This window comes from Bradyrhizobium sp. 31Argb (genome assembly GCF_043638955.1).
Classification (GTDB): Bacteria; Pseudomonadota; Alphaproteobacteria; order Rhizobiales; family Xanthobacteraceae; genus Bradyrhizobium.
In genome coordinates this window covers 1-43227 of the sequence record NZ_JBEGDB010000044.1, presented here as the reverse complement: position 1 = coordinate 43227, position 43227 = coordinate 1, and the positions used below count along the sequence as shown (strand labels likewise).

The following is a 43227-nucleotide window of genomic DNA, read 5'->3' as shown; positions in this document are numbered from 1 at the left end:
TCATCATGCGCTCCGTCTATCAAACGGAGCAGCCCCTTCCAACTAAGCACGTGGTCCCACAATCGGGGTCCATTTCAGACGGACGTTCCGATAGATCCATGAGCACCAAACGCAGTCTGACTGCTAGCGTGTTTGTAGTGAGCTTCTTCCTTGTGCTGTTCCAGAACCACGCCCAGGCGGGCGGATGGGCCACGGCCCGAACTTTGGCGGATATCATCCGTTTTACCGTCCTATTCCCGACAAGCCTCTCGATGGCCTGAAGCAGGGTGTTGACGACGCCGGCAAGGCTATCGAAAAAGCCGGGCCCGTGATTGCGCGTCCCTTCGAGCAGACCGCGCAGTCCATCAAGGACCCGTGGGGCTGGCAGAAGCGAACCGAGCGCTGGAAGAACGAAGGGTTGGCCGCGGCCGAGCAAGCCAAAAAGGACGCGCTTGATTTTGCCAACCGCGCGCTGGACGCAACGACCAAAGAGGTGCGCCTGGCCATCGGCTCGTTCACGCTGGTTTCCATGCTAGCGATTGCTACGTCATTCTTCCGGCGTTGCATGGCGGCCCGCGTTACCAAGCGCGCGCGTCTTGTCCATCCGTTGCACGCCTAAGTGCCTGTTCGCTCGTCCGGCAAACAAAGTGCCGGCCGAGCGACAGCGTGCTCGGGAGGCTACCGGCTGCGCCTATGCCGACATGGAGCTCTGCCCGCTTTGCGGGCGAGCGGCAGGTTCTCGATCAGGAATAACAGGCCGGGCAATTACGACCCCGGCTCCGGTATTTGGTCTGCTGAGCGGTTCGCCGCCTGACGCTCGGTCTCGATGAGCTCGCGGGAGGCCACCTTTGCAATGTCCCGGTCCCGGTAGTGTTTCGCAAAGTCCTCATCGCTGAGTTCGCCGTCACCATAATCGGCATAGTCGAGGTGCTGCCATCCGGCCGGCGTCAGCGTCATGCCATAGAGCGGGCCCACAAAGCCGGCGCGAGGAAGGATATAGGCGCGAACAAACGGGTTGGTCTCGAATCCCCGTTTGATGAACTGCGCGCCGGGCGTGTTTTCGATGAACCAGGGCTGAGAGCCAAAATAGCCGAACTGCTTTGCAATGATGGCGTTCAGGCGTTTCAGCGCCGCGAGCGCGTCCTCGCGCAACGATGTGTAGGTCTTGGGATCGAAGTGGATGGACCGGTTGCGAAGCTCGCCAAGGGCAAGGAATTCCGTATCGACATCCGGCACCAAGACATTCCAGTCCGCCAGGACGGAGACCGCGAAGGGCCAGTTGTCGAAAGAGTCCTTTCGGTAGACCTTGCGGTAATGCGCGGAGGATTTGAAGTCGTCGCGCAGGTCGAGAATAAGGTGGTTGAGAATCCGCTCGCCCAGCGCGCAAGCGGCGACGAGGGCGGGGTAGTAGGCACCCATAACAAACGCGCGCCGCGCCTGTTCATGAAACTGATTGTGATAGGCAAGGAGCGACATCGACTTCGCGCCGAGATCCCTCACGTTCTGGACGACGACCTCGATCTTTTCCGGCCCATATCGTTGTTTGAGCCGCTCGATCTGCTGCGCGCGGTTTTGCCGATGCGTCTCTTTGACATGTTCTTCCCAATGATCCTCGGGTTCGTCAAGGTTCAGGGGCGAGGAGTCAAAATCGAATGAAAACGGATGATAACGGCGGAAGCCGCGGTCCGCGAGTTCGGCGTGCGCAGGTTGATCGTAGAGGCCCTGCCCGGAATTGGCGATTGTTTTCCGCATGCGGCATCGTATTTCGGCAATGTATCGGGTTGCCAGCAAAATCGAGCTGGGCTGGTCAGCTGTAAATTAGGACGCCGCTGGTGGCCCCGGTAGGCCATCATCGAGATCCAGAAACGCGGTGTTGCCGCGCGAGGACAGGAACGAGATGATTTCTCTCACGCCCGCCACGGTGATAGGAGAAGCGCTCGCATTCCCCTGGATGAGGATGTTGCGGAGTGCCTGCTCCTGCGCCCCGAAAATCCAGGGCTGCAGGTCGGGATGGCGCACGAGCACCCGGACCGCTTCGACGATTTCATCGGTTTTACCTGGCAACCGTTCCGCGAGCTTGTCGAGCAGGCCAACGCCGTCATTGGGTGCGAAGCCGGCATGAAGGAGCAGCATCAACTGATCGAGCAACCAATCCGGGTCGATGCCCCAGGAAAACCAGATGCCGATGAGGCCGACCTCTTTCTTGAACGGCGCCTTGTCCGTGGCACTGGTAGCCAGCGCGAGGCGCCGGGCCCAGTACTGTTTTGCCCGTTCGCGAAGGGAATTGTCATCGCCGAGATGGCGCCCCACGAACCACATGGCCTCGCGCAATAGCGCGGTCGGCACGCGTTGCCAAAACTCTTGCAGTAGGTTTTCTGGCAAGCGGTTCCAAAGAAAAAGCGCGATGAGATAATCGACCAGCCGCTTTCGGCTGCCTTCGCCTCCATAGGCCTCGTCATCGCGTCCGGCCACGGCGACATGCTCGGAATAGAGGTTATGAAGGGCATCGGTTAGATCGGCGATCGGTTGCCGGTCATCTTCCAGATGGGCGATCCAGGCCGCCCGCCGGCCGGCCTGATCCGCTTTTGGAAACAGGAGCGGAATCCGCTCGCGTAACCAGGCTTCCCCGAAGTAATGCAGGGAGTTGAGGTGACGGCCGAGGATCGCACGGGCGGCGCGCCCAGCCTGTCCTTCACGGGCAAGCGCCGCTTCTAGCACGGCGCGCAGCTCGGCATCGTGTGCGAGCGCCTCGCGCGGCACCTTGCCGATGGGGCTTTCTTTGTCCTTACTGCTCCAGAAGAGAAAGCAAAGCGCAAGCTCAAGATGCGCGCCGATCTGCGTGCGGCGGGCTGCAAAATAGGGACGCTCGGCAAGGTGAGGAAACTCTTCTTCGCTGGGATCCGGCGCGGTTGGCACGACGCTGGTCAGTGCAAGAACAAGAGTCCGGACGCGCTCATAATAAGTGAACGCGATCCCTTGCGCGCCTTGCGCGAGCGATGCCGCGAGCCACTCGACCATGGCTATTCGGGCCCATGACCAATCCGGGTCATCGCCGGCGATCGTCGTCGCCTCGGACGTGCCCTTCGCCGATTGCTCCAATACCGTCTCGGCCAAGGCAAGGCATGGCCCCCAGGCAATGGAGGCGCCCTGGCCGGTCGCGCGGATCAGCCCGTCGAAGAAGTGGCGGATGAACAAGGGCCGCAACGTCGCGAAGGCTTCGGCCGCGCCCGAGAACAGTCCGGGCTTGAGGACGACGGCTTCGCGAAGTTCACCGGCCAACGCGCTGGCCGTGCTATTTTGCTCGGTGACGCTGGGCTGCCAGGATTCGAGAAACGATGCAGTGGCCGCGGGGGCTTGCTCAAGCATCGCCTTCTGGCTGAGCGGGCTTTCGGGCCACCTTGAGAACCGCTGCCGCCAAGCGTCCGGATCGCCAAATTCAGCGGCGGTTTTCTCGACCGCCGCGAGCCTGTCGGCAGGGAGTGCCTCGCGCCACTGCCAGACGGCATCGCGAACCGTTTCTTCCCGATAGCGTCGCTCGTCGTCCACACCGGCTTTGCGGCCCTCCTGCCGCTCGAACCAGCTGTGAAAGGAGCCAATATGGGTTTCCGCGATGGAATCGATATGCGCGAGAATCTTTTTCTGTTCCAGATCGGAGGAAACCAGGCGCGCGCCAAGGCGGCATATTCCTCGCGGCACCATTCTTGGTCGACGAGCGAAAGATCCGTTAATTCCGCCGCTGCTAGATCGGGTGCCGAGGATGGTGAGATGGCCAGCAAGTGAAGCCGCATGCGCCTGAAGATGCGGGCCTGATAGGGCGCCAAGTGATCGAGGACGGCTTTCAGATCCTCTGGATGTGCGCGAACGGCTTCGGCGGCCACCCGCACGACGGCCATGACCTGGGTGCCGAGGAAATCATGGCCGTGAGCGTCATCGCCTTCGAACGAGCCTGCCAGTAGTAGCTGTAATCGGCTTCATCCCGCTGGCTCAGCCGATTGTCGGCGCGAGAGGACTCCATGAGCAAATCACATAGGCCGGGAAGCGCCTCAAGCGGCTTGGCTGCGGACAAGGCTTTGACGGTCTCGTTGAGGTAGTGCTCGTACATAGTGGCATCGAAATGCCCGCCGAGCTGCCCGTTGCGATCAAAGAACTGAAAGACGAGGCGGGCCACGCGGACAGCGGGAGCGACGAAACCGGCGGCTGCCCATTTGGCGATGATGCTATGTGGGGCGGCCGTGAAGAGATCCGTTGCGGGCGTGATCCAGCCCCCGAGGACATCAACCAGCGAAGCTCCCTCGGCCACAGGCAGAGCTTCGATCACTTCCATGCCGAGGCGTTGAACATCGGCATGCTGGGATGAGGAGAGCGCCCGGATGGCTTGCGCGACCTGCATGCGGGCCGCGTCGTCCTCCGAGCAGGCCATTCGCCTCAAATACCGGCCGACCGGCCAGCTCCAAAGCCGCAGGGTGCTGCCGCCTTCAAGATTAGGGAGAGGTTCGGCAAGGAGGCCCTCGGACGCAAGGTGCGGAAGCCAAGCTGGCGAGGATAGATTGTCGTAGAAATACGTCTGAAGCTGGAGCGCGCCCGGGATCTCGTTGACGAAGAGGCGAACGCCCTGCGACGGCGGCTCGGCGGCGATCTCCTTCACGCGGCGCATCAACGCGGCGTAGCGCCCCTGCAGTTGAACCATGAGCGCGCGGATCACCGTCTCGAAAGGCCGGACGAACTCCGCCTTGAAGGTTTCGTCGACGGGCAGGTTGGCGTGGAAGGACCGTTCGTGCACGCGCCCGTAGGTTTGATTGAGCTTGATCCAGAGCCTTGCGATATCGCCGTCGGGCGCGAGACCCAGCCGCGTGACGATATGCTGGATTTGCTTTGCGTGACTGAAGCTCGGCTTCAGCGCTTTTTCGGCGCGTTGCAAGGCCGATTCATCAAAACCCAATTCCTTGAGCTTCGTTCGTGCCTCACCGCGCCGCTTCACTTCATCGGCATTGTCGGACGCCCGCGCTTCCATGGGTGTCACGAGAACGGAGCGAACTAGGGAATCGAGCTCGCGCAAGGCATGCCCCGCCAGAGGGCGCGAGACGATCAGCGGCAGCGAGCCGCTGGCGAGGCGGCAAAAGTCGATATACCGGTACGCGACGGCCGTCCCGAGCAATTGGTCTATGAGACGGTTCGTGTCCGCCTGTTCGGGGGACAAAAACGATGTATCGGGAGGGGTATCGACGGTCATTGCGGGTCGGTTTTCACGTCCAAGGGTAACACATATTGAGGCGAGACGCGGAACCGAAGCACAAGCCTTTCCCGGCGACTCTGCTTGAAGCCGAGATGGTCCATTCGACGACGCGTATGTGCGGCCTTATATTTGGTCGCTCGGCAAGCTTAAGCAATGCAGGGAGTGAACATGGCAAAGGTCTTTATCACCGGGAGCAGCGACGGGCTCGGCCAGGCCGCGGCGCGGTCACTTCTCGGCATGGGCCACGAGGTTGTCCTGCATGCGCGGTCGACGGCACGGGCGGCCACGATGGGTGACTTTGGCGCACGCTCCGCCGGCGTCGTCACCGGCGACCTAAGCAGCGCCGACGAGGTCAAGCAGATCGCGGGCCAAGTGAACGCGATCGGGCGCATGGATGCGATCATTCACAACGCGGGGGTCTATACGCAGCGGAGCCGCGGAACGACCCCGGAGGGTCACGCGAACACTTTTGCGATCAACACGCTCGCGCCTTTCATGCTGACGGCGCTGATCGAGCGCCCGGCTCGCCTTGTGTATCTGAGTAGCGGCCTCCACCGCGGCGGAGAAGGTTCCCTGGACGATCTGGATTGGACGAAGCGAGCCTGGGATTCCTCCAAGGCCTATGCCGAGAGCAAGCTGCACGTGGTCGCCTTGGCGTTTGCGCTGGCGCGGCGCTGCCCCAAGGTCCTGAGCAACGCGGTCGACCCTGGATGGGTGCGGACGAAAATGGGCGGCCCGGCGGCCCCTCTGGACCTTGAAACTGGGCAGCGGACCCAAAGCTGGCTTGCGATCAGCGATGAGCCGGCCGCGCTGACAGGCGGAGGCTATTGGCACCATCTTCGGCAGCAACAGCCGGCGAGCGAGGCCTCCAATCCACGGTTTCAGGATAAACTGCTGGATCAATTGACGGGTTTTACGGGCATCGGTCTCCCTTGATCGATGCTCACCGCCGAACGTTCCTTCGCGATCTTTTATCGCTTATTGTCACACCGGACCGCAAACAACTCCCACGCCATGGCCCTCGACCTAATCACGCCTGTCACGTCTGACGACCGGCTGCATCCCAACTTCCTTCGGACGCTTGATGCCGGTGCGTCCGGCGTACGCGCCGTGCTGCAAGGTTGGGCGGACGGGTTCGTCGACCGCGACGGAAAGTTCGTTCATGAATTCCAGACGACGTACAATTCCGGGTTCTGGGAGCTTTATCTCTTTGCCGTACTCAAAGAGCTCGGAATTGACGTGGATTTCTCCCATGCCGCTCCGGATTTCGTAGCGCGGGATCTGCCCCTTGTCATTGAGGCGACGATTGCGAGCCATGCGCATGACGACGTGCCGGAGTGGGAAAAGACCCTGGCAGGCATCACCCATGACCAGTTGGGCCCCGCATATGTTCAATCCATCATCCGTTTGTCGAACGCGCTCCTCGGCAAATCGAAGCGCTATGACAGTTATTCGGCCAAGCCTTTCATGGCAGGACGCTCTTACATCATCGCCATTTCGAACTACGGCACACAGGATTTTTATATGCTGGGTGACGTGGCCATGCAGCGGCTGCTCTACGACCAGTATGAGGAGAAACAGGTCCTGAAAAGCAATGGCGCGCCGGTCGCGGTGGGACTATTCCGGTCGGATGCCTTCAAGCATATCAGCGGCATCCTGTATTCGACGACGGCGACGTTTGGCAAAGCGCGGGCTCTCGGCAACGATGAAGGGGACTTCGTCTTTCAAGCCGTGCGCATTCGCAACAATCTCGAGCCGGTCCGGATCATTGCTCAAAAGAAGGACTACAAGGAGAGTTTGATCGACGGGCTTCGCCTATTTACGAACCCATTTGCCGAGCATCCCGTTGACCTCAACTGGTTCGATGATCCAGGCGTTCGCATTTTTGCCGCCGAGAAGGATGGCGGGCTGAGCATCTCATGCCACCCCGACGGTGACCTTTATGCAAGGCAGGTGCATAATCTCATCCGCCGAAGCCGCTAGGGCTGAGATGCACGACGGCGATAGTGCCCGAATGCTTATAAGACTTTTGTTTAGGGAATGCCTGACGGGGCTCGATAGATTGAGCGTGCCCTCCGAGGGAGAGCACTCGCGTGTCTCTGTCGCAAGCGCGCCCTGGCTGGCTATCACGGGTTCGGCAACGGCCGGGGTCGATACGTGCCCTGGCCTACCGGAGGCTCGACGACAACACCCTGTTGCGTGGCACGACCTTAAGGGATTGCCGACACTCATACCGTTCTCGGCATATCCAAAGGCAAGCCGTGCGAGCTGCAAGTTGGCGCCGGTCGTGACATTGTCAAAGTGACTCACATTCTGCAGGAGCCGGAATGTATGAAGGATGGCAAAAACTAGAAAAACAGGTAATGCGCGCGTGAGAAAAATAGGCAGGCCCGGCTAATTGGGCGGATTGGCTGCGTCGGTCAGCCGCGCAGCATTCCAGACTTCTTCCGCAAGGCGCGTGACCACAGCCTGCCGTTGTTCGAGGTCGATCTTTTTCAGTTCATCGTAAGGCCTGAAGGGAATACCCCATTCCTCAATCAGCCGGCGAAGTCCGGGATTTCGTTCATAGGCCTTCTCATGGAAGGTCTGGGCCAGGACATTTTGCTGCAGGTAATGCTCGCGCTTTTCCGGATAGGGAAGATCGCCATAGCTGCGGTTGAAGCTCCGCGGCAGCAACAACAGATCCCCGAGCCGGTTGCGATATTCCTGGAAATCCTCTTCCGCCGGGAACATGTCCACGTATGGCGCGTGCTGGTCTGGAATCACGTGCTCGATATCGTACCCTTGCGCTCCGGTGCTCGTCAGGTACGCAACAAGGCTGCTGCTCACGCCGACCTTCTGATCGATCCAGAACGTCAATCGCGCAAGGAAGCGGCGAACCGTTTTCTTGTTGGCGCTCCACAGCCCGAATCGCGTGTTGTAGGAGAATGGCGGCGCGTCGGCGTCCAATCGCTTCTTGAGAAGGTCGGCCATTTCGGGAGCCGAACAATCGCGTATTTCTTTCATCGCAAGAAACATCGCGTACTGCATGGTGTTGTAGTCGATCGATTTCCCGTTCCACTGGCGGCGGGCGATGAGAATGTCGACAAAGGAGGCCACGACCATCGCCTTTCGCCACGCGACGTCATCGCTATCTCCCGTTTGAATCGGAGCCAGCATGAGCGGGTACTGCATGGTGAAGTTGGCAAGGGCGTTGCAATAGATCGCCTCGCGCCCGACCGTCAGCGTAAGGGCTGCCTCGCGCAGCTTGAGGTACCAGCCCGTGTAGAAATCAAAGTTGCGCTCGACAAACCGCGCGAATTTGCTCTGGTCGGTCAAGCCGAGGCGCGCGCCGTTGTCGCGAACCCAGCGATGAAACTCCGTGCCGATGCGATCGAAATCCTCCGGCTGGGCTCCCGCTTGCCGTTCGCGGATCTTGTCCGCGAACTTGGCGCGGAGCCAGCTCTTGATGGCGTCGGCATCCTCCTCCTTGTCGATCTTCAACAGCTGGTCAATCCTGCCCTTCCACAAGGCATTGAGCTTGACCTTGACGCTCTCACTCCCGGCGTTGGCCAGAAGATGGCTCTTGAGCATGTCGGTTGGCGATAGCGGCAGTCCGCGATCGTTCATCGTCTCGAAGATCGCGTAACCGTCGTCATCCGAGGGCGATTTGATCTCGACGAGGTAAACCTGCTCGATCAGCCAGTCGGCGAACATCGCGCGCGCGGGCCCTTTGATCTCTTCAGGCATCGCCTCATCGATATCGTCATAGCGGTCAAGAATGTTTCTCACGCTTTCCGGCGCGCCATCCCGGTTATAGGGCTCTTGCCGGTAAAGCGCGTCGATCGCGGCGGTACGTTCCGGAACATCGAGATTGTAAGAATTGGCGCCGTACTGCCGGGTGAAGATCAAATCCGCGATCTGCTTGCGATCCTCTTCCAGCGTCAACCCATGATGCAGCCAGATCAGAAGGATCGAAAGCGAGGTCAGGCGTTGCTGGCCATCGATGACGCTCGTGCCCCCGCCTTCGCCGCTGACTATAATGGGTCCAAGAAAATAGGAGGGATACTTCGCGACCTCGGCGCGTCCGTGCGAGGGCTGCCACTTAGCCAGGAAGCGCACCGTCAGGTCGCTGATCAGCTCGCCGATTTCTTTCGTTCGCCAGCGGTATTCACGTTGGAAATAATCGATGGTGTACTTCTTTCCTCCGAGCAGCTCCCGAACATTCCTGGCCTTGGCGTCAATTGCAGTCATCGTATCCCTCCGTCCCGATCTGACGGTATCGTCAGGTTGCGGGAAGGGACACCCTATGCAGTGGGTTGTGCACGTGTAAGGGGGCAATTTGCTCACTCACCGCGCCGCCCACGCCCGTCGCCGTGCCGCGTTGCGGTGAATAGTCATTAAATGTCAGTGACTTGGTAGTTATTTCTCGCAGCCTCCGCTTCGGCGGGGAGAATTGGGGAAGAGTGAATTTCGTACTTGTTCTGTTCCATGGATTCCGCGATCCTCCGAGCTATGCCCCACTCCGCCAGCGTCAACCGCATTTGCTCGCTCTTGAAGCCTGACAACGACGCACGCCCGACTTTCCTCTTCGGCGCCGGTGCGTCTTTCTCATCGGGCGTTCCCTTGGCCGCCGAAAGCGTGCGGCGCCTCGCCAAGCAGGCCTATGCCGACTTCGTCCTCGCCGGCAAAACGTATCCCGATCAGATCAAACCGTCGGAATGGACGGCGTGGCTCCAGCGTCAAAGCTGGTTCATTCACGGCGAGGACAAGCTTGCCGAGAATTTTCCGCTCGTCGTTGAGCACCTCCTCAAACCCGAAGCCTACCGGCAACGCTCGCTTCTCGACCTGATGGCGCTGCGTCGGGAGGTCGGCGAAGGTTATCGGGCCGTTGCCGAGCTCGTTTTGCGCGGGCTCGCGGGAACGATCCTGACGACAAACTTCGATGTGTGCCTTCCGAAGGCGCTGAATGACAAGCAGCCCCACATCCGTCATGTCGCCGAGGTCAATCGCGGCCCGCAAGATTTCAATGAGTTTGGCCTCTTTGCTCGCGCGCAGATCGTGTGGCTGCACGGCAAGGCGGAACAATACACCGACCGAAACCTCATCAGCGAAACGCAAAAGCTCGATCCCGAACTGATCCAGCGCCTCGCACCCCTTCTCGAGGCCCCGCCGCTTGTCGTGGTCGGCTATCGTGGCGCCGAGCCTTCGATCATGAGTTCGCTCCTTGGGGAGGAGACGGGCATCAAATTCCGGCACGGGGTCTATTGGTGCAACAAGCAGGGCGATACACCCCATCCGCAGGTCGATGCGCTGGCACGGCGTCTGGGCAGTAATTTCCAGTACCTCGAGATTGACAGCTTCGATGCATTGTTTCGCGATCTCAACCATGAGCTCGCGGGTGTTCAGCGCTTTGCCCCGCCTCCTTCACCCGAAGAGCTCAAGCAGTTCGACGACCAGATCGTGTCCGGGGCAACGTTGGCCGATGTCGATGTCGATCTCGCCTTAACGACGCTCAAACGTTACAGCGCGAAGCTGGAGCGCGGCGCTATTGACTCGCAGCAGCTCAAGCCGCTGATGCGGGAGCTCGGCCTCCTGGTGAACGACGGGGGCACCGAGCGCCCGACCGTCGGCTGCATGCTTCTGTTTGGCCGCGATCCCGGCCGCTTTTTCCCGCACAGCATCATCGCGGGCACGGTCAATGAAAAGAAGCGCAAGCTTTTCGGCGGAAATTTGATCAGCCAGCACATGGCCGTACTGGACTGGTTCGAGGAAGAAAAGATCAACCCGCAGATCAAGGTCAAGGGCCGCCGCCAGCACGAGAGCCGTTCCGCCTATCCCGACCGCGCCCTTGTCGAACTCTTGGTCAACATGATCGTACATCGCGACTATTCGGTGCTGCAACCATCGCTCATCAATGTCGTGCCGCAGCAGTTCGTGCGGTTTTCGAATCCCGGCGCCCCTTCCGCCGCAGCCTCGCGGCGTTTGACGCTCGGGCCCGACGGAGCCTTCGAGCCGGTTCCGCAATTCAGCGATCTTAGAAACCGCGCGCTGTGCGACGTATTCTTCGGCATCAGTGCGATGGAACGGGCCGGCACGGGCCTCACGGATACGCGCGAGCTTGCCGAAGGCTTCGGCGGCGCGGCGACTTTCGCGTACCCGCCTGGCATGGATAGCTTCACGGCTGAATTGTTTCGTCTGCGACCATCCGCCGGATCCGAGATTGTCGCGCGCGACAACCGCCCCGTGGGCACCTATGTGCTCAACCTCTTGTCGTTCGCGTCCATACCCGCCGGTCTCACCCACATCAAACTGACAGCTCGCCGCTGGGACGAACTCGGAGAAAAAGAACCTTTGAGTGAAGCGGGCGAGTTCGTGTTCGAGTGGCGAACGGGCGATCTCTGGACCTTCGCGCCCGAAGTGCTCGTGAACACGCTGTTCGCCCCCGTCGCTGATGGGCGGGCAAGGACGATTTCTCTCGAAGAAGTCGACAAGGATCCGGTGCTGCAAGCCAAGTTCTCGTGGCTATGCCGGATTCATTTCGAAGCCTACCTGAAGCGCTTCGAGCCGAGGGGGCTGATCATCGAGAAGAACAAGAAAGGATACCCAGCCAAGCGCGCCTACTTCACGGCGCTCAAGGGAAACAATCGCCCAATTATTTACGACACCCCTCTTCGCAAGAACGTTCGCCGCGATGTCGTCAAGCGGCGCGGCGAGGGCCAGAAAACCTGGTTCGAATGCGAAGGCTTCGGGTACGAGGTGGTTCGTCAGGCCGATATCTGGGGAATCCGGATCAAGCCCTTCTACATGTTCGCCAAGCGCGACGGTGTTTCCCCGTTGCCGGGTTATATGCGCACCAGCAAGGCAACACGGCGGATCAAGTTCGACCGCAATGCTAATGTCGAAAGCGATCTCGCGTTCTGGGCGCGGTTTCTTGCCGAGGGAGGGTCCACCATCAACATTGGCAATGCACTGGTCGGTGATCTCCTGCTCGAGGGCAGTTTCGTAAGCGTTGATGTTCAGGAAGGAGGTTTGATCGATGGCTCTTCCGCTGAAGATCGACGCACTGCCTGAGCCCGAGCTTGAGTTCGCCAACGCATCGCGTGACATCGATCCGCGCCGGGCGCTGGCGAAACACGGGCCGATTGACGACCGCGGCTTGAGGACGATCAGGCTGGGCCTTATCGGCCTGCCGGAGGACATTGAAGCGGCGAAGGGCTGGCTGCAACGCCTGTCCCAATTCGCGCCAGCCTCCGAAGGCAACTCGAACCGTTTCCGGGATTGGCCGGGCCTTGAGAAGGCGCTGCACTCCCGCTTTGTCACCGACAACGCATGGATTAGGCCAATCGAGCCTGGGCATTACTCCTCGCTCTTCAAAGACGCGGTGTCAGGCCGGACATTCGAGGAATTGGTCGAACTGTTCGATGGCCGCATCAGCAGTCTTTACGGTGACGATGCTCCCGACTGCATCCTCGTCTGCATCAAGCCCGAACTCGGCGATCTGCGCGTTGCCAATCCGGGGTTGACCCCCGAGGAGCGCAAGGCGTTGGAAGTCCTTCGCGCGGAAGAGGAAAGCGACCAGCTGGCGCTATTTCAACCATCGCCGGAGGAGCTGAAACAAGCGGAAGCGCTTTACACGATGGCGGATGACTTGCTTTTCCGTACATTCTACCGCGCGCTGAAAGCGCGGGCGATGACGCATGACGAAGCGGTCCCTATCCAGATTTTGCGGCGCGACACCATCGATCGCCCCGATGACAAGGGCCAGAGCTTCGCGACCCGCTTTTGGAATATGGCAACCTCGACCTATTACAAGGCCAAGGGCGTGCCGTGGCGTCCCACGGATCTTCCAAAGAATGTGTGCTTTGTCGGCATCTCGTTTCATCACATGAAGAAACGCAGCGGTCATCTGGTCTATGCCAGTGTCGCCCAGGCCTATTCCACCGATGTGCAACCGTTTGCGCTCAAGGGCGCAAGTATCGACTACGACCAGCGCCGCGATCGCCTTCCTTATCTCAACGAAGGTCAGGCCAAGAGCTTGCTCGATGACGTCCTTCAGCAATATTCCGATCGTGCCGGTGTCACGCCGGACAGGATCGTCATTCATAAGACGTCGAGCTACCAGCCCGAAGAGCTCAAGGGCTTTGCGGCGGCAGCCAAGGACCGCGTTGCTTCGGTCGATTACATCTGGATGCGGGCGACCGCATTCCGGATGGTTCGAAAGGGACTGGAAGAGCCGTGCGTGGAACACTGTGCCGGCTGAAGGACCAATCCTATTTCTTCACGGGAAGGTACATTCCCTGGTGGAATGAATATCCCGGCATGCACATTCCAGCGCCCCTCGAAGTCGGAAGCGCGCTCCCGACGGACATGAAGCTGAGGTCCAAGGAGATTCTGACACTGACCAAAATGAACTGGAACTCAAGCGACGGCATTTCGAGGTTGCCGATCACGTTGCTCTTTGCGCGGCGGGTCGGGGAACTCATGACCGAGCTTTCGGACAACGCGACGCCGAAGGCATCCTATCGTTTCTATATCTAGACGGTTCGCCAGTTTAGAGCGGTTGTACTGAAGAGCTCATTCGCCATTTGAGCTGCTGCGGTTTCGTGCCCTTATCTTCAGCGTGTCAATGTGAAGGTCGGGCTCATCCATATCGCGGGGCTTGATGATCGGAGGCTTGGGATCGCGGCTGTCCGGTCCGCTGCCGCCGGCTTTCGCCTCATCTCCTCGTCCGGCCCTTAGCGAAAAAACCCCGTAGAGCCCGGATACGCGCCCAAGCTCCGCTTGAGGTCGTAAACATCCTCGACAATTAAGGTGAATAACGCCGCTCGCGATGGCCGCAGAGACCATATCTAGCTCGAGAATATCTGGCCCAACCTATCGGGTCTGCTCCTGGCCTCGTGTTTTCTCTCGCCCCTGTTCATCGACGCCCTGCTCCGGGCCGCGGCGCCGAGTATCAGCAAACTCCGAAAGTTCGTTCTTCAGCGCATGCCGGAGAGTTTCGACAGCCGGCATGTCGTTGACGAATTGCCGGATCTGTCGCGCTAGCGCGTGATCTGCTGCCACTCTGGAACGCTGTAGCTCGGCGGCATAGTCGAGATAACGCCGCCGGATCGATTCCTGACGTGTCTTAATCTGTTCGTCCCAAAGGGGTTTGGCGGTCTTGCCGCCTCTCACCTCCGAAAGCACCTCCTTACGAGCGAGCCGATCGACATCGGGCGTGATGTTTCGCTTGCGCAAAGCGAGGACCGCCCCACGATCGGCCTTTCGAACTCGTCCGCGGGTTCGCCGCGGCGTTGCCTCTGCCGCGATCCCGCGTAGCCGAAGTTCGCCAGCAAACCGTTCTCGCCAAACCTGAAGATCCGCCTTGCGAGGATTGAGGCGCTTGCCGTCATGCCCCAGGGACCGAACGGTCAAGTGCACGTGGGGATGTTTGTCGTCGAGGTGCTGAACGAAGACGTAGTCGTGGTTGTGGCCGAACGTTTCGATGGCAAATGCCCGGGCTGAATCCTTGACCGCAATGGCATCGGTGCCAGCCGGCATCGACAGAATGACGTTGATCGAAAGCGATCCATCACGGCGGCGCTTGTCGTCGAGACCGGCATCATCCTCCCAGCGTTGCTGCAGATCTTTCAATCCAGAACGACCGACCAGCGTCGCGCCCTGCTCTGTTTCCGCATCGAGCTCGCCGTTTCGCGTGATGTAGGCAAGGTGCGACTTGAGATGCGCCACGCTCTTGGTGCGACCGGTGATCTTGACCATCACCTCCGGTGCTCGGGGCACGATGCGTTCGAGCTTTGCGCGCATCGCCGGCGTAAGGCGGCCCGGAGCGGCAGGATCTGGGATATCCCACTCGGCCCGCCGGGGACGCCGATTGGGCGTCTCCCAGACATACGAGATCGGCGGGAGTTCGGAGGCGAGGTCGGTCGGCCGCGGCGGGCGCCGGCTCATCGCCGCCCATCCCAATAATCCGCGTTGCCGTGCAGCGCACTACGTAGACGCGTGAGCTCTGTTTCAATGACCACTTTGGCTTCTTGAATTGCGGATAGATCGGGCTCAACCGCCCTGCCCTGCAGCACGCTGGTGTTTGCGGCACGCGCGATCTGGTTGATGTTGCCCCCGATCCGGTTGAGCTCGCGAATGATCGCGCGGAGCGCTTCATGCTCGGACGAGGAATGCTGCACCGGCGCCCCCAATCGCGAGCGCACCAGCGCAACGATCCAGCCGGTTCGGGTCATGCCACGCTGATGCGAGACTTCCGCGAGCTGCCTCATCTCGCTCTCGCGAAACCGCACCGTCACCTTTTCCGGCCGCCCGACCGGCATCGCCAAGATGCGCGGCGATGGCGCAGCCAGTGCATCAGCAATGAGACGCCGCAGCAGCGCGGACTTACCGCCCTGGGTAGCTGCAAAAGCTGAGAACTCCGCCGCGACTTCGTCGGAGACGCGAAGCGAGATCAGAGCCATGCACTCCAATCCCGATCGCCATGTAATACATCGCTGGCGCGAAGCCTATCCTGCACTAGAAAGCAGAAAAACCTACCCCTCCGTGTTGGTTCAAACCAATACTCTTTGTGTTTAGGGCTCGCCACAAAGCGATCGACAGGCCCTGGCTTCTCTACCGACGTCTGCTCGCGGCGCGCCTTTGGCGCAGCAACCATCGCGAACACCGATCCGCCGGCAACCGAGGAAGCGAAGACACTAACTAACATCGGCGATGTGGGCCGCGACGTTCCAGCAGCCTGCGGCCTCACTACAGCGCTATGGGGAGCGCGTTCGGCCTTCGGCTGCTGCGCTAACGCGCCATCCTTCGGATGGGAAAGTCGCTCCGACGGCATACGCCGATAGTCTGTTTCCGCCGCTGCGAAAGTGTCGAACGAGTTCATCTCGAGAGGATCTCCTCGATCGTGAGTGCCGACGCTGGAACTTCTTCTGCGTGGTCCGCACCATCGACCAACACCAAAGCGTGACGGGAGCCCTGCGTCGCGAGCCGATCGACAACAAGCTGCCCGACCCGGTTCTGGTACCGAACCCTGATTGCCAGCGACGCTGCCAACCTCGATTGTGAAACGACGCGAGTTTTTGGCGCTTGATCCTCGGTTGCTGTTTCTTGGTCTTTCGCAGCGGCGCGCGGAAGCACGGCTTCCGGGAGGGGAGCAGATTTTCCGGAGCTGGGAGGTCCAGCAGACATTTCGCTCTGAGCATTGGGGTGGCCGGCCTTGGCACGCACGTCCCGGGCCAGCTGCCGAGCCTGCGCGTCGGTGAAACTGTCCTGCGTCGCGCAAAGCTGTTCGATCTCGTCTGGATGCGTGCGCCAGGCTAGGTAGAGCTCATAAAGAGCACGGATCGAACTGCCTTCAAGACGCGCCCGAAGGAATTCCGGCATGCCTTGAACCGACGCGTAACGCGACACCCAGTCTCTTGGTTTCCCTAGCTTGCGCGAGATATCCGCTTGGGTATCGCCGGCGTCCAATCGGTCTGCGATGAAGCTCGCGATCTCAGGCGCGCGCAAATCATCGCGCTGGATATTCTCGATCATCTGCGCATATCGGTCTGGCAAACCGACGTCCTGAACGAATGCGGGCATTTCACGCAGCCCCGCGCGATGTGCAGCGCGGTATCGGCGCGCGCCCATGGCGATGACGTAGCGCCCATCCTCATTAGAACGGCGAAGCACGATGGGTTGCAGCACGCCATGTTCGCCAATCGACTGCGAGAGCTCCTCCAACTCCTGTTCGCTGAAGTTGCGGCGTGGTTGATCGGGGTCTTCATCAATGCAGTCGATCGCGACCAAGAGCGGCCGTCCGGTTGCTGGATTAGGGTTTGCGGCGGCGTCGACGAGTTCCTTAAAACTGAGATCGAGCGTCATTTGCCGTCTCCTGATCGAGCCGTTCTGCGATCTTGGCGAGAACCGCGCGGATTTCCCGACCCGCTTCTTGCGCCGAGCGGCGCTTCAAGCTCCACACCGGCACCCGCTCAGCCACGGCTTCGGCATAGCCGTCCCGTGCAACGATTTGGCCTGGGAACACGTACTTGCCCGCTTCGCGCAACAACTGCTCCAAGTGCGTTCGTTGACGAGGCGACTTTGTGTTAAAGTTCGAAGGCAGTAGGCCAAGAAATCTCGTGTCCTGGCGACCGTACCGTCGTTGAACTCCAATCACGGTCTGCATCAGGCCTTTGACGCCTTTCACGGAATAATCTTCGAGGTAAATCGGCGCCAGCACATGCGAGGCGGCGACCAGGCAAGCGACGCTGCGAAGGCCAAGCGATGGCGGCGTGTCGATCACGCAAACATCGAACCGTTCGGCGGCATCGGCGAGATTCTGCTGCAGGGTCGTGACGGCCGCAGCATTGCCGCGATCGATGTCCGTCAAGGAGCTGTCGGCCGGCGCCAGCGTGATGCCGTTGTTTTCGCCAGCGACAAACCGGGTCGCCGGCTTGAAGAGATCGGCCGCCGAAGTCGACCCGATATGCTGCTTGAGCGTGTCGGTCGCGTTGCCCTGCGCATCGACGTCGATCATCAGAACCCGGCGGCCAGCTTCCGCCATGAACCAGGCCAGATGCACAGCGAGCGTCGTCTTACCGACGCCCCCTTTTTGATTGTTGATAACAATCGTGTTCATCGGTGACCATGTTCTTCCGAACCGTGCTGCGCCTGCTGGCACGATCTCGACGAAACCGGCCTTCATCCCCGGTGTTGGTTTGAACCAACACCCTCTACGGACCGGCGCCTTCCGGATAATCTTCAAAGACCGGCGCGAAATCCCCTGCCAAAAGAGTCAGGTCGGCCAACCAAAGAAAGAAGGCGTTCCGGATGGGTGCCCAGTCCTCATCGGTCGACAGGCAGCTGACGCTGTCACCGAATGCGCGACCGCCCTCTCCCCGTGTTGGTTTGAACCAACACATTCTGGGCCTGCGCCATATTGCGGCATTCAATTGCTGCCCCGCGGGTCGCTTCAAATTCCTCCGGGTGCGGTCAGTCAAATTCCTCCACCCGCGAGGCAGGACAAGTTGATTGTTAGTTTGCCTTTGTTTCACGGGCAAGAGCTTCAGCGGCCTCTTTGAGCCGATAGCTGCGTCCGTCGAACTCAAGCAGATGGCAATGATGCATCAGGCGATCGAGGATCGTCGTGCTCATGGTGTTGTCCCCCAGGTATGTCCCCCAATCCTGCACGACGCGATTGGAGGTGACGATGACGCTGCGGTGCAGTTTGTATCGCTGATGGATCAGGGTCTGCAGCAATGCACCAGCGTCGTCAGGGATGGCGCGTGCGAGGAACAGATCGTCCAGCACGAGGAGATCGCAGTCTATGATGGTTCTCAGCCGGACCTCGCGTTGCGCCGGGGAGTTCAGGGCATAGCGGTGGAAGAAGTCGTCGGTCTCAAGATACTGGACCTTGTGGTTTTGCAGGATCGCCTGATAGGCAATCGCCTTGGCGATGTGGGATTTCCCGGTGCCAGTTTTGCCGACGAGCAGCGCGTTCTCGCCGGCGGCAATGAACGCCAGGGTGTGGAGCTGGAAGCAAGTTTGGCGCGGCAATTTGGGATTGAAGGACCAGTCGAACTCGGCGAGCGTCAGTTTTTCATCGAGCCCGGATTGCTGGTATCGCCGCTCGATAAGACGGGATTGGCGGCGATCCAGTTCGTCCTGCAAGATCAAGGAGAAGGTCTCGAGGAAGGGTTGGTTGGCGCCCTGCGCCTGCAGCACGCGCGTCTGCAGCGTGTCGCGGACGCCTGACAGGCGCAGCTGTCGCAGGCAACGCTCAATTTCCGGCATGGTCATCATGTGGTTGGGTCTCCAGTTTGAGCTGAGAAGGCGCAGCGGGAGCGCTCGTGGCGCCGGAGCTGGTCGGGGTTGCGCAGGCGACACGAGCGCGGGTTACAGGGGCGCGGTCGTCGTGAGCCTCGGCCTGCCGGCCATTGTCGTCGGCGTCGCGCCGCACAGCGCGGCTGAAGAGATCGCCGTATTCGGCGGGGGCGCGGATCAGTGGATGATCCTGAATGAGCTGCGATGTCGGTGGTGGCGTCGTTTCAATCTGCGCGAATGCCTGTTCAAACAGCCGCTCGACGGTCGCACGCACGTGCTTGTAACGGTAGATGCGGTTCTCGATGGCGTGCGCACAAGCCTGTTCGACCAGCCGTGCCGGATACTTCCGGCTCAGCCCGACAATGCCCCACATCGCGCGTTGTCCGACGCGCCCTTCGGTGTCAAACATCTGCTGGCACAGCGCCTTGGTCTGCGGGCCGATGCGGCCGGCGTTCGACAGCAGCAAGGCTGTTTGCCGCGACGGATTGAACGGCCGCTCGTTGGTCGGCAGGACGACAGAACCGGGATGCGCCATCCGGGGATGAACGCGCAGCAGCGCATGGGTGTGGCGATCGCGGATCTCGATCGTCGAGGCGTAGATCCGCACCACGACCTGGCTGCCGATGGGCGCAGGCCGCGCGGCGTAATAGCTGCTATCAACACGCACGGTGGTATCGTCGCAGACGGTCCGAACGACCTCGGTGAAGATGCGGAAGGCAGCCACTGGCAACGGCCGCAGGTGCGGCTTCTCCTCCTGGAACATCGCCTCGACCTGACGGCGCGTGCTGCCGTGGATGCGTTTGGAAGCCCAGTTCTCCTCCCAGTGCCTCAAGAACTCGTTCTGGGCTTCCAGCGTCTCGAAGCGCCGTCCGGCCAGCGCGGTGCCCTGGGTATGTTGAATCGCGTTCTCGACGCTCCCCTTCCGGTTGGGATCGGCCACGCGCGCGGGATCGGCGACCACGGCGTAATGAGCCAGCATCGCGCTGTAAATCGGGTTGAGCTGGGGCTCGTACAAATCCGGCTTGAGGACGCCTTCTTTCAGGTTGTCGAGCACGACATAGCTGGGGACCCCGCCAAAAATACCGGAACGCTTCTTCGTGAAGCTGCGCCCAGACCTGCTGGCTGGATTGCCAGACCACCCGCCGGAAGCTCCGCCGCGAGTAGCGCAGCGTCATCACGAACAGGCGGGGACGACGGTACCGCCCACTCTTCGGATCAACCGTCGGCGCGCCCTCGCCATAGTCGACCTGAGCTTCCTCGCCGGGGAGGAACTCAAGGCGATCAAACTGCTCGGGATCGGCGTGCCGCAACGTGCGCACAAACCGCTTGACGCTCTGGTAGCTGGACGGAAAGCCAAATCGATCGACCAGGTCCTGGTGAATCGCCTGCGCATTTCGCTTCAGGCGGGCCTGTTCTTCGATCCATGCCCGATGCGGTTCGCAGGCCGAGCGGGCCTGGCTGCCGGTGACCGTCGCACCCGACCCCCCAAAAGCCGGTGGTCGGGGTGGAGGAATTTGGCCGTCCACGCTCACCCGGCCGGTGGTCACTTCCCCGGGGGAATTTGCCTCCGCACCAGCCCACAGCGCCCGGTAACGCCGGATCGTCTTGCGATCGACCCCCGTCAGCCTGTGGATCTCGCGCTGGCTGGCGTTGCGATCGAGTAGCGTAAATACCGTGCTTTGCAGGTGTGGCTTCAAGACGTTCAACTCCTCGGTCTCCTTGCTGGCTAAAGGGACCGAAAATAAACGTCCTGCCTGACCGGCTACCGCTGTTCAGCGCCGCTGACGACGATCATCAGGTGGGGGAGTTTCAAGTGACCATACCCGGGGGATTTTGACCGACCCACGGGGGAGACTAGCGGCCCATCTGCCCGCTCGCTTAAGAATTGGCAACGCCTGCTTGCGGCGAACGAACACCGCCAGACCCGCACAAGCCGGAATCCGATCCGGCCTACCCACCGTCAGGCTCGTCGCTTTTCGTGGAGCCGGGAGTTGATCTGCGACATCAGGATCGGCCCAAGCGAAAATTCCCCGACCTCCGCTTTCCGCGTCAGCCCGCGCAAGTACCCGCCGGCCGATCTGATCGCGGTGCCACGCTGCAGGATGCAGGCGACGACGACCGCCGCTTGCATGTCACCCAGGACGGATTGGGCCTCCTCCCAGGCGCTCGGACTGATCCCCAGCATCGATCGCACAACCGCCGCGGTGGCGAGGAAATCGCGCCAGTTCGCAATCCCGCCCTTCGCATAATCGACGATGTCCGGGCATGCACTCAGCACCATTCCCAACGGATACGAACCCTCCGCGACTCGCGATGGTTGAGGTTTTGGCTCAGCTCGCGCCGCCCTGCCTTCTTGGAGGCTAGGTTCAAGATCAATAGGGGCATCTGTATTTGAATTCTGTATGTGGCGCTCAGACTGGGACTCATTGGCGCTCGGATTCTTGGATTTGATGTGAGCTCCCAGAAGATTAAGTACATCGTCGGCCAATTGCGACAGCTCGTCGGCGATCGGCGCGAGCTGCTCCCGCGAGGCGGTCCTCGGAATCTGGCCCAGCATCGCCCCGAAAGCGGCGTGGACCTCTTGCCAATCGGCCGGTCCCCGCCCTCCCCTACGCGTCGGCACACCTTCCTCGATGCCGGTGGCAATCATCTTGGCGATGTCGCGCCGGCAAAGCGTGATGCGCTCGCGCACGAGCCTGAGCGCGCGCGCCTCTGCTTCTATGTCGGCCGCCAGGTGCTCGAACTCCTCTGACCTCACGACAAGCGGTGAGAGATCGAAGCCGAAGGCAAGCTCAATCTCGCCGGCGCTGTCCTTTCGCGCGTAGCGTTTGCCGTTTGGGCTATCACGCCGAATAATCAACCCAGCGTCGACCAGAACGGCGAGGTGACGGCGTAATGTCGAAGCGGGCATGCCGTGCGCGCGCAGCGTGAGCTTTTCGTTGGAAGGAAAGACGATCAGGTCGTCCTCCCCTGTCAGTGCCGTCTCCGGATGGAAGGTCAAAAGTGCGTTCAGCACCGAAAGCGAGCGCTCGGACACCCCGAGGCGCGGCCGTGCCGTACAGATGGCGTGGAAGATATTCCATTTGTGCACGACCTTTTCAGGGGGCCGCGTGGTCGCCACAAGTTGGCTTGCCACATGGGCAAGCGTCAGCGATCGCCGCCCAAAGGGCGTCGTTGGGGTATGCGTGGTCATGGTTTCTGCCCTCAGTTAGGGCAAAAGAAATCCGCTCGCCGAAAACGACGCCAAAGGCTCTTGACAGTGATTCGCGGAAGTGTGATTCTCAGAGTGCCAACTTAGAGAAGGGGCTTCCGGAACGGCGACGTGACGGGGGCCTTTTTCTTTTGCTTGTCTAATCTCCTGTTTTCTTCGCCTGCCTGAAATCGCGATAAATCGACTCCAGGTTGTTCAAAATCCAAGCGCCAAGCTGCGGCCCGTCTTTGGCCGAGAGCGCAAGGGTGTAGGACTTTCCGGCGCCCCTGCCCGTAACCTTGACGGACTGATCGGGAGGCGACCAGATCGTTGGCTTCGCGGCCTTCGGCGCGCTTCGCGGCTTGCGCTGAGACTGCAGGTGGCTCAGCAACATGTTGAAGCGATCATCCGATTGCGCTTCGCTGAATTTCGCGCCCTCGACAAAGGCGACGGCCTTTGCGGCGCTCGCCGGCGTCTGGACAATTTTCTTGAGCTCTTCCCAGCGATCGCGGCCGACGGCCTTTGCGGCGCCGATAGCCTCAAGCACGGTATCTGGGATCAACTCCGCAACGGAGAGCATGCGCGACAGCAACGTGTCGTCGATCGCCAGCGCGTCCTTGATCGTTTCCTTGCCATAGCCGAGATCTGCTAGCCGCTTCGCGAAGCGCGACTTCTCGATGAAGGAAAGATTGGACCGGGCAGCATTCTCTTGGCCCTGGGCGACGATGGCGGTCGTGTCGTCCAACGCCTTGATGACGGACTTGACTTGCAGGCCGAGCTCAAGCGTAGCTTTCAGCCGCCGGCGACCAAAGACAACGACATAACGGCCGGCCGCTTTCGGATGCGGTCGCACGAGGATCGGGGTGTCCTGGCCCCGGGCTTTAATGGCATCCCTTAACTCCCGATACTCGTCATCATCCGTTTGGATGCGATCGAGGACCGGAGACTGGTCGACCAGTGCGGGGTCGAGGCTGACGATCGTTTCGCCTTCCATCATCCGTTGGGATGCTTCTGCGAGTTCGTCCAAAGAGCGGCGCATTGCGCCGGATGCACCGCGCATCGCGTAATCGGCGCGAGCGGTCGTAGCCCCAGCGGGAATCTCGGGACCCCGTTGAGCCGCATCGGCGCCCGAGAGAGTGCCGAGCAAATTCTTCCTCATGACCGGCCTCTCAATCTATGGCCTAGACAACTGACTCGCTTGGAAAAAATCGCGTTCTGCACGGCTGTCAATTTCGAGCTCATCGCCGGCCCCACGCGTTGTGAATCAGGCCAGCGATTTCGCTGTTGACCGCGTTCATGCTTTCGACGGCCCGCTCGTAAGTTGAGCGGATGAACTGCGACTTCTCGACCTCGTAGAGCGATTGTTTGGTGATGCCGGCATCCGAGATAGCAGTGGATTTCAACATGTGATTGGACAGCATGTTGCCGGCAAACATGGCCTGCATGAACCCGACCATCTGCGCCTGCGGCCCATCGGTCGGCTCGTAGCGCGTGACGAGATAGCGGAACCATTTGAGTTTGACGGCGGCGCCGACGGCCTTGATCGATTGCAGGATGCCACCAAGCATCAGCAGAAACTGCGACATCGACAAAATGTCGAGCATCTGCGGATGGACCGTGATCAGGACCGAGGTCGAGGCCATCAGCGCCGTGAGGGTAAGATAGCCAAGCTGCGGCGGGCAATCGATCACGACGACATCGTATCGGTCGTCAACCTCCTTCAAGGCCGAGGAAATGCGCGTAAAGAATGTTCGCCCTTCGCTCGAACTGCGGTCCGCTGCAGCGAGAGGCGTCTCGTATTCGTATTCCTGAAGTTCGAGGTTGGCCGCCACGATATCCAGCCCCGGAAAATTCGTGCGGCGGATCGTTTCCGAGATCGACTTTCGCTCGGAATCGTAGCGCAGTGCCTCGTACAGCGACGGGTTCTTGTCGAGCTCCGGCTGGATCCCGTGCAGGGCCGAAAGCGAGGCCTGGGGGTCGAGGTCGATTACGAGAACTCGGTGACCGGTAAGCGCCAGATATTGCGCGAGGTGGGCGGCCGTCGTCGTCTTGCCAGAGCCGCCCTTGAAATTCACGACCGATATGACCTGGATCGCCTCCCCTGCCCGGCGATGTGGAACATAGCGTTTAACGTCAGCACGCCCGTTCTTGTCCAGGAACTGGCGAAGCTCCATCATCTGCTCGGCCGTATAGGTCCTCCGTCCCGACGGTGTGGTAGAGGGTTCGGGTCCTTTGCCTTCCAGGTGGATTTTCTTGATGTGGCTGGCGGTGACGCCCAGGAACTCGGCAACCTCCGACAGCGAGAACCCGCGAAGCCCTTTCGAGGCATCAGGCGGAAACTGCTCGAATCGAAGTATGTTCAGCTTGTCCGAGACCCGCTCACCCTGCTGAAGGATGGTCGCGTCAAAATCGATTTCTACGTTCGCGTCCATCAGAGCCGGTCCCAAAAACGCTTTTCCAGCGCAAATCACCTTCGAAGTGTGAATGATGCCCGATTCTCTTAATCCGGCAAGGACTTTTCAGTTAACGAAAGGTTAACGCCACAAATCGCGGCCGACCGGCGAACCTGCTAGCTGGTACGACACGGTCAAGAGTAGTTGGCGGACCGGCTGAACGGATTGGTTTCGATGAGCGGGGAAGGAAGCCCCTCATCTGGGAACTGCCCTTAGCACTCCGACGCCTGACATGGCTATGCGAGAGCGGCGCTCTCTTCCGTAGACCGAGGGTCTCCGCAAGGGCTTGAAGTACCGGTCCGCAGGTTGGCCGTAAAGGGCAACTGGAGCCGACACGGGTTAGGCGCTTAGAAGAAACTAACCTACTGATTCTGAGTTGTTATTTTTCATTCTGCACGGCTGTCAATTTCGACCGCGGTAATGCGCTTGTATGCTGATAAAGGGCCTCTAAAGCGTGATGGCATTAAGTTCGATAGCCTGAATTTTTGAGGTAGTTGGCGCATTCCTCGGAAGTGAAGGCATCGAGTGCGTTGCCGATCGCGGCGCAGACCGCATCGACGGTTCGCGCGGCAGCTTTGCGGAGCAGGTGCTTGAGCTTGGCAAAGACCTGTTCGATCGGATTCAAGTCGGGCGAGTATTTTGGCAGGAAGAAGAGTTTGGCGCCGACCGAACGGATGAGTTGGCGAACTGCCTTGCTCCCGTGGCTGCGAGGTAATCCAAGACGACGATATCACCGGGTCGAAGGACGGGCAGAAGAACATTCTCGACATAGGCGCGAAAGCTCACGCCATCGATCGGCCCCTCGATGAACCATGGCGCATCGATCCGGTCATGGCGCAGGGCCGCCAGGAAGGTCATGGTCTTCCAGCGGCCGTGGGGAACCTTGGCGTGAAGTCTGCACCCGCGCGGTGCCCATCCCCGCAAGGGCGCCATATCGGTCCTGGTCCATGTCTCGTCGATGAAGACCAGCCGCTCAGCTTCGACGCGACCTTGATACTTTGTCCATTGGAGGCGCCGCCGCGCCAAGCACGAAGTCCCACACCGAGTGATAGTCGACCTTCAGGCCGCGTCCGGCAAGCTCGGCAACGAGCCCTCGTATGGTGAAATCGCCGTCTTTGATCCGTCGCGACAGCCAGACTGCATGCTCGCCCGAAATCGCCTTCGGCTTGTAGCCGCCTATCTGACTAGGCTCAACGCTGCCGGTCTCATCGACCCGCTTCATCCAGCCAATGGCGGTGCTGATCGCCACCCCAAACTGCTTGGCTTCGCCAGCCGCCACGCTTTTTTTGAAGCTGAGCTTCTCGGCAAAGGAATTCCGCGAGCGTGCCTTTACGCTCTGGCTTGCGTGCCCATTCCTGCGCCGAAACCACAACGGCCTGTGGCGCCCCATGTCGGGTGATGAGTTGTTGCTGGCTTCGCCCCTGCGGGAGGCCCCGATGGATCTCGAACGTGTTCGTGATCGACCGCGTGACGTCGAGCTATGAACGCCCTGGTCCGCGCTGAAAGCGTGCGAGAATGAGCACCCCTACCGGCCTCCCGGATGCCGCATCACTTGAGACGGTCCTGGCTGGGCTCGATCCGACCAGGGTCGACGAGCAGCTGCTCCCTGCCCTCGCCGCCGCCTTTCCGGGCTTAAAGTTCGGCGTCGCGCCGATCGATTACTGGCGCGACACCCGGTCCGTCATCCGTCCGGATGGCACACGGCTCGGGGAGTTGCGGCCATGGATGACCGCCGAGCTCGCCAAGGACAACGGCGACGTGACGGCGGTCTGGAAGCGCCTGAAGGACACCGACCTCGCAGATCTCGGCGCCAATCGGGTCGGGTGTGGCCGATTACGTTCAGATCGAGCGCAAAGGCACACTTTTCCTGTCTCATCGAGCGGGCGCAGGCCAGGCCACTTGTTTCTGATTCACCATGCTGGCTGGGAAGGAGGCCAGCATGGATGGGGCGAGCGTATTCGATTGATCTACGCGAGCGCGTGGTTGGCGCCGTCTGCGAGGGTGGGCTGTCGTGCCATCAGGCGGCGGCGCAATTTGGTGTCGGCATCAGCACGGCCATTCTCTGGGTGCAGCGCTTTCGCCAGACCGGCAGCGTCGAGCCGGACCAGATCGGCGGCTACAAGCCGAAGAAGATTTCGGGAAAGCATCGTGATTGGCTGGTGCAACGGTGCCGGACGGCCGATTTCACCTTGCGCGGGCTGGTGGCCGAGCTCGCCGAGCGTGGCCTGAAGGTCGATTACCGGACGGTGTGGGACTTCGTTCACGCCGAGAAGCTCAGTCACAAAAAAAGACGCTGATTGCTGCTGAGCAGGACCGTCCAGATGTTGCCCGTCGGCGGGCGCAATGGACCAAATATCGGGAGCGGATCGACCCGTCTCGCCTGGTGTTCATCGACGAGACCTGGACTAAAACCAATATGGCGCCGCTGCGGGGCTGGGCGCCGCGCGGTCAAAGGCTCAAGGCCACGGTGCCACATGGCCACTGGCAGACCATGACTTTCCTGGCCGCCTTGCGCCACGATAGCGTCACGGCTCCGTGGCTCATCAATGGACCGATCAATGGCGAAGCCTTCCAAATCTACGTCGAGAAGGTTCTAGTCCCGACATTGCGGCCCGGCGACATCGTGATCATGGACAACCTCGGCTCGCACAAGGGCAAGGCCGTGCGCCGCATCATCCGTGCCGCCGGTGCGCGGCTGTTCTTCCTACCGAAATACTCACCCGATCTGAACCCGATCGAGCAGTTCTTCGCGAAACTCAAGCATTGGCTTCGTAAAGCTGCAAAGCGGACCACCGAGGCCGTCTACGATGCCATTGGTCCGATTCTCGACACCGTCACGCCTGCCGAGTGCTCAAACTACTTCACCAACGCTGGATATGACCAAACCTAATCTCATCACGCTCTAGTTCGTGAGCGTCCAGATGTTCGAATCGGCAGGGGGAGTACCGGACGTCATGAAAGGCTCCGGCTGCGATCGGATCGCGCCCACGGCACTTGAATAATATCCCTATTTTCGCTATTTTGGCGGAAATGGAGATTTCTTATGGCCACTGTCACCCTCAGCGCCAGCGAATTCCAGGACCGGGTCGGCGAAGCGCTCGACCGCTCGCTCAGCCAGCCGGTGCTGATTACCAAACACGGCCGGCCGCGCAACGTCGTGCTCTCGTACGACGAATACGAGCGGCTGCGCGCCCGCGACCGCCGGGCGGTGCGGGCCGAAGACCTCACGGACGAAGACATCGCCGCGATCGAGGCCAGCGAAATGGCCCCCGGATATGAGCATCTGGATGCCGAGCTCGAGGCGAAATGACGCTTGAGCCGAAGGTCGGCTGGCTCCTGAACTATAGCTATCTGTGGGCCGACGATCACCGGCGCGGCGACCAGGAGGGGGTCAAGAACCGGCCGTGCGCGCTGGTCACTGCGACGCGGCGTGAGGGCGATCGCATCGTCGCGATCGTAGTCCCCGTGACCCACAGTCCGCCGGCCGACCCGACGACAGCGATCGAGATTCCGCCGGTGACCAAGGCGCGCCTCGGCCTCGACGCCCAGCGCTCCTGGATCATTTGCAACGAGGCGAATGTCTTCGCGTGGCCGGGGCCGGACCTGCGCGCCGCCGGCGGCCGAACGCCCCCAAGCGTCTGGTACGGGCCACTGCCGCCGAAGCTCGCCACGGCCGCCCGGGAGAAGCTGCTCGGCTTCGCCAAAGCCGGTCGCCTGCGGCCAGGTGCCGCGCACCGAGTGACGCACGCCGGCGGCGGCCAAAGGCGTCCGGAAGAGGGCAGGGGGCTGACAGCGGCGCGTCCTCTCGTCGATCTGAGGCCGGGTGGCGTAATTTGCGGGCGTCCGGTCCGCCAGAATCGCTGATTTGCGCCGCGACGTCTATAACTATCGATAAGGGGTGGTTATCGATAGTGATACACGTCGTGTGAACGGCCTCGCTATGACGGAACTCAACTCCATGCTAGCTTCCGTTTGACCGATTCCCGTTAAGGTTATCAAGTTCTTGCCTTCCGGCTACCAGATCCCCGATCCGCTGCCCTGGCCAACCATCGCCGGGCCGCTCGCCGCCGCCGAGGATTCTTTGGCCCGGCTCGACGAGCGGTTGGCCAAAAGCCCGATCCGCGAGGGGTGGATCGCAAGGACTCATTTCACCGACGCCTGCGCCAGTCTGTGGCTCGACGGCGAACTCGTCCATCTCGAAGATCTGGTTCTCCACGACGCCGGCATGGACGTCCGGCCCCCCACCCACGAATTGACCTTAGCGCATGCCGTACTGCGCGCCCGTCGACGCATCGCCGAGGCAAAGCCCGATTGGGCGCTGTCGGCTGCAGGGCTCGCCGGCCTGCGGGGCCGCGGCGGGCAGGGCGAGGCGGAAGCGGGAAGGGGCAACCGGATGGAAGGGGAGGGAAGTTTCGGGGGCGACGATGAGGGCGCGGACGCGGCGGATCACGATCCGCAGCTCAGCATTATCGAGACCGATCCCCACCTGGCCGCCGCCTTCGCCGCGGTCGATGCTGCGAACGCCAGGGCGGAGCGCAGGATCTCTAACGAGATCCGGGTGCGGTCTAAGCGGGATCCGCTCATTTACGATCCCGACTGGGACGAGGAGGGCCGTCTCGATCGCTGGCGCGCCGTGCTCAACCATACAAGCGGCTTGCCGCCGACTTTGGCGGCGGCGATCGCCACTGTGGCCTGGGATGCGATCGAACCGCTCGAGCACACGCCCTGGCTCGGCCGCCTGCTCGCAGCTAGCGCGTTGCGCGACCGCGGCAAAACGCGCGCGCATCTGCCGTGCATGCATGCCGGGCTGAAGCTGATTCCCCATGAGCGCCGGCGGCCGCGCGACGCCGCGGCGCGGCTCGCCGTCCAGCTCGAGGCGATGACGGCCGCCGCCGCGGCCGGGCTCAAGGATCACGACCGTTGGCTGATGACCAGAAACCTGCTCGCCCGAAAACTTGACGGCCGTCGCGCCACTTCAAAACTGCCGGCGCTTCTCGATTACGTGCTGACCCGGCCGATCGTCTCGGCCGGCATGATCGCCGCGGAACTGAGTATCACGCCTCGTGCGGCGCAAAACCTGGTCGCCGAGTTCGGCCTGCGCGAGGCGACCGGGCGAGGACGATATCGGGCGTGGGGCGTTCTTTGAGCTCGATGGCTCTCATGGCTGGAGCTGACAAGGGAAAAGACACGATTCCGCGATACAAGAGGCGATCGAAAAGTTAACGTCGCCTGCGCAGCGTCGTTGATCGCGCGCCGAGTTCAAAAAAGAAAGTTCATGACGACCGCCCGTCACATCATAACCTTGCTGAAGAGCCACATCGCCGGCGACGAGGACCGCTTCCTCGCCACCGCGATGCAGCTTGCGGCGCACGAGGCCCGGCAAGGTCACGGCAAGCTGGCCCAGGAACTCAAGGAACTGGTCGATACGGCGAAGGCCAAGGAGCCGACGATGGGACGGGAGGCCAGACCCGTTCCGCTGGTCCAGCCAAAGGGGGAACTCGCCGGCCTCCTGAATGCCCGCTATCCGGACCTGCGCATCGGCGACATGATCCTTCCCGACCCAATTCGAGCCCCCCTCAAGCGTGTACTGAGTGAGCAGCGCCAGCAGCAGAGTTTGCGCGAGCATGGCCTTCATCCGAGGCGCAAGCTGTTGCTAATCGGCCCGCCCGGCACCGGGAAGACAATGACGGCATCCGTGCTGGCGAGTGAGTTACATTTGCCTTTGTTCACGATCGTGCTCGATGGACTGATCACGAAGTTCATGGGCGAGACCGCCGCCAAGCTCCGTTTGGTGTTCGATGCCATGCAGGCAACGCGTGGCGTCTATTTTTTTGACGAGTTCGATGCAATCGGAGCGCGACGTGGCGAACGCCAGGACGTGGGCGAAATCCGCCGTGTGTTGAACTCTTTCCTGCAGTTTTTGGAGCAGGACGAAAGCCTTGGCCTGATCATCGCTGCGACTAACCATCCCGAGCTCTTGGACAAGGCGCTGTTTCGGCGCTTCGATGACGTGATCGAATATTCCGTACCCGACTCGGCGATGGCTCAGGCCTTGCTGCGAGCCCGTCTGGACCGCTTTGACACGCGCGGCCTTGCTTGGGGTGATGTTGTCGAACGCGCGCAGAAACTATCTCAAGCTGAAATCGTAAGAGCTGCGGACGACGCGGCCAAAAACATACTCTTGCGGGGCGGGAAGCGGATAACATCAGAAGCGCTCATAGAAGCGCTGATGGAGCGTCGGCGGGCCTCGCTGTCTGATTAGCGACAGCATGGGGTAGAATGGCAGACGACTTCCCTCGTGATCGACCGCATCTCCATCTTCGCGACAACGGAGTGCGGGAGCTTTACCGGCGACCCAACCAGAAGATCGAACCTCCTGCGTTGCCGGAGCGGGATCGATCAGGTCACGCCGCGACGTTGCTACAGGCAGTCGGCCAAGCGGTACAAGCGGCGCGGCAGCAGATGGCGGCTCGTGATGCGAATCTGGCGACCGGGGTTGCCGGCTTCTATCTTGACATCGACCTGCCGGCGTCCGAGCGCGTTGGCTTGGATCAGCTCGCCGACCGCCGCCAGAAAATGGAAGTGGTCGCGGTCCACGAACCGACAAACCCGGGTGACCCGCTTCGCGCCTCGGTCTTTGTGCCGGCACGAGCCGAAAATCACTATCTGCGAAAGATTGAAGCTTATCGGGACGCCAATACCAACAAGGGTCGGCCACGCAATGAGCCATTGATCTCCCGCATCGAAACCGTACGACTGGCGACGGCGCGGTCGCTGTTTACTGACGACGATCCACTTTTTCCGCAGCAACCCAATGAGCAAGTGTGGTGGGAAATCTGGCTACGCGAAGGAAGACGGGAGAATTTCGAGCGTATCACACAGGCTCTGAACGTCTCCTTGCGCGCCCATGCCGTGAAATTTCCCGAGCGGGAGGTCATGCTGGCGCTATCCGACGTCGCAACATTGGATAGGCTTGTCGCGCACAGCGACGTCGTGGCCGAACTCAGACGTGCCAAAGATACCCCTTCTTTCTTCATGGGTCTCGGCGGCGCCGAACAACGCGCCTGGAGCGATGAGCTTCGCAGTCGGGTAACGCCGCCGGGCAACAACGACGTTGCAGTTTGCCTGCTCGACAGTGGCGTGCGGCGAACCCATCCGCTTGTCGAGCCGGCCCTCGCCGTTGAGGATTGGCAAACAATCAATCCCGCGTGGGGGGCGGACGATACGCCGACGTGGCAGGGACACGGCACCCGCATGGCGGGCGTCGGGCTCTATGGCGATCTCGTCCCCATGCTTGCCGGGAGCGATCCGGTCGCTCTATCGTTTCGGCTGGAAAGTGTCCGGATCCTGCCACCGGCGGAATCCGTCAACGATCCGGAACTCTACGGGGCGATCACAGGTGAGGCTATCGCGCGGGCCGAAATCCAAGCGCCAACTCGCCGTCGCGCGATCGCGATGGCGGTGACCAGTGCCAATCCGGCGCGCGGTAGGCCGACATCGTGGTCCGCGGCGGTGGATCAACTCTGCTTTGAAGAGGATCAGCGGCGCCTGATCATTTTGTCGGCAGGCAATATTGCGGAGGATCTGACACCAAACGATCACCTGACGCGAAACGATCTTGAAGCCGTCGACGATCCAGCCCAAGCATGGAATGCGCTGACTGTTGGTGCGTACACTGAAAAAGTAGACATCATCGATCCCGATTTCGCGGGATACGTCGCGATCGCACCGGCGGGCGAGCTATCTCCGAGGAGCCGGACGTCGGTGGTCTGGGATCGCCAATGGCCGGTGAAGCCGGACGTCGTGTTTGAAGGTGGCAATCTCGCGCACGATGGTGCGCTTCCGGGCGAACCGATCGATGACCTCCAGATCCTCACAACCCATTTTCGACCGGAGTTTCGCCATTTTACGACGATCGGCGATACGAGTGCGGCCACTGCCCATGCAGCACGCATGGCCGGCTCAATCCTAGCCGCGCGCGCGGGCCTATGGCCCGAAACAGTGCGTGCGCTGATGGTACACTCGGCCGAATGGACACCGCAGATGCGGGCGCGCATCGACGCATGTAATGGCGCAAAGGGGCAGATTCAGGCGCTCGTGCGCCGGTATGGCTATGGTGTGCCCGACCTCAGCCGGGCTCTCCTTTCGACTCTCAACGACCTGACGTTGATCGTAGAAGATAAGCTGCAGCCTTTTCAGCGCCAAGGGAGTGCGGCGGCCAAGACGCGCGACATGAAATTGCATCGGCTGCCCTGGCCGAAAGATGAGCTTTTAGCTCTCGGTGACGCGCAGGTCGAGCTGCGCGCGACGCTGTCATACTTTATCGAGCCCAATCCCGGCGAACGCGGTTGGACACGTCGGCATCGATACGCTTCGCACGGTTTGCGTTTCCGGGTGAAGCTGGCGACCGAGAACGTCGACGAGTTTCGCGCCCGCATCAATCAGGCCGCTCGCGATGAAGAGGAGGGCGCACCGGGCGGGGGCGGCGAGGATTGGTTGCTGGGCACCTTCCGCGATCGCGGATCTCTCCACGCGGATTTCTGGGCTGGGAGCGCTGCCGATCTGGCCGAGCGCGACGCGATTGGTGTGTTCCCTGTCGGCGGGTGGTGGAAGGAGAAGCCCTACCTTGAGCGCTTCGATGGGACGGCACGATATGCTTTGATCGTGACCATTCGGGCACCGGGCTCCAACGTCGACATCTTCACGCCGGTCGAAACAGCCCTCGCCGTCCAAACCGTGGTCGAGACATGATATCGACACGTCTCTGCCAAACACCTGATCGCTCCGACCTGTCATGCTGGCACGGTCGTTCAGGCACTGTGGCACCTCGCCTCGGCGCTAGCGACCGACGTCGCTCGCGTCGCCGCCCTCCGGCTTGCCGGCGAGCGACAAGAAAACGCTCGTCACGAGTGTCGTTCAGGCGCCCGCCTGGATGCGGCCGACACTCGTCTCTATCGCCAACGCCTCCGGTGCGGTCGATGGATAAGTTCGCCCGTCTCGATGAGTGAATAAATGACCGAACCTCACGTTAAATTTGACGTTCCTGCCATCCTTCGCAAATGGCCCTCGCTGAATAACTCGCGTCGCGATGGCGGCACGGGCCCTTACATGGTGACTGAAGGAACGCTGGGGGCGTGCATACGGGAGTTCATGGCCAAGCCTGAAGCGACGCGTCACTTATATGAAATCCACACGGCGCCGCAGCCCCCACTAATTACCGAGGTCTTATCGGCCGCGCACGTTATTGAACTCGCACGTCTGCGAGATTTTCTCTGACCACCGCGACGCGGCGTGACGGCCTCGCAATCCAGCTCCACACGATGACGGCCCCCCGCCGTCTTCCGGCTGCCGGCATTGCCTGATTCGTGCTGACCCGCCCCATCCTCTCGGCCGAAATGATCAGTTCAAAAACTCGGGATCACGCCCGTTCTCCACACAATCTCGTCGCCAGGCTGGAGTTACGCAAGGCGACCGGACCGGGGCGGTATCGCGTGCGAGGATCCGGTAGGAGTGCTGAGCTCAGCCGCGAAGCAGATGCCGGTAGCCATGTTCGGTCATCCAGCGGGCACGAGCGATATGTGTTTCCCAGGCGCGCCGGGCGCGCTCGGGCTCGCGATCTGGATCGAGATGCAGCACGAACCGCGCGACCTCGGTCCAATCGGCGCCATTATCTACGGCGTCGAGCAGGCGCAGATAGGTGACCAGATGCAGTTCGCCATAGCCCGTTAGATCCGATGCACTCGCCGCTTCATCGGCGATATCCGGGTCGTGTGGTGGCTTCTGCATGGAACAAAGCCCCTGGCGAGTTCTTGCGACCGAAGCGGAGGCCAGTTGCTGCATCGGCGGATAGATCCTGATTGCGCACCACGTGGTGCCTAACTGGCACCACACCAAGGCTTGACTTACAATGCAACTGCATAGCTACGCGATGTCCTGGTTCGGGATGGCGAAAGCGAGCAAGTCCAGCGCAAGCTCGCGAAGCTCTACGAAGACCCATTGCTCGGGCGGCCGATGTAGAGCTGCGTCGCGCTCGAGCGCTTGACGACTTTTCGCGCGTTCAAGACCTTGCACATGATCGTCTCCTTTCCGCTCACACTCGGGGGCCCCGCCGCCGCGGCGGGGCCCTCTTGCGTAACCGCTCAGTCGCGGTTCGGACGAGACCAGATGAGCGAGTGGCCTTCCTCGCCTTCGACCTCGACCAGCGTTGCGTAGATCGGAGCCGGGAAGCTCGGGTCGTCCAGCTTGACCGAGTGATACTCGCGGCCCGTATCCTGGGACTTCTTCTTCCACACGGCGCCAAACTCGATGTTGGCGCCCGCGAGGATTCGGAAGTCGGGGGACTTGTCCGAGGTGCGCTCGGCCGGAACGATCTTCGCCTTGACGGTGCCAAGAGCCAGGGTCTTGACGGTCCCGATGAAGCCGTTGCCGTTCACGGTGAAGTTACCGATGGTAGCCATGTTCGTGTCCTCTTTCGTTTCTCGGGCCGCGACCACCGCGACCTCGATGGCTGTCGTTAACCGGAGGCGATCGGGCCGCACCCGAAGGGCCGCCACGCAGTAGAGGGCGGCCAGGGCGAGGCTTTATTGTCTCGCGAGGAATGGGCGCGCAGCGGCCAGGGGAAGAAAGCTGAGAACGGCCGTTGCGGTCTTGAGAGCGAGACGGAGCGCAGCGACGACGGCCTTCGGTTAGACATGCCAAATCGAGGACGCATTGGACGCGTCAGGCCGAACGATGGAGACACGACTGAGCAACCGGTACGCCACACCGCATGGCGACGGTCCAGGGCACGCTGATGTCAAAGACCTGCATGCATTGTTGAAGGTTTCCCCGGTCCCAGCGACCACGACAGGGGCCATGACGATCGCCGATCGTAATGCACCAAGCCTCGGCCGGCCGCCGCAGGAAGACCGTCGACACAGGGACAGGCCGACATCCCGGACACCAAGCGAGCCGCACCGGCCCATCTCGCCGGCATGGCTCGGTCGGAGGCAGCAACGACCCAATCCCCGGTGCCGGCCTTGGCATAATGATGCACGTAAGAACGGCCCCGCCGCATGGCGGGGCCGTTCGTCTTTCCGAGAAAGATGAACGATCGAGCGCAAGCGTCCCACGCAGGGATGGCAAGCGCATCACGCCGCCTCGCCGATTTCGGCCCGTTTCGGTTGAAGCTCGTGCAGATAGGTCACGGCGCGCTGCGCGTGCGCGGCTGCGGAAAAGATAAAGCGCTTGTCGTTGGACAGCAGCGTGAGCCACGAGAAAAGGTAGCTCGCGTGATCGGCGCGCGGCTCAAGTTCGGGTACGATGCCGAGATCGACGCAGAGGAAGCATGCGCCAAGCTCGGCGACCAGCTCTTCGCGCGTGCGTTCGCTGCGATCCTTTGCGTAGCGGCTGAGATCGCGGTTGGCGCGACCCGCCGACGCAGTCCAATGCACACATTCATGCGCCAACGTCGCCGTATAGCTTTCGGCGTCTCGGAAACTCTCGAACGGCGGCATCTGGATGAGGTCGAGCGAGGGTACGAAGAATGCCTTGTCGCCACCGTGCCGGATAGTTGCGCCGGTGTTCGCGAAGAACGCGTCCGCATGTACGAGACGCTGCGCCGGCGCGATGGTTGGAGCCGGGCGCTCATAATAGTGATCCGGCAGATTGTCGATCTGATCGACGCAAAACACCGTATAGGCGCGCAGGAATGGAATGGCGCGTTCCACTTCGTCGCCATGCTCATCAGTCTCGGTCTTGTTGATCTTGTTTGCATAGACCACGATCGTTCCGCTCTCGCCTTTGCGGACGTGACCACCAAGTTCGAGCGACTGCCTGAACGTCATCCAGATCGGCGACGTGAAACCTCGCGCCATGGCTTCCGACCACAGCAGCACCACGTTGATGCCCTGATACGGCATGCCGTTGTGGCGCAATGGGCGGGTAATGCGTCCGGCCGCATTCCACGGCTTTATCCAGGGACGCACACCGCGTTCGAGATCGGCAACGATGCGATCCGTGATGCGCGCGTAGATGTCGGCGCGCGGATTCTCTTCTTTCCTGCTCATTTTCAGGATCTCCTTTTCTGAGGCCGCGCCTGTCGCGGCCCCTCACGGGGGCCGTCGCGGCGGCGCCAGGCACTCGCGCACCCGACAGGGCCGCAGCGCAGCGGAGGACGGCGAAGCCGTTGCGCGTGCGCCGTATCCGCCGCAGGACCTCGAACCGGGAGGGGCCGCGCTGGCGCAACGTTTAGGTTTTGTTTGCTTCCGCCGGCGACATGAAAAAGGGCCGGTCTGGCGACCGGCCCTGGACGTTGCAATGTGAAACGGCGGGGCCGAAGCCCCGCCGTCACGGTTAGTCGAAAGCCGTCATCTGGGCCACGGCGGCCTTCTTGGTGATGGTTTCGCCGGCGTGTTCGACCTGCCGCTCGAAGGGCTTCCACGCCTCCCCGATGATCTGCTCGTAGGCTGCGACGGCGCCCTCGGCCGCCATGCGGAGCGCGTGTGCCTGCAGGCCCATGTCGGCTGCGAACTCGCGCTTGCGCTGCGACTGGCTGTCGAAGCCGACCGGACCGTCGAGGTCCTCGTCGCGCAGGTCGTTGGCGAGCTTGGCGGTGGCTTCGCGCGCCTCTGTTACGGCGCGGGAGTAGAATTGGCCGGCGCCGTGCGCGGAGCCGACATAGGAACCTACGATGCGTTGGAGATGGATTTCCATCGCGCGCTCGCTGAGGCCTTCCTTGAGGGCGTCGGCGGTCTCGACGATAAGCCGTTCGTGCAAGTCGCGAATGCCGTCGCTGTCGAGGATCGCGAGGCCAAAGCTCTCGGAGATTCGAAGCGCCTGGGGGGAGTCGGGGCAGGCGAGGCGGACCATTTCGAGGGTCGTGCTGCGGCGAAGTGGGATGGCACGAGCGGTGGCGCGAGGGGAACGGGCGGTCTTGGTCATGATGAGATCCTTTCTCGGTTTCGCCTTGGGAAGCGATCGGGCTCTTTGGCCGTCGCTCCCTCGGGTGCGGTCGACCAGAACCGGCGTTAGCGGTCCGCTTCAGGGGGCGGCGGCTGCCAAGGCGAGCATGGGCGGGTTGCGGACGAGCGGGCCTTCAGGCCTGCGAAGGACGCGGCCCCCATGACGAGACGGCGGCCGCCGATCGCTTGCGACTTGCCCTTGAAGCGGACCGCGGCCGGTTCAGACCGCAGCACAAACCGAGGGAGTGACGGCCAAAGGGAAAGCTCGCCGCCGAAACCGTGAGAGGTCTTGTCAGACCGCCGCGCTCTCTTCGGCGACAGCAGTGTTTGCACGCGCCGCTTACGCTGCGATTGGTGTGCGGCCCTCCGCCTCCTCAATGCTATGCAGCAGAAACGCGATGGCGCGACCGAAACTCGGTAATCGCCTTCTCCTGACGATCGAGCTTGCGAGTGAGAGCGTCGATCTCGCCACGACGGGCCAGCGTGAGCCCCGCGACATGCTCCTGAAACAGCCGCTCATCGACCTTTGTCCAGCTCGATGCGCCACGGCGCTTCGCTCGATCGGTGATTGTTAGCCGTTCGGCGCGTGCTGCGATCTGACGCTCGATGATGCCGAGATGGCGCTGCGTCTCGGCTTGGGCGACGTCCATGCGCGTGAGCAGGAAGTGTCGATGCGAGGGCTCGATCATCGCACCGTCCCCGTGGGCCATAAAGGGAAGGCCGACTCGTCCAGCATGTAGTCATCCGGGAGAGAGATCCCGGCGATGGATGACGCGACGATCGTCGTCGGCGATCGCCCAGTCAATACTCGCCGAATTGCTACCGGCATGCTTGCGCATATCGGGCGTCAGGATGCCGTTGAGCGCGTCAGCGATGGCGCTCTCGGGACGATGATGTGCCTGCACGAGGAGGTCACGGCGACAAGATAGGCCTTCATGACCTAATCCCCTTTCTGTCGGCGCCGGCCGGGTAGGATTTCGGTGCGTGGATGGAGAGACGCACGGCGCGCTTCCAGGCTTCCGAACCGGTGAAGTGCCGTCTGAGCCGGGGATGCCAGACGACGAGGACCGGAGTTTCCCCATCCCGGTGAGTGGCTGTGCGCCAGCCGAAGGCTTTGGCGATGAGGCCCCAGGGCATGGTTCACCTCCATCCGACGAAGTTGGAGGGACCGGCGTAGAGCCGGTGGCGCGCCACATTGATCACGAAGCCGAAGCGGCCCACCTGATATTCGTCGGACGGCACGAGATAGCGCCTCTGCTCGGCCGCGCAGCGGTCGGCGCCGATCGTGGCGACGCATTCCATCATGCCGGGATGGTGATCGGAACGAATCGCCGAGATCACGATCCAGTCGGAGGCATGGTCTCGCTCGAAGGTGCGGCGATCCTTCTCGCGAGATTCGCCTGCCAGAAGCGGTCGAGCATGAATCGCCTCCCACGCGTCGGGATACCAGTCGCGGATGGTTTGATCGGCGCAGCGCCGTTCGTAGTCCGTGAACAATTCAGGAAGCGCTTGCGCGACAGCCGCCCCCGCACAATCCTCTTCGTACCAACCGCCGCGCCCGCGAAGGGCAGGGTGGACCTTTGCATTGTGCGCGGCATCGAGATGAAAACCACCGTGTCCGGCGGTCGAGTGCGAGACGACACCGTCTGCATAGATGGTCGCGCACTGCGATGCGCCCCAGGGTGTCTGTGCGCCGGTACGGATTTCCCGACGAGCGAGGGCGGCGCGCTGACGCTGGTGCTCGGCATTCTCGTGGACACGGGCACGGAAGGCGGCTTCGTCCGCGAGTTCACCGCCGTGACCGTAGAAGTCGGCCCGTGTCCATTCCTCCATCGGCCGCGAAAGCAGCCAGGCCGAGGCGAGATAATACCGGTCGTTTCTGGTCGGCATCATGGCGAAGGCGTTGTCGCGGACCTTGGCGACGAGAAGACCGTCATGGGTTCGGGTAAACAAAACCCCGGCCGAGGCGGGGGTGGGATTGTTGGCCGGATCGGAGGTTCGAGGCGCAGTCATGCTGCCCTCCCTTCGCCAGGGCCTGCCGCCATATCGTCATCGATGACCACGTCGAGGACGGCATCGGAATAGTGATGCGAAGCGAGCCAGGCTTGCGCCGCCGCGCGATCGGCGGCCAGGTGGAGAAGCTCAGCATGCCTACCAACCCGATCGAGAACGCGCACCATCCCGGGCTTCGGCCGTTCGACGACGGTGAACGTCAACGGCGAGCTTGCGGAAAAGGTCTTGAACACCTTGAGCACCACGACGCCAGCGCCGCCAAAGTCGCCCTGGTGCAGCGTGAAACTCGCTGGTGTCGTGTGGTTGCCGTTCGTATGAGGTTCGGCTTTGCGGACGAGGCGTCCGCCATTGTTGTTGTTCTCCCAAGCCGCAAGCTTGTGTTTGAATCGCTGCGGCGGCCGCGGCGTGCCGTCCGAATAGCGGATGAGCGCGCCGATTGGCGCTTGGTCGTAGATCGATTGCGCGGACATGATGTCCTCCTGTCGGTGATGGAGAAACAGAACCGCCGCCGGCTCGAAGCCGGCGGCGGAGATCGTTCGAAGGGGCCGGACCGCCGCTATTCCGCAGCTTCGGCGAAGCCAGTGGGCCTATCGCCCTCCGCCTCCGTGTCCTCGGCTTGCGCGTCGGACTCTTCCGACGGCGTATCGCGTTCGTCATCCGGATCCGTGTCGCCGGAGCAGCGCCCAACCCACGTTGTGACGGTCTCAAGCGGCGGGGCGAACAGCGCGCTCGGATGAACGAACCGGCCTTCAGCGAAGTGCTTCACGAGCTCGGCCCTGGTGTCCTTGACATGAGGGCGAGGTAGGACGGACGTGCCCGCGCAGGCGCCTTCGAGCGCAGAGCGTGAGAGGCAGGACAGAAACTCCTCCGTGCCCATGTTCGGCAGGAAGGCGTCCGCGCCGATCGTTTCGCCGGCGATGCGCGCGACGACGCCGCTGTCCGAGCGGTTCTCACGGCACGAAAGGACATCGCCCAGCACGGAACGCGCTACCTGGTGCAGTGTCTCGCGATCAAAGGCGAGCTTGCCGTCCTGCGAGATGAGCCGAGCGGCGTGCCCCTCGACTCGCGCATGACCGTATGGATTGTCGGACGCACCCGAGGCGATGCTGACGTTCTGCCCAGCGAGGGCGAGAACGAGCAGCGCAAGAAGAGTGTCCTCCTCGATCGGTGCACGGCCGAGCGCTTCGTGCAGCGCATCGGTGCGAATGTCGCCGATCATCTCCTGGCCCTTGCGCGTCACGTCCGGCCTCGCCTTTGCAACAACGGATGTATCCTCATTTCCGGCCGGAGCGTCCTTCGTCTTCTTGTCCGGCTTCGGGATGCGATAGGCGACCGTCTCGACCTTGCCGCTGCGGTCGAGATACATGCCGACATGGTCGGATTTGCCGGGCTTGCCGTAAACGCGTTCAGCCTTCGGCGGCAATTTCGGCTGGCCCCACTCGTTGATCTCGATAATGGCGCCACGCTTCGGCAGATGATTGGCCATCCACTCGTGCTGGGCGCCGAGAAAGGCCTCGACGTCGGTCGTGTAGCGGCTGTCGTCGTTAGCTGGCGCGAACAGGTCCTCCTGCCAAATGATGCCGTAGGCCTTGGCGAGATCATTGTCGAAGCTCGCCTCGCGCGCATACATGCGGGTCCGCGTCAAAGCCCGCGCGACATCATCCCAGGAGACGGTCGGCTGGCCCTTTTTCGGCTTGTGCTTCTTCCAGACCTCGCCCTGTTCCTCGTCGGTCGCCGCAGCGATGACGCGCAGCTGCTGCTCGCTCGGCATATCGCCGCGAGCCATTTGGTCGAGCATCGCCGGCAGGACGTTCGCGAGGAGTCGTAGCTTGCGGACCTCACGCACGGACTGGGCGAGCGCGATGGCGATCGATTCCTCGGTCCAGCCAAGCCCGACCAACCGCTCGATCGAACGCCACAGATCGACCGGGTTCATGCCCTCGCGCGCGACGTTCTCGACAACGGCGCGCAGCGCGTCCTTGTCGGTCTCGGGATCGGCGACGAGCACCTCGATCTCTGCCAGCTTCGCAGCGATCGCCTGCGAAACGCGGCGATGCCCGTATTGAATGTAATAGCCGTTGCCGCCGTCCTGCTGCGGCGAGATGATCGGGGGCTGCACGATGCCGACTGCCTTGATCGTGGCGAGCAGGAGCGCGTCGGCCTGCGGTGCCGCAGCCGTGCGTCGCGTCGGATCCGGATTAGGCTTGAGCGCGCGCGGATCAATCGTTACCAGTCTCATGGAAGTTCTCCATTTCAAGGGTTGCGGACCGCGTTTTCCCTGCGGTCCCTCTCGTCTTCTTCCCGAAGACGCCTTTCGCCCCGCAGGGCGGGTGGGGCGGCGCAACTGCCGGCGAGCATCCCTGTCCGGGGGCGGGAGCGGGGTGCGCAGCGCCTTGCGAGCGCGCCGTGGCCGGGATCGCGAGGCGGTCGGTTGAGCGTCAGCGGCGCCGAACCGCACGTTCTGCGAGGAGGGTTTTTCTCCTCTTTCACTCCAAGTCATCTTGTATGTCGCTCTTTATGACGCTATACTGCGTCAGAATAAGCGGCATCTGGAGGCCGAGGAGACCAGCTATGGGATTGGTTCGATATTCTGACGACGGGTTCTTCGCTCCGCGGAAGATCGCGGACGCCTTTCGCACGACCAGCGAAGAAGTCGCGCGCACGGCCGGGCTCGGCAGGGACGCCGTTCAGCGCAAGGAACGAGTCCGGTCGGATAGGACCCAACGCCGTCTGCGTGAGATGGTGGAGATCATCAACAAGGTCGAACCGCGCTTTGGGTCGGCGCTGATGGCCTATGCGTGGTATCGATCCGAACCGCTGCCGGGCTTTTCGGGGCTGACCGCCATGCTACTCGTGCGCGGCGGTCGCGCCGACGAGGTGCTCGAATACATCGACGCGGTCGATGCCGGCATCCACGCCTGACCCGAGCGATGCTCTATCGCGGCCCGCTTTATCGCGCTCTTAACCCCATCTATGCGCGTGAACCCCTGTCGGGCCTCGGCGCCGAACTCTATGGGGGGCGGTTCAATCCCAAGGGGGTGCCAGCACTCTATTCATCGCTGACCGTGATGACGGCGTTGAGGGAAGCCAACCAGGCTGGCAGTCTCCAGCCGACCACACTCGTCTCCTACGACGCCGACATTGAAAGCGTCTTCGACTGCCGGGACGAGGCGGCCCTGAAAGCCGAAGCGATGGATGAGAGCGCCCTGTCGGACAACACGTGGCGCGATCAGATGAAAACGACCGGCGAAGCGGCGACGCAAGCTTTTGCTCGACGTCTGATCGGCAAAGGTTTTCAGGCGATGCTGGTCAGAAGCTTCGCGCCAGGCGCGAGCGAGAATGATCTCAATCTCGTACTCTGGCGCTGGGGCGACGCATCTCCGTCCCGCCTCACGCTAATCGATGACGAAAATCGACTGTCGCGGTGAGGCTGGAGCCAGGCGAGAACATGGTATACATCAGGCCGCAGCCCTTCGGCCATCCGCCAGGGGTTCCTTGGCGTTCTCCACCGCGTCGTCGACGGGGCCGTCCTTAGAGAGGTCCGCCTCGATCTCAGCTAGGGTCTGTTGGGATTCAGGATTCTCATTCGTGCTTGGCTGTGATTCAAGCTTTGGATGGAACGATTCGTTTTGA

The 43227-nt window shown here is 61.7% G+C and carries 36 protein-coding genes and 5 pseudogenes; 18 read left to right on the top strand and 23 right to left on the bottom strand.

Annotated features, from left to right (window positions below; translation table 11 throughout):
- Positions 1 to 184 precede the first annotated feature (184 nt).
- Entirely contained in the window at positions 185 to 598 is a 414-nt protein-coding gene (locus AAFX91_RS11785) for a hypothetical protein (RefSeq protein WP_394566553.1), read from the top strand.
- A 146-nt stretch (positions 599 to 744) separates the two neighbouring features.
- On the opposite strand, the gene AAFX91_RS11780 is transcribed toward AAFX91_RS11785, so the two are convergent.
- The 3 genes from AAFX91_RS11780 to AAFX91_RS11770 all read right to left on the bottom strand — a co-directional run bounded on the left by AAFX91_RS11780 (position 745) and on the right by AAFX91_RS11770 (position 5209).
- The gene (locus AAFX91_RS11780; RefSeq protein ID WP_394566552.1) at positions 745 to 1770 is read right to left on the bottom strand and encodes a hypothetical protein; all 1026 of its coding nucleotides are present in this window, start codon (positions 1768 to 1770) and stop codon (positions 745 to 747) included.
- A gap of 27 nt (positions 1771 to 1797) precedes the next feature.
- Positions 1798 to 3678, bottom strand: coding sequence for a hypothetical protein (locus tag AAFX91_RS11775; protein ID WP_394566551.1), 1881 nt, complete (start codon positions 3676 to 3678; stop codon positions 1798 to 1800).
- 139 nt (positions 3679 to 3817) lie between these two features.
- The gene (locus AAFX91_RS11770; protein WP_394566550.1) at positions 3818 to 5209 is read right to left on the bottom strand and encodes a hypothetical protein; all 1392 of its coding nucleotides are present in this window, start codon (positions 5207 to 5209) and stop codon (positions 3818 to 3820) included.
- A 171-nt stretch (positions 5210 to 5380) separates the two neighbouring features.
- Between AAFX91_RS11770 and AAFX91_RS11765 the strand changes: the two genes are divergently transcribed.
- Complete coding sequence (locus AAFX91_RS11765; RefSeq protein WP_394566549.1) at positions 5381 to 6148, top strand: SDR family NAD(P)-dependent oxidoreductase; 768 nt, start codon at positions 5381 to 5383, stop codon at positions 6146 to 6148.
- A 3-nt stretch (positions 6149 to 6151) separates the two neighbouring features.
- Entirely contained in the window at positions 6152 to 7195 is a 1044-nt protein-coding gene (locus AAFX91_RS11760; protein ID WP_394566548.1) for a hypothetical protein, read from the top strand.
- Positions 7196 to 7606: 411 nt separating this feature from the next.
- Here AAFX91_RS11760 and AAFX91_RS11755 read toward each other — a convergent pair whose 3' ends face one another.
- The gene (locus AAFX91_RS11755; protein ID WP_394566547.1) at positions 7607 to 9445 is read right to left on the bottom strand and encodes a DUF262 domain-containing protein; all 1839 of its coding nucleotides are present in this window, start codon (positions 9443 to 9445) and stop codon (positions 7607 to 7609) included.
- A 237-nt stretch (positions 9446 to 9682) separates the two neighbouring features.
- Between AAFX91_RS11755 and AAFX91_RS11750 the strand changes: the two genes are divergently transcribed.
- Genes AAFX91_RS11750 through AAFX91_RS11740 form a run of 3 tightly spaced genes read left to right on the top strand, consistent with a single transcriptional unit; the run spans position 9683 to position 13732 of the window.
- The gene (locus tag AAFX91_RS11750) at positions 9683 to 12265 is read left to right on the top strand and encodes an SIR2 family protein (RefSeq protein WP_394566546.1); all 2583 of its coding nucleotides are present in this window, start codon (positions 9683 to 9685) and stop codon (positions 12263 to 12265) included.
- Positions 12231 to 13454 (top strand): hypothetical protein, encoded by a 1224-nt coding sequence (locus AAFX91_RS11745; protein WP_394566545.1) that lies wholly within the window; start codon positions 12231 to 12233, stop codon positions 13452 to 13454. The genes AAFX91_RS11750 and AAFX91_RS11745 overlap by 35 nt, the downstream gene beginning before the upstream one ends.
- On the top strand, positions 13430 to 13732 hold the full coding sequence (locus AAFX91_RS11740; protein WP_394566544.1) for a hypothetical protein: 303 nt from the start codon (positions 13430 to 13432) through the stop codon (positions 13730 to 13732). The genes AAFX91_RS11745 and AAFX91_RS11740 overlap by 25 nt, the downstream gene beginning before the upstream one ends.
- A 336-nt stretch (positions 13733 to 14068) precedes the next feature.
- Here AAFX91_RS11740 and AAFX91_RS11735 read toward each other — a convergent pair whose 3' ends face one another.
- From AAFX91_RS11735 to AAFX91_RS11685, 11 genes and pseudogenes are all read right to left on the bottom strand, one after another.
- A complete protein-coding gene (locus tag AAFX91_RS11735) occupies positions 14069 to 15142 on the bottom strand; it encodes a relaxase/mobilization nuclease domain-containing protein (protein ID WP_394566543.1) in 1074 nt (357 codons plus the stop codon).
- Positions 15139 to 15657, bottom strand: a complete 519-nt coding sequence (locus tag AAFX91_RS11730) for a MobC family plasmid mobilization relaxosome protein (protein ID WP_394566542.1) — start codon at positions 15655 to 15657, stop codon at positions 15139 to 15141. Before AAFX91_RS11730 ends, AAFX91_RS11735 begins: the two co-directional genes overlap by 4 nt.
- Positions 15658 to 16072: 415 nt before the next feature.
- Positions 16073 to 17059 (bottom strand): ParB/RepB/Spo0J family partition protein, encoded by a 987-nt coding sequence (locus AAFX91_RS11725; protein WP_394566541.1) that lies wholly within the window; start codon positions 17057 to 17059, stop codon positions 16073 to 16075.
- The gene (locus AAFX91_RS11720) at positions 17037 to 17879 is read right to left on the bottom strand and encodes a ParA family protein (RefSeq protein ID WP_394566540.1); all 843 of its coding nucleotides are present in this window, start codon (positions 17877 to 17879) and stop codon (positions 17037 to 17039) included. Before AAFX91_RS11720 ends, AAFX91_RS11725 begins: the two co-directional genes overlap by 23 nt.
- Before the next feature lie 329 nt (positions 17880 to 18208).
- Positions 18209 to 18976 carry an IS21-like element IS1631 family helper ATPase IstB gene (gene istB, locus AAFX91_RS11715; protein ID WP_229188386.1) on the bottom strand — a complete coding sequence of 256 codons (768 nt, stop codon included), beginning with the start codon at positions 18974 to 18976 and terminating at the stop codon, positions 18209 to 18211.
- Positions 18954 to 20740, bottom strand: a pseudogene (gene istA, locus AAFX91_RS11710) (IS21 family transposase). The gene istB and the pseudogene istA overlap by 23 nt, the downstream one beginning before the upstream one ends.
- Positions 20741 to 20957: 217 nt before the next feature.
- A complete protein-coding gene (gene repC, locus AAFX91_RS11705; RefSeq protein ID WP_394566539.1) occupies positions 20958 to 22190 on the bottom strand; it encodes a plasmid replication protein RepC in 1233 nt (410 codons plus the stop codon).
- A 157-nt stretch (positions 22191 to 22347) separates the two neighbouring features.
- Positions 22348 to 23334, bottom strand: coding sequence for a plasmid partitioning protein RepB (gene repB, locus AAFX91_RS11700; RefSeq protein WP_394566538.1), 987 nt, complete (start codon positions 23332 to 23334; stop codon positions 22348 to 22350).
- Between the two features lie 91 nt (positions 23335 to 23425).
- Positions 23426 to 24619 (bottom strand): plasmid partitioning protein RepA, encoded by a 1194-nt coding sequence (gene repA, locus AAFX91_RS11695; protein ID WP_394566537.1) that lies wholly within the window; start codon positions 24617 to 24619, stop codon positions 23426 to 23428.
- 484 nt (positions 24620 to 25103) lie between these two features.
- A pseudogene (locus AAFX91_RS11690) lies at positions 25104 to 25904 on the bottom strand (IS630 family transposase); the annotation flags it as partial.
- Positions 25846 to 26046, bottom strand: a pseudogene (locus AAFX91_RS11685) (type II toxin-antitoxin system prevent-host-death family antitoxin); the annotation flags it as partial. The pseudogenes AAFX91_RS11685 and AAFX91_RS11690, both read right to left, overlap by 59 nt.
- A gap of 537 nt (positions 26047 to 26583) precedes the next feature.
- On the opposite strand from AAFX91_RS11685, the gene AAFX91_RS11680 reads away from it, so the two are divergent.
- The 9 genes and pseudogenes from AAFX91_RS11680 to AAFX91_RS11640 all read left to right on the top strand — a co-directional run.
- Positions 26584 to 27530, top strand: a protein-coding gene (locus tag AAFX91_RS11680; protein ID WP_394566556.1) for an IS630 family transposase whose coding sequence is annotated in 2 segments (ribosomal slippage) — positions 26584 to 26922 and positions 26925 to 27530 — 945 coding nt in all. Because the reading frame shifts where the segments join, the coding sequence is not laid out codon by codon here.
- Between the two features lie 153 nt (positions 27531 to 27683).
- Positions 27684 to 27950 (top strand): type II toxin-antitoxin system prevent-host-death family antitoxin, encoded by a 267-nt coding sequence (locus AAFX91_RS11675; RefSeq protein ID WP_394566536.1) that lies wholly within the window; start codon positions 27684 to 27686, stop codon positions 27948 to 27950.
- Complete coding sequence (locus AAFX91_RS11670; RefSeq protein ID WP_394566535.1) at positions 27947 to 28504, top strand: hypothetical protein; 558 nt, start codon at positions 27947 to 27949, stop codon at positions 28502 to 28504. Before AAFX91_RS11675 ends, AAFX91_RS11670 begins: the two co-directional genes overlap by 4 nt.
- A gap of 130 nt (positions 28505 to 28634) precedes the next feature.
- A complete protein-coding gene (locus tag AAFX91_RS11665; protein ID WP_394566555.1) occupies positions 28635 to 29786 on the top strand; it encodes an RHE_PE00001 family protein in 1152 nt (383 codons plus the stop codon).
- Positions 29787 to 29915: 129 nt separating this feature from the next.
- Positions 29916 to 30902 carry an AAA family ATPase gene (locus AAFX91_RS11660; RefSeq protein WP_394566534.1) on the top strand — a complete coding sequence of 329 codons (987 nt, stop codon included), beginning with the start codon at positions 29916 to 29918 and terminating at the stop codon, positions 30900 to 30902.
- Positions 30903 to 30919: 17 nt separating this feature from the next.
- Positions 30920 to 33391 (top strand): S8 family peptidase, encoded by a 2472-nt coding sequence (locus AAFX91_RS11655; RefSeq protein ID WP_394566533.1) that lies wholly within the window; start codon positions 30920 to 30922, stop codon positions 33389 to 33391.
- A gap of 3 nt (positions 33392 to 33394) precedes the next feature.
- Positions 33395 to 33626 (top strand): annotated as a pseudogene (locus AAFX91_RS11650) (hypothetical protein); the annotation flags it as partial.
- A 26-nt stretch (positions 33627 to 33652) separates the two neighbouring features.
- Positions 33653 to 33916 (top strand): hypothetical protein, encoded by a 264-nt coding sequence (locus tag AAFX91_RS11645; RefSeq protein WP_394566532.1) that lies wholly within the window; start codon positions 33653 to 33655, stop codon positions 33914 to 33916.
- Positions 33917 to 34005: 89 nt separating this feature from the next.
- Positions 34006 to 34122 (top strand): annotated as a pseudogene (locus AAFX91_RS11640) (helix-turn-helix domain-containing protein); the annotation flags it as partial.
- 37 nt (positions 34123 to 34159) lie between these two features.
- On the opposite strand, the gene AAFX91_RS11635 reads toward AAFX91_RS11640, so the two are convergent.
- From AAFX91_RS11635 to AAFX91_RS11615, 5 genes are all read right to left on the bottom strand, one after another.
- Positions 34160 to 34426 (bottom strand): DNA -binding domain-containing protein, encoded by a 267-nt coding sequence (locus AAFX91_RS11635; RefSeq protein ID WP_394566554.1) that lies wholly within the window; start codon positions 34424 to 34426, stop codon positions 34160 to 34162.
- Between the two features lie 353 nt (positions 34427 to 34779).
- Entirely contained in the window at positions 34780 to 35133 is a 354-nt protein-coding gene (locus AAFX91_RS11630; RefSeq protein WP_394566531.1) for a DUF736 domain-containing protein, read from the bottom strand.
- A 636-nt stretch (positions 35134 to 35769) separates the two neighbouring features.
- Entirely contained in the window at positions 35770 to 36687 is a 918-nt protein-coding gene (locus AAFX91_RS11625; protein WP_394566530.1) for an ArdC family protein, read from the bottom strand.
- A 286-nt stretch (positions 36688 to 36973) separates the two neighbouring features.
- A complete protein-coding gene (locus AAFX91_RS11620) occupies positions 36974 to 37561 on the bottom strand; it encodes a hypothetical protein (protein WP_394566529.1) in 588 nt (195 codons plus the stop codon).
- Positions 37562 to 37961: 400 nt separating this feature from the next.
- Complete coding sequence (locus tag AAFX91_RS11615) at positions 37962 to 38270, bottom strand: hypothetical protein (protein ID WP_394566528.1); 309 nt, start codon at positions 38268 to 38270, stop codon at positions 37962 to 37964.
- Between the two features lie 75 nt (positions 38271 to 38345).
- Between AAFX91_RS11615 and AAFX91_RS11610 the strand changes: the two genes are divergently transcribed.
- Positions 38346 to 38510: a hypothetical protein gene (locus tag AAFX91_RS11610; RefSeq protein ID WP_394566527.1), complete on the top strand. Its 165-nt coding sequence runs from the start codon at positions 38346 to 38348 to the stop codon at positions 38508 to 38510.
- A 211-nt stretch (positions 38511 to 38721) separates the two neighbouring features.
- Here AAFX91_RS11610 and AAFX91_RS11605 read toward each other — a convergent pair whose 3' ends face one another.
- From AAFX91_RS11605 to AAFX91_RS11595, 3 genes are all read right to left on the bottom strand, one after another.
- Positions 38722 to 39594 carry a DUF7007 domain-containing protein gene (locus AAFX91_RS11605; RefSeq protein ID WP_394566526.1) on the bottom strand — a complete coding sequence of 291 codons (873 nt, stop codon included), beginning with the start codon at positions 39592 to 39594 and terminating at the stop codon, positions 38722 to 38724.
- Positions 39591 to 40064 (bottom strand): hypothetical protein, encoded by a 474-nt coding sequence (locus AAFX91_RS11600; protein ID WP_394566525.1) that lies wholly within the window; start codon positions 40062 to 40064, stop codon positions 39591 to 39593. The genes AAFX91_RS11605 and AAFX91_RS11600 overlap by 4 nt, the downstream gene beginning before the upstream one ends.
- 86 nt (positions 40065 to 40150) lie before the next feature.
- Positions 40151 to 41833: a ParB N-terminal domain-containing protein gene (locus AAFX91_RS11595; RefSeq protein WP_394566524.1), complete on the bottom strand. Its 1683-nt coding sequence runs from the start codon at positions 41831 to 41833 to the stop codon at positions 40151 to 40153.
- Between the two features lie 332 nt (positions 41834 to 42165).
- On the opposite strand from AAFX91_RS11595, the gene AAFX91_RS11590 reads away from it, so the two are divergent.
- Both AAFX91_RS11590 and AAFX91_RS11585 read left to right on the top strand, forming a co-directional pair.
- Positions 42166 to 42516: an antitoxin Xre/MbcA/ParS toxin-binding domain-containing protein gene (locus tag AAFX91_RS11590; protein WP_394566523.1), complete on the top strand. Its 351-nt coding sequence runs from the start codon at positions 42166 to 42168 to the stop codon at positions 42514 to 42516.
- 8 nt (positions 42517 to 42524) lie between these two features.
- Complete coding sequence (locus AAFX91_RS11585; RefSeq protein ID WP_394566522.1) at positions 42525 to 43022, top strand: RES family NAD+ phosphorylase; 498 nt, start codon at positions 42525 to 42527, stop codon at positions 43020 to 43022.
- The last annotated feature ends 205 nt before the right edge of the window (positions 43023 to 43227 follow it).

Excerpts from the sequence above, each read along its gene's own strand:
- AAFX91_RS11760 (WP_394566548.1), top strand. The coding sequence starts at position 6,152 with ATGCTCACCGCCGAACGTTCCTTCGCGATCTTTTATCGCTTATTGTCA.
- AAFX91_RS11595 (WP_394566524.1), bottom strand. The coding sequence starts at position 41,833 with ATGAGACTGGTAACGATTGATCCGCGCGCGCTCAAGCCTAATCCGGAT.
- AAFX91_RS11755 (WP_394566547.1), bottom strand. The coding sequence starts at position 9,445 with ATGACTGCAATTGACGCCAAGGCCAGGAATGTTCGGGAGCTGCTCGGA.
- AAFX91_RS11770 (WP_394566550.1), bottom strand. The coding sequence starts at position 5,209 with ATGACCGTCGATACCCCTCCCGATACATCGTTTTTGTCCCCCGAACAG.
- AAFX91_RS11765 (WP_394566549.1), top strand. The coding sequence starts at position 5,381 with ATGGCAAAGGTCTTTATCACCGGGAGCAGCGACGGGCTCGGCCAGGCC.
- AAFX91_RS11625 (WP_394566530.1), bottom strand. The coding sequence starts at position 36,687 with ATGAGCAGGAAAGAAGAGAATCCGCGCGCCGACATCTACGCGCGCATC.
- AAFX91_RS11720 (WP_394566540.1), bottom strand. The coding sequence starts at position 17,879 with ATGAAGGCCGGTTTCGTCGAGATCGTGCCAGCAGGCGCAGCACGGTTC.
- AAFX91_RS11785 (WP_394566553.1), top strand. The coding sequence starts at position 185 with ATGGGCCACGGCCCGAACTTTGGCGGATATCATCCGTTTTACCGTCCT.
- istB (WP_229188386.1), bottom strand. The coding sequence starts at position 18,976 with ATGATGACCATGCCGGAAATTGAGCGTTGCCTGCGACAGCTGCGCCTG.
- AAFX91_RS11675 (WP_394566536.1), top strand. The coding sequence starts at position 27,684 with ATGGCCACTGTCACCCTCAGCGCCAGCGAATTCCAGGACCGGGTCGGC.
- AAFX91_RS11615 (WP_394566528.1), bottom strand. The coding sequence starts at position 38,270 with ATGATCGAGCCCTCGCATCGACACTTCCTGCTCACGCGCATGGACGTC.
- AAFX91_RS11645 (WP_394566532.1), top strand. The coding sequence starts at position 33,653 with ATGACCGAACCTCACGTTAAATTTGACGTTCCTGCCATCCTTCGCAAA.
- AAFX91_RS11735 (WP_394566543.1), bottom strand. The coding sequence starts at position 15,142 with ATGAGCCGGCGCCCGCCGCGGCCGACCGACCTCGCCTCCGAACTCCCG.
- AAFX91_RS11605 (WP_394566526.1), bottom strand. The coding sequence starts at position 39,594 with ATGACTGCGCCTCGAACCTCCGATCCGGCCAACAATCCCACCCCCGCC.
- AAFX91_RS11635 (WP_394566554.1), bottom strand. The coding sequence starts at position 34,426 with ATGCAGAAGCCACCACACGACCCGGATATCGCCGATGAAGCGGCGAGT.
- AAFX91_RS11590 (WP_394566523.1), top strand. The coding sequence starts at position 42,166 with ATGGGATTGGTTCGATATTCTGACGACGGGTTCTTCGCTCCGCGGAAG.
- AAFX91_RS11660 (WP_394566534.1), top strand. The coding sequence starts at position 29,916 with ATGACGACCGCCCGTCACATCATAACCTTGCTGAAGAGCCACATCGCC.
- AAFX91_RS11655 (WP_394566533.1), top strand. The coding sequence starts at position 30,920 with ATGGCAGACGACTTCCCTCGTGATCGACCGCATCTCCATCTTCGCGAC.
- repA (WP_394566537.1), bottom strand. The coding sequence starts at position 24,619 with ATGGACGCGAACGTAGAAATCGATTTTGACGCGACCATCCTTCAGCAG.
- AAFX91_RS11670 (WP_394566535.1), top strand. The coding sequence starts at position 27,947 with ATGACGCTTGAGCCGAAGGTCGGCTGGCTCCTGAACTATAGCTATCTG.
- repC (WP_394566539.1), bottom strand. The coding sequence starts at position 22,190 with ATGACCACGCATACCCCAACGACGCCCTTTGGGCGGCGATCGCTGACG.
- AAFX91_RS11620 (WP_394566529.1), bottom strand. The coding sequence starts at position 37,561 with ATGACCAAGACCGCCCGTTCCCCTCGCGCCACCGCTCGTGCCATCCCA.
- AAFX91_RS11610 (WP_394566527.1), top strand. The coding sequence starts at position 38,346 with ATGGATGACGCGACGATCGTCGTCGGCGATCGCCCAGTCAATACTCGC.
- AAFX91_RS11600 (WP_394566525.1), bottom strand. The coding sequence starts at position 40,064 with ATGTCCGCGCAATCGATCTACGACCAAGCGCCAATCGGCGCGCTCATC.
- AAFX91_RS11730 (WP_394566542.1), bottom strand. The coding sequence starts at position 15,657 with ATGGCTCTGATCTCGCTTCGCGTCTCCGACGAAGTCGCGGCGGAGTTC.
- AAFX91_RS11725 (WP_394566541.1), bottom strand. The coding sequence starts at position 17,059 with ATGACGCTCGATCTCAGTTTTAAGGAACTCGTCGACGCCGCCGCAAAC.
- AAFX91_RS11750 (WP_394566546.1), top strand. The coding sequence starts at position 9,683 with ATGGATTCCGCGATCCTCCGAGCTATGCCCCACTCCGCCAGCGTCAAC.
- AAFX91_RS11775 (WP_394566551.1), bottom strand. The coding sequence starts at position 3,678 with ATGGTGCCGCGAGGAATATGCCGCCTTGGCGCGCGCCTGGTTTCCTCC.
- AAFX91_RS11585 (WP_394566522.1), top strand. The coding sequence starts at position 42,525 with ATGCTCTATCGCGGCCCGCTTTATCGCGCTCTTAACCCCATCTATGCG.
- AAFX91_RS11745 (WP_394566545.1), top strand. The coding sequence starts at position 12,231 with ATGGCTCTTCCGCTGAAGATCGACGCACTGCCTGAGCCCGAGCTTGAG.